General features: G+C 72.5%; 48 protein-coding genes (1 of these 48 running past the window's edge). 20 read left to right on the forward strand and 28 right to left on the reverse strand.

Annotated elements, in window-relative coordinates:
• Positions 1-403 precede the first annotated feature (403 nt).
• Together ACN6LD_RS15745 and ptsP are read left to right on the forward strand one after the other, a co-directional pair.
• Entirely contained in the window at positions 404-853 is a 450-nt protein-coding gene (locus ACN6LD_RS15745) for a PTS sugar transporter subunit IIA (protein ID WP_319196695.1), read from the forward strand.
• A 79-nt stretch (positions 854-932) separates the two neighbouring features.
• Positions 933-2,603, forward strand: coding sequence for a phosphoenolpyruvate--protein phosphotransferase (gene ptsP / locus ACN6LD_RS15750; protein WP_445043516.1), 1,671 nt, complete (start codon positions 933-935; stop codon positions 2,601-2,603).
• A gap of 83 nt (positions 2,604-2,686) precedes the next feature.
• Here the strand turns inward: ptsP and ACN6LD_RS15755 are convergent, their stop codons facing one another.
• Both ACN6LD_RS15755 and ACN6LD_RS15760 read right to left on the reverse strand, forming a co-directional pair.
• Positions 2,687-3,580, reverse strand: a complete 894-nt coding sequence (locus ACN6LD_RS15755) for a hypothetical protein (RefSeq protein ID WP_445043496.1) — start codon at positions 3,578-3,580, stop codon at positions 2,687-2,689.
• A 220-nt stretch (positions 3,581-3,800) separates the two neighbouring features.
• Positions 3,801-5,768: an acetoacetate--CoA ligase gene (locus ACN6LD_RS15760; RefSeq protein WP_445043497.1), complete on the reverse strand. Its 1,968-nt coding sequence runs from the start codon at positions 5,766-5,768 to the stop codon at positions 3,801-3,803.
• Positions 5,769-5,982: 214 nt separating this feature from the next.
• On the opposite strand from ACN6LD_RS15760, the gene ACN6LD_RS15765 reads away from it, so the two are divergent.
• Positions 5,983-8,343, forward strand: a complete 2,361-nt coding sequence (locus ACN6LD_RS15765) for a TIM-barrel domain-containing protein (protein WP_445043498.1) — start codon at positions 5,983-5,985, stop codon at positions 8,341-8,343.
• An 18-nt stretch (positions 8,344-8,361) separates the two neighbouring features.
• Here the strand turns inward: ACN6LD_RS15765 and ACN6LD_RS15770 are convergent, their stop codons facing one another.
• Positions 8,362-8,898: an NUDIX domain-containing protein gene (locus ACN6LD_RS15770; protein WP_319196705.1), complete on the reverse strand. Its 537-nt coding sequence runs from the start codon at positions 8,896-8,898 to the stop codon at positions 8,362-8,364.
• A 205-nt stretch (positions 8,899-9,103) separates the two neighbouring features.
• On the opposite strand from ACN6LD_RS15770, the gene ACN6LD_RS15775 reads away from it, so the two are divergent.
• Both ACN6LD_RS15775 and ACN6LD_RS15780 read left to right on the forward strand, forming a co-directional pair.
• The gene (locus ACN6LD_RS15775; RefSeq protein WP_319196707.1) at positions 9,104-9,529 is read left to right on the forward strand and encodes a Zn-ribbon domain-containing OB-fold protein; all 426 of its coding nucleotides are present in this window, start codon (positions 9,104-9,106) and stop codon (positions 9,527-9,529) included.
• Positions 9,526-10,716 carry a lipid-transfer protein gene (locus ACN6LD_RS15780; RefSeq protein ID WP_445043499.1) on the forward strand — a complete coding sequence of 397 codons (1,191 nt, stop codon included), beginning with the start codon at positions 9,526-9,528 and terminating at the stop codon, positions 10,714-10,716. The genes ACN6LD_RS15775 and ACN6LD_RS15780 overlap by 4 nt, the downstream gene beginning before the upstream one ends.
• Before the next feature lie 125 nt (positions 10,717-10,841).
• Here the strand turns inward: ACN6LD_RS15780 and ACN6LD_RS15785 are convergent, their stop codons facing one another.
• The 4 genes from ACN6LD_RS15785 to ACN6LD_RS15800 form a co-directional block, all read right to left on the reverse strand.
• Positions 10,842-11,447 (reverse strand): GTP-binding protein, encoded by a 606-nt coding sequence (locus ACN6LD_RS15785; protein WP_319196640.1) that lies wholly within the window; start codon positions 11,445-11,447, stop codon positions 10,842-10,844.
• A 108-nt stretch (positions 11,448-11,555) separates the two neighbouring features.
• Complete coding sequence (locus ACN6LD_RS15790; protein WP_266723942.1) at positions 11,556-11,951, reverse strand: DUF742 domain-containing protein; 396 nt, start codon at positions 11,949-11,951, stop codon at positions 11,556-11,558.
• Positions 11,952-11,960: 9 nt separating this feature from the next.
• Positions 11,961-12,392, reverse strand: a complete 432-nt coding sequence (locus tag ACN6LD_RS15795; protein WP_319196637.1) for a roadblock/LC7 domain-containing protein — start codon at positions 12,390-12,392, stop codon at positions 11,961-11,963.
• Positions 12,389-15,247, reverse strand: coding sequence for a nitrate- and nitrite sensing domain-containing protein (locus ACN6LD_RS15800; RefSeq protein WP_319196642.1), 2,859 nt, complete (start codon positions 15,245-15,247; stop codon positions 12,389-12,391). Before ACN6LD_RS15800 ends, ACN6LD_RS15795 begins: the two co-directional genes overlap by 4 nt.
• Positions 15,248-15,667: 420 nt before the next feature.
• Between ACN6LD_RS15800 and ACN6LD_RS15805 the strand changes: the two genes are divergently transcribed.
• The gene (locus ACN6LD_RS15805) at positions 15,668-16,279 is read left to right on the forward strand and encodes a hypothetical protein (RefSeq protein ID WP_445043500.1); all 612 of its coding nucleotides are present in this window, start codon (positions 15,668-15,670) and stop codon (positions 16,277-16,279) included.
• Between the two features lie 66 nt (positions 16,280-16,345).
• Here the strand turns inward: ACN6LD_RS15805 and ACN6LD_RS15810 are convergent, their stop codons facing one another.
• The 4 genes from ACN6LD_RS15810 to ACN6LD_RS15825 form a co-directional block, all read right to left on the reverse strand.
• Positions 16,346-20,986, reverse strand: coding sequence for a hypothetical protein (locus ACN6LD_RS15810; protein ID WP_445043501.1), 4,641 nt, complete (start codon positions 20,984-20,986; stop codon positions 16,346-16,348).
• Between the two features lie 63 nt (positions 20,987-21,049).
• Positions 21,050-21,928: a hypothetical protein gene (locus ACN6LD_RS15815; protein ID WP_319190907.1), complete on the reverse strand. Its 879-nt coding sequence runs from the start codon at positions 21,926-21,928 to the stop codon at positions 21,050-21,052.
• A gap of 76 nt (positions 21,929-22,004) precedes the next feature.
• On the reverse strand, positions 22,005-23,531 hold the full coding sequence (locus tag ACN6LD_RS15820) for a hypothetical protein (RefSeq protein ID WP_319190909.1): 1,527 nt from the start codon (positions 23,529-23,531) through the stop codon (positions 22,005-22,007).
• A 58-nt stretch (positions 23,532-23,589) separates the two neighbouring features.
• Positions 23,590-24,318 (reverse strand): GntR family transcriptional regulator, encoded by a 729-nt coding sequence (locus ACN6LD_RS15825; RefSeq protein ID WP_319190911.1) that lies wholly within the window; start codon positions 24,316-24,318, stop codon positions 23,590-23,592.
• A 171-nt stretch (positions 24,319-24,489) separates the two neighbouring features.
• Between ACN6LD_RS15825 and ACN6LD_RS15830 the strand changes: the two genes are divergently transcribed.
• Genes ACN6LD_RS15830 through ACN6LD_RS15850 form a run of 5 tightly spaced genes read left to right on the forward strand, consistent with a single transcriptional unit; the run spans position 24,490 to position 28,916 of the window.
• Positions 24,490-25,791, forward strand: coding sequence for an MFS transporter (locus tag ACN6LD_RS15830; protein ID WP_319190912.1), 1,302 nt, complete (start codon positions 24,490-24,492; stop codon positions 25,789-25,791).
• The gene (locus tag ACN6LD_RS15835; RefSeq protein ID WP_319190914.1) at positions 25,788-26,642 is read left to right on the forward strand and encodes a putative hydro-lyase; all 855 of its coding nucleotides are present in this window, start codon (positions 25,788-25,790) and stop codon (positions 26,640-26,642) included. The genes ACN6LD_RS15830 and ACN6LD_RS15835 overlap by 4 nt, the downstream gene beginning before the upstream one ends.
• Before the next feature lie 29 nt (positions 26,643-26,671).
• Positions 26,672-27,430, forward strand: coding sequence for a LamB/YcsF family protein (locus ACN6LD_RS15840; protein WP_319190951.1), 759 nt, complete (start codon positions 26,672-26,674; stop codon positions 27,428-27,430).
• A 2-nt stretch (positions 27,431-27,432) separates the two neighbouring features.
• Positions 27,433-28,050, forward strand: coding sequence for a 5-oxoprolinase subunit B family protein (locus ACN6LD_RS15845; RefSeq protein ID WP_445043517.1), 618 nt, complete (start codon positions 27,433-27,435; stop codon positions 28,048-28,050).
• Positions 28,047-28,916: a biotin-dependent carboxyltransferase family protein gene (locus ACN6LD_RS15850; RefSeq protein ID WP_445043502.1), complete on the forward strand. Its 870-nt coding sequence runs from the start codon at positions 28,047-28,049 to the stop codon at positions 28,914-28,916. Before ACN6LD_RS15845 ends, ACN6LD_RS15850 begins: the two co-directional genes overlap by 4 nt.
• 454 nt (positions 28,917-29,370) lie before the next feature.
• On the opposite strand, the gene ACN6LD_RS15855 is transcribed toward ACN6LD_RS15850, so the two are convergent.
• A complete protein-coding gene (locus tag ACN6LD_RS15855; RefSeq protein WP_445043503.1) occupies positions 29,371-30,792 on the reverse strand; it encodes a HEAT repeat domain-containing protein in 1,422 nt (473 codons plus the stop codon).
• A 323-nt stretch (positions 30,793-31,115) separates the two neighbouring features.
• Positions 31,116-31,508 carry an ankyrin repeat domain-containing protein gene (locus ACN6LD_RS15860; RefSeq protein WP_319190920.1) on the reverse strand — a complete coding sequence of 131 codons (393 nt, stop codon included), beginning with the start codon at positions 31,506-31,508 and terminating at the stop codon, positions 31,116-31,118.
• A gap of 262 nt (positions 31,509-31,770) precedes the next feature.
• On the opposite strand from ACN6LD_RS15860, the gene ACN6LD_RS15865 reads away from it, so the two are divergent.
• Both ACN6LD_RS15865 and ACN6LD_RS15870 read left to right on the forward strand, forming a co-directional pair.
• On the forward strand, positions 31,771-31,965 hold the full coding sequence (locus ACN6LD_RS15865) for a hypothetical protein (RefSeq protein ID WP_107445054.1): 195 nt from the start codon (positions 31,771-31,773) through the stop codon (positions 31,963-31,965).
• 40 nt (positions 31,966-32,005) lie between these two features.
• Positions 32,006-33,742 carry a hypothetical protein gene (locus ACN6LD_RS15870; protein WP_445043504.1) on the forward strand — a complete coding sequence of 579 codons (1,737 nt, stop codon included), beginning with the start codon at positions 32,006-32,008 and terminating at the stop codon, positions 33,740-33,742.
• Between the two features lie 82 nt (positions 33,743-33,824).
• Here the strand turns inward: ACN6LD_RS15870 and ACN6LD_RS15875 are convergent, their stop codons facing one another.
• Positions 33,825-35,324 (reverse strand): SCO1417 family PLP biosynthesis transcription factor, encoded by a 1,500-nt coding sequence (locus ACN6LD_RS15875; RefSeq protein WP_319190924.1) that lies wholly within the window; start codon positions 35,322-35,324, stop codon positions 33,825-33,827.
• Between the two features lie 129 nt (positions 35,325-35,453).
• On the opposite strand from ACN6LD_RS15875, the gene yczE reads away from it, so the two are divergent.
• From yczE to ACN6LD_RS15895, 4 genes are all read left to right on the forward strand, one after another.
• Complete coding sequence (gene yczE, locus ACN6LD_RS15880; RefSeq protein ID WP_319190926.1) at positions 35,454-36,116, forward strand: membrane protein YczE; 663 nt, start codon at positions 35,454-35,456, stop codon at positions 36,114-36,116.
• Positions 36,113-36,880, forward strand: a complete 768-nt coding sequence (locus ACN6LD_RS15885; protein ID WP_319190928.1) for a glycerophosphodiester phosphodiesterase — start codon at positions 36,113-36,115, stop codon at positions 36,878-36,880. Before yczE ends, ACN6LD_RS15885 begins: the two co-directional genes overlap by 4 nt.
• A gap of 52 nt (positions 36,881-36,932) precedes the next feature.
• Positions 36,933-38,279, forward strand: a complete 1,347-nt coding sequence (locus tag ACN6LD_RS15890; protein ID WP_445043505.1) for an MFS transporter — start codon at positions 36,933-36,935, stop codon at positions 38,277-38,279.
• 278 nt (positions 38,280-38,557) lie between these two features.
• Positions 38,558-38,932, forward strand: a complete 375-nt coding sequence (locus tag ACN6LD_RS15895) for an RNA polymerase-binding protein RbpA (RefSeq protein WP_020128921.1) — start codon at positions 38,558-38,560, stop codon at positions 38,930-38,932.
• Between the two features lie 349 nt (positions 38,933-39,281).
• On the opposite strand, the gene fxsA is transcribed toward ACN6LD_RS15895, so the two are convergent.
• The 4 genes from fxsA to ACN6LD_RS15915 all read right to left on the reverse strand — a co-directional run bounded on the left by fxsA (position 39,282) and on the right by ACN6LD_RS15915 (position 43,393).
• Positions 39,282-39,815, reverse strand: coding sequence for an FxsA family membrane protein (gene fxsA, locus ACN6LD_RS15900; RefSeq protein WP_445043506.1), 534 nt, complete (start codon positions 39,813-39,815; stop codon positions 39,282-39,284).
• A gap of 46 nt (positions 39,816-39,861) precedes the next feature.
• The gene (locus ACN6LD_RS15905) at positions 39,862-40,698 is read right to left on the reverse strand and encodes a polyprenol monophosphomannose synthase (protein WP_319190934.1); all 837 of its coding nucleotides are present in this window, start codon (positions 40,696-40,698) and stop codon (positions 39,862-39,864) included.
• 588 nt (positions 40,699-41,286) lie between these two features.
• The gene (locus ACN6LD_RS15910) at positions 41,287-42,903 is read right to left on the reverse strand and encodes an amidohydrolase (RefSeq protein ID WP_445043507.1); all 1,617 of its coding nucleotides are present in this window, start codon (positions 42,901-42,903) and stop codon (positions 41,287-41,289) included.
• 49 nt (positions 42,904-42,952) lie between these two features.
• Positions 42,953-43,393 (reverse strand): Lrp/AsnC family transcriptional regulator, encoded by a 441-nt coding sequence (locus ACN6LD_RS15915; RefSeq protein ID WP_057583720.1) that lies wholly within the window; start codon positions 43,391-43,393, stop codon positions 42,953-42,955.
• Between the two features lie 299 nt (positions 43,394-43,692).
• Here ACN6LD_RS15915 and ACN6LD_RS15920 point away from each other — a divergent pair, with 299 nt between their 5' ends.
• On the forward strand, positions 43,693-44,148 hold the full coding sequence (locus tag ACN6LD_RS15920) for a hypothetical protein (RefSeq protein ID WP_319190939.1): 456 nt from the start codon (positions 43,693-43,695) through the stop codon (positions 44,146-44,148).
• A 664-nt stretch (positions 44,149-44,812) separates the two neighbouring features.
• Here ACN6LD_RS15920 and ACN6LD_RS15925 read toward each other — a convergent pair.
• The 3 genes from ACN6LD_RS15925 to ACN6LD_RS15935 form a co-directional block, all read right to left on the reverse strand.
• The gene (locus ACN6LD_RS15925) at positions 44,813-45,472 is read right to left on the reverse strand and encodes a TetR/AcrR family transcriptional regulator (RefSeq protein ID WP_319190943.1); all 660 of its coding nucleotides are present in this window, start codon (positions 45,470-45,472) and stop codon (positions 44,813-44,815) included.
• A 74-nt stretch (positions 45,473-45,546) separates the two neighbouring features.
• Entirely contained in the window at positions 45,547-45,693 is a 147-nt protein-coding gene (locus ACN6LD_RS15930; protein WP_319190945.1) for an SCO1431 family membrane protein, read from the reverse strand.
• A gap of 91 nt (positions 45,694-45,784) precedes the next feature.
• Complete coding sequence (locus ACN6LD_RS15935) at positions 45,785-47,182, reverse strand: peptidase C39 family protein (protein ID WP_319190947.1); 1,398 nt, start codon at positions 47,180-47,182, stop codon at positions 45,785-45,787.
• Between the two features lie 377 nt (positions 47,183-47,559).
• Between ACN6LD_RS15935 and ACN6LD_RS15940 the strand changes: the two genes are divergently transcribed.
• Both ACN6LD_RS15940 and ACN6LD_RS15945 read left to right on the forward strand, forming a co-directional pair.
• Entirely contained in the window at positions 47,560-48,180 is a 621-nt protein-coding gene (locus ACN6LD_RS15940) for a uridine kinase family protein (protein ID WP_319190954.1), read from the forward strand.
• Between the two features lie 438 nt (positions 48,181-48,618).
• Positions 48,619-50,487, forward strand: a complete 1,869-nt coding sequence (locus tag ACN6LD_RS15945) for an AAA family ATPase (RefSeq protein WP_319190949.1) — start codon at positions 48,619-48,621, stop codon at positions 50,485-50,487.
• A 574-nt stretch (positions 50,488-51,061) separates the two neighbouring features.
• Here the strand turns inward: ACN6LD_RS15945 and ACN6LD_RS15950 are convergent.
• The 7 genes from ACN6LD_RS15950 to ACN6LD_RS15980 form a co-directional block, all read right to left on the reverse strand.
• Positions 51,062-52,147: a hemolysin family protein gene (locus ACN6LD_RS15950; protein WP_107445038.1), complete on the reverse strand. Its 1,086-nt coding sequence runs from the start codon at positions 52,145-52,147 to the stop codon at positions 51,062-51,064.
• Positions 52,144-53,469 (reverse strand): hemolysin family protein, encoded by a 1,326-nt coding sequence (locus ACN6LD_RS15955; protein ID WP_319195411.1) that lies wholly within the window; start codon positions 53,467-53,469, stop codon positions 52,144-52,146. Before ACN6LD_RS15955 ends, ACN6LD_RS15950 begins: the two co-directional genes overlap by 4 nt.
• A 205-nt stretch (positions 53,470-53,674) precedes the next feature.
• The gene (locus ACN6LD_RS15960; protein ID WP_319195409.1) at positions 53,675-54,142 is read right to left on the reverse strand and encodes a PH domain-containing protein; all 468 of its coding nucleotides are present in this window, start codon (positions 54,140-54,142) and stop codon (positions 53,675-53,677) included.
• A 14-nt stretch (positions 54,143-54,156) separates the two neighbouring features.
• Complete coding sequence (gene hisG, locus ACN6LD_RS15965; protein ID WP_057583698.1) at positions 54,157-55,005, reverse strand: ATP phosphoribosyltransferase; 849 nt, start codon at positions 55,003-55,005, stop codon at positions 54,157-54,159.
• 53 nt (positions 55,006-55,058) lie between these two features.
• Complete coding sequence (locus ACN6LD_RS15970) at positions 55,059-55,331, reverse strand: phosphoribosyl-ATP diphosphatase (protein ID WP_057583788.1); 273 nt, start codon at positions 55,329-55,331, stop codon at positions 55,059-55,061.
• A 34-nt stretch (positions 55,332-55,365) separates the two neighbouring features.
• The gene (ribH, locus tag ACN6LD_RS15975) at positions 55,366-55,851 is read right to left on the reverse strand and encodes a 6,7-dimethyl-8-ribityllumazine synthase (RefSeq protein ID WP_057583696.1); all 486 of its coding nucleotides are present in this window, start codon (positions 55,849-55,851) and stop codon (positions 55,366-55,368) included.
• Positions 55,852-55,881: 30 nt separating this feature from the next.
• Positions 55,882-56,423, reverse strand: the end of a protein-coding gene (locus ACN6LD_RS15980; protein ID WP_319195406.1) for a bifunctional 3,4-dihydroxy-2-butanone-4-phosphate synthase/GTP cyclohydrolase II. The gene runs 748 nt beyond the window's last position; the window shows 542 of its 1,290 coding nt (coding positions 749-1,290); the start codon falls outside the window, past its right edge — the gene reads right to left on this strand; the stop codon is at positions 55,882-55,884.

The raw sequence follows: 56,423 nt of genomic DNA on the forward strand, positions 1-56,423 counted from the left end.
CACGCTGTTGAGTTCTCAAGGAACGGACGCTTCCTTCGTACTCACCCTCTCGGGCTTTCCTCCGGGCAGTTTCCCTTCGGTCTTGCGTTTCCGACTCTATCAGGGTTTTTCCGACCCTCTGACCACCGTTCCGCAGGCATGCGGAAGCCGATCAGAGAAAGGATCTGACAAGTTGGATGCTGCTCGGGAAGCGTGCTTGATCGCGTCGCTCACCCTCAGGCAGGAGTACGACTGTACACGCGGCCCCAGAGGCGCTGCAAATCGACTAGGCTAGTGGTCTAGACCACGGATCGGGATCTCTCGTGCGGAACAGGTACTTCATATGACATACCCTGCTGCAGAGTGCGCCTTCGTGGACAGGCAGTGACGGCCCATGTACATCTCCACCCCTGGGAGGCTCCCCATGACCACCGTGACGTCCCCTCTTGCAGGACGCGCCATCGGACTGGCCGCTGTGCCGGATCCGGTCTTCTCCGGGGCCATGGTCGGCCCGGGAACGGCGATCGACCCCGTGCGTGAGCCTTCCGAGGCCGTCGCCCCCGTGGACGGAGTGATCGTCTCCCTCCACCCCCACGCCTTCGTCGTCGTCGACTCCGAGGGTCATGGTGTGCTCACGCATCTCGGAATCGACACCGTGCAGCTCAACGGCGAGGGCTTCGAGGTTCTCGTGAACAAGGGCGACACCGTGACGCGCGGCCAGAGCATCGTGCGCTGGAACCCGGACGCGGTGGAGAAGGCCGGCAAGTCCCCGGTCTGCCCGGTCGTCGCGCTCGAAGCGAGCGCGGACTCGCTCCGTGAGCTCCGCGAAGACGGCGACGTGAAATCCGGCGACGTCCTCTTTTCCTGGCAGTGACACCGCCGTCCTCATGACGAAGGCGCGCAGGACAACCACCGCGGCGGCGGGGCCCGCCGCACTAACGGAGACGGGTGAGATGGAGACAACGCTGCGAGGCGTCGGCGTGAGTCACGGTGTGGCGATCGGCGAGGTTCGGCACATGGGTACGGCGGTGCTCGAACCGCCTGCGAAGCAGATACCGGCGGAGGAGGCGGAGCGCGAACAGGGGCGCGCTCGCAAGGCCGTGGAAGCCGTCGCAGCCGATCTGACGGCACGGGGCAATCTGGCGGGAGGCGAGGCCCAGGCGGTGCTCGAGGCCCAGGCCATGATGGCTCTGGACCCCGAGCTGATGGTCGATGTGGACCGGCGTATCGCCGTCGGCAGCACCGCTGAGCGTGGTGTGTACGACGCTTTCGCCGCCTATCGCGAACTGCTTGCCGGCGCCGGGGAGTATCTCGCCGGACGCGTGGCCGACCTCGATGACGTGCGGAATCGTATCGTCGCCCGTCTGCTGGGCGTCCCCATGCCGGGGGTCCCGGACAGTGACGAGCCCTACGTGCTGGTCGCGAGGGATCTGGCGCCCGCGGACACGGCGCTCCTGGACCCGACTCTGGTGCTCGGCTTCGTGACGGAGGAAGGCGGCCCGACGAGTCACAGCGCGATCCTCGCCCGTGCCCTCGGGGTACCGGCCGTCGTGGCCCTGCCGGGCGCCGGCGAACTGGCCGAGGGCACGATGATCGCGGTCGACGGCAGCACCGGCGAGATCTTCGTGAACCCGAGCCGCGAGAAGAAGGCGGAGCTCGAGGCCGCTGCCGCAGCGCGCAGGGCCGCGCTGGCAGCTTCGACCGGACCGGGCGCCACCGCCGACGGGCACAAGGTGCCGCTGCTGGCGAACGTCGGCGGGCCGGCGGATGTAGCGGCTGCCGTCGAGGCCGGGGCGGAGGGCGTGGGGCTCTTCCGCACGGAGTTCCTCTTCCTCGACGACAGCAAGAACGCGCCGACGGAGGAGAAGCAGGTCGAGGCCTACCGTCAGGTGCTGGAGGCCTTCCCCGAGGGCCGCGTCGTCGTGCGGGTGCTGGACGCCGGCGCCGACAAGCCCCTGGACTTCCTGACTCCGGCCGACGAACCCAACCCTGCGTTGGGCGTGCGCGGGCTGCGGACGCTGCTGGACCACCCGGACGTCCTGCGGACCCAGCTGACGGCGCTGGCCAAGGCCGCCGAGGGGCTGCCGGTCTACCTCGAGGTGATGGCCCCGATGGTCGCGGACCGCGCCGACGCGAAGGCATTCGCGGACGCGTGCCGGGAAGCGGGGCTCCACGCGAAGTTCGGCGCGATGGTCGAAATCCCGTCGGCCGCTCTGCGGGCTCGCTCCATCCTGCAGGAGGTGGAGTTCCTGTCGCTGGGCACGAACGACCTCGCGCAGTACACGTTCGCCGCCGACCGGCAGGTGGGCGCGGTGTCGCGTCTGCAGGACCCGTGGCAGCCGGCGCTGCTCGACCTCGTCGCGCTGTCCGCCGAGGCGGCCAGGGCCGAGGGCAAGAGCTGCGGTGTCTGTGGCGAGGCCGCGGCCGATCCGCTGCTGGCGTGTGTGCTGACGGGGCTGGGGGTCACCTCTCTCTCCATGGGGTCTGCGTCGATTCCCTATGTGCGGGCTGCTCTGGCGAAGTACACGATGGCGCAGTGCGAGCGCGCCGCGGCGGCCGCGCGAGCGGCGGACAGCGCCGAGGAGGCTCGGCAGGCGGCGCAGGCTGTGCTGTCCGGCGAGTAGCGGTCGAGTGGCCGGCTGTCCGCCGGGTGGCAGGGGCGCTCCGCCTTCGGGTGGAGCGTCCCTGCCGCGTGGGGCGGTCCGCGTCAGTGCTGGTGCCCCGGTGTCGGGCCTTCCGCGCCGAGGTCCGGTGGGAAGCAGTAGTCGACACCGGACTCGGGTGAGATGAGGTCGCCCGACTCGACGTCGGTGCAGTAGGCGTCGAAGACCTCCCCGGCGGTCAGGGGTTCGAGCCCGTCTCCGCGCACGCGCCATCCGTAGATCTGGTCGGAGGCTCCGGGGGCGGTGGTGCGCATGACCAGGCCGCCCGGGCCCTGGGTGGCGAGGCCGAGGGCGAGGACGGTGGTGAACTCGAGTGCTTCGGCCTCGTCGAATCGTGTGACGCCGCCGGCCTCCTCGTCCGCGTGGAGGACCGCTACAAGGGTTTCCGGTGCCGCCGTGACGCTGCAGACGAGGTGTCGGTCCCCGGGTGGGGCGGTGTCGAGAATGCGGGCGACGAGGGCCGACGCTCGGGTGAAGGCGGCGCGGCCGATGTCCTCGCCGCAGGTTGCGCAGGCTCCGAGACGGGCAAGCAGGGTGGCCGCGTACTCCCAGGTCGCCCGGCGGACGGCTTCGTCCACGAGGGCCGGCACGAGGTCGACGAGGGGCTGCCCCTCGTAGGGGATGGTGGGTCCGGTGGTCGCGAGTTCTGCGGTGAAGCGGGTGCGGTGGGCGGGGATGTCGGGGTCGAGCCCCCTGTCGGCGCAGTACTCGGCGTATTCCTGCGGGTCGAAGAGGGCCACGGTGGTGTGGGTGCCCTGCAGGGCACGTGTCCTCAGGAGGTCCTCTACCTGCTGGAGGTAGGTGACGTGATCGTCGAAGGTGAAGGTGCGGTAGTGCCGCATGGCCCGGAAGTCGTGCTCGTCGGTGAGCAGGCCGATGGTGCCGGCGATCTCGCGGCGCAGAACGCGCCGCATGGCCTGGTGGTCGGTGTGTGCCATGTTCTCCCCCGGTGTGCACGGTCGATCAATGCTCACTCACAGTAATCGACGGCACTGACAGCGAGGTCCGCGCTGAGCCGGCACCGGATGCTTCTCGAGCAAAAGTGCAGCTCGCAGCGTTTTACGGTCGGCGGGGCCACCTCTCGGGGGTGTGGCCGAGCGTGATGGACCCGTCGGTGCGGTGTGGCGGCGTCGGACGTGGCACCGCACCGGCAGGCGTTCAGGACCGCTTGCGGGCGAGGTCCTCGTAGAAGTGGAGAAGGCCGAGGTTGTCGATGGAGCCCGGGTTGACTGCCTTCTCCAGGGGAGTGCCCTGCAGGAGTCGCTTGATCGGGACCTCGATGCGTTTGCCGGTGAGCGTGTGCGGCACACCGGGCACCTCGATGACCTCGTCCGGGACGTGCCGCGGCGAGAGCTGCTCGCGGATGGACTGCTGGATGCGGCCGAGGAGGGCCTCGTCGAGGGCGGCTCCCGGGGCGAGGTGGACGAACAGGGGCATCCAGTAGCCGCCGTCGGGCTGCTCGATGCCGATGACCAGGGATTCCCTGATCTCGGGGAGGCGTTCGACGACCTCGTAGATGTCGGCGGAGCCCATGCGCACGCCCTGGCGGTTGAGTGTGGAGTCGGAGCGGCCGTGGATGACGACGGAGCCGCGGGAGGTGATGGTGATCCAGTCACCGTGACGCCATACGCCGGGGTAGGTGTCGAAGTAGCTGTCGTGGTACCGGCTGCCGTCGGGGTCGTTCCAGAAGCGGACCGGCATCGAGGGCATGGGGTTGGTGACGACGAGTTCGCCGACCTCGTCGATCACGGGGCGCCCGTTCGCGTCCCAGGACTGCAGGTCGGTGCCGAGCCCCGGCGCCTGGAGCTCGCCGGTGTGGACGGGCAGGGTCGGCACGGCTCCGGCGAAGCAGGAGCACACGTCGGTTCCGCCGCTGACCGAGGCGATCCAGAGGTCGTCGCGCACTTCGTCGTGCAGCCACCGGAAGCCGTCGGGCGGCAGGGGTGACCCCGTGGTGGCGACGCACTGGACCTTGGAGAGGTCGAAGTCCCGCGCGGGGTGCACTTCCGCTTTGCGGCAGGCCATGACATAGGCGGCGGAGGTGCCGTAGAGGGTGGCGCCCGTGCGTTCGGCGATGCGCCACTGGGCGCCCGTGTCGGGATGGCCGGGGCTGCCGTCGTACAGCACGATCGTCGTGCCGGTCAGGAGGCCGGAGACGAGGAAGTTCCACATCATCCAGCCGGTGGAGGTGTACCAGAAGAAGCGGTCTTCGGGGCCCAGGTCGCAGTGCAGGCCGAGCTGTTTGAGGTGCTCGACCAGGATGCCGCCCTGGGACTGGACGATGGCCTTCGGCAGTCCGGTCGTGCCGGACGAGTAGAGCACCCACAGGGGGTGGTCGAAGGGGACCTGTTCGAAGAGGGGTTCCTCGTCGGCGGCGGTCAGGGCCGCCCAGTCCAGGGCCCCCTGGGGCGGCTCCGTGCCCAGCACGGGGATGTGGACCACCGCGCGAAGGGTGGGGAGTTCGGCGCGCAGCTCGGCGACGACGTCGCGGCGGTCGTGCTCCTTGCCGCCGTAGCGGTAGCCGTCGACGGTGAACAGGACGACGGGTTCGACCTGCTGGAACCGGTCGAGGACGCTGCGGGCGCCGAAGTCGGGGGCGCAGGAGGTCCAGACGCCGCCGACGGCGGCCGTGGCGAGGAGAGCCACCACGGCCTGAGGGATGTTCGGGAGGTAGCCGCTGACGCGGTCCCCGGGGCGGACGCCCAGGGCACGGAGCTCGCCTGCCAGTGAGCCGACCTGGCGGCGCAGCTCCGACCAGGTGACCGGCGTCGGTTCGTGGGTCTCGTCGACATACAGCAGGGCCGGTTCGGCCGGGCGGGTGGCGGCCGCGCGCAGAGCGTGCTCGGCGTAGTTCAGCGTCGCTCCGGGGAACCACCGGGCACCGGGCATGGAGCGGTCGCCGAGCACGCGCGCGTAGGGCGTCGAGAATTGCACGTCGAACCACTGGGTCACGGCCGCCCAGAACGTTTCCAGTTCGTCGACCGACCAGCGGTGCAGGGCCGGGTATCCGCCGTGGGACGGCGCTCCGTGCTGCTCGGCCGCCCAGGTCTGGAACTTCGTGATCTGGGCCCGGGCGATGCGCTGGGGGTCTGGCCGCCACAGCGGCTCTGGGTTCACGGTCGGCATGGGGCGGCTCCCGGACTCGGCGCGTCGTGTGCGTCACCCGCGCACGAGCTGGGGTGGTGCGCGTGACGCGGCTGACACGGACGATGCCATGTGATCGACTTCAGCACCAGGGTGGGCTCCACACAGTCCGTGTCGTGAAGATGTGGTCCGGCCACGGATGAACGGAAGTTGAACGACCCGCGCGCGTGGTGCGGTCAGTGACAGGGTGAACAGCATGGACGGTCGTGACCTGGTGCGTTCGGTGAAGGCGGTCGGCTCCTCGGGAGCCGTCCAGGGGTTGCGCATTGTCCGGGCCGCGTGGCGCAGGAGGCGTGTCGACGCCGCCGCCCTGCCGGGGCGGGGGCCCGAGCGGGCGCGGGTGCCGGGTCCGGTGCTGGCGGCGGAGCCGGGGCCCGGAGGGGGGACGCTGCGGTTCGGCCGCTCCGTGCTGAAGATCCACGTCGCCGTGAACGGGGCCGTCTTCTGGGGCTGGGACGGCGCGGAGCCGGAGCCGTCGTACGCGCTGGCCGGCCGCTGTCCGGAGCCGGACCCGCGGGCGGTGCTCGAGCCGGACAAGGACGGCGGCTGGCGGGTCGTCGCCGAGCGGGTGACGGTCGTGGTCTCACGGCACGGCGCTGTCGAGGTGTGCACGCCCGGGGGCGTGCTGTTGCGCCGCGATCTGCCGCCTCGGTGGTGGGAGCCGCTGGACGGTGGCCCGGGACGCTGGCTGCAGCGCTCGGAGGTGGCTGCGGACGCGCGCTTCTTCGGTCTCGGCGCCAGGGCGTCCGGGCCCCGGCTTCGCGACGGGTCGTACCGGCTGTGGAACACCGATCCGGGTCACGCGTTCGGTCCCGGGGACGATCCGCTCCACCTCACTATGCCGGTGCATCTGGTGGTGGCCGACGCCGCCACCCATCTGGTCTTCCACGACAGCTCGTGGGACGGGACGGTGACGCTGCGGGAGGGCGTGGAAGGGGCGGGGTCCGGGCACGACCGGCTCGGCGCCTGTGAGGTGCGGATGGACGGCGGCCCGCTGCGCTGCTGGGTGATCGTGGGCACCCCCGCGCGCGTGCTCCTCGCCTGGGCGTCGCTCACTGGTCCGCCCGCGGTGCCGCCCGCGTGGGCGCTCGGTCACCATCACGCGCGGTGGGGGCTGGGCGGCGAACAAGAGCTGCGTGAGATCGTCGCGGGCTACCGCGAGCACGGGCTGCCACTCGACGCCGTGCACCTCGGCATCGGCCACGCTGACGGGAACCGGGATTTCGCGGTCGACCAGGACCGCTTCCCGAAACTGCCGGTGCTGGCCGAGGAGTTGCGTCAGGAGGGGATACGTCTGGTGTCGGTCGTCGCTCCCGCGGTCCGGGCTGAGGCGGGCGGTGCGGTGTACGAGGCCGGAGTCGCCGAGGACGCGTTCGTGCGGGAGCCGTCGGGACGGCTCGTGGAGGGTGTCGTGGGGCCCGGGGAGTCGGTGTTCCCGGATTTCACGCACGCGCGGGTGCGCGCCTGGTGGGGAGGTCTCTACGCCGAGCGCCTGGGGCAGGGCTTCGCCGGTTTCCGGCACACCATGGACGAACCGGCGTCGTCGGCGGCGTTCGGGGAGTCGACGCTGCCCCGGTCGGCCCGGCACGCGCTGGAGGGGCGCGGCGGTGATCATCGGGAGGCTCACAACGTGTACGCGCTGTGCATGGCCCGGGCGGCCTGGGAGGGGCTTCGGCAGCTGGCTCCGGACGAGCGTCCGTTCGTCCTCTCGCGGTCCGGCTGGGCGGGTCTGCAGCGGTACGGCGGCACCTGGGCCGGGGAGGTCGCCCCGGGCTGGCCGGGGCTGCGGACCTCCCTGTCGCTGGTGATGGGGCTCGGACTGTGCGGGGTGCCGTACTCGGGGACGGACGTGGGCGGCCTCGACGGCGATGCGACGCCCGAGCTGTATCTGCGGCGGCTGCAGCTGTGCGCCTATCTGCCGCTGTTCCGTACGGGTGCGCATCCGCGGGCGGGGCGGCGGGAGCCGTGGGAGCTCGGTCCGGAGATGCTGGAGCACGTGCGCGTGGCGCTCGTCGGACGCCGGCGGTTGATTCCGTACTTCGTGACGCTGGCGCATCAGGCCCGGCGTACCGGTGCTCCCTATGTGCGCCCGGTGTGGTGGGGGGCTCCCCGGAACCGGGCGTTGCGCGACAGCGAAGACGCCTTCCTGCTCGGCGAGAGCCTCCTGGTGGCGCCCGTGCTCGCACCGGGGATCGACCGTCGCCCGGTGCAGCTGCCGAGGGGGCACTGGTTCGACACGGCGACGGGGCGGGCTTACCGGGGGCCGGGGCGGGTGTTGGTGGACGCTCCGCTGTCGCGTATCCCGGTGCTCGCGCGCGCGGGGGCCGTCGTGCCGGTACTCGGGGACGACGGTGAACTTGAGCTGGAGGTGTGGGCGCCGGCCCGTGGGCGGACGGGCGGCGGCCTGGTGGTGCGGGACCCCGGCGACGGCCGGCGGGAGCCGGAGATCGAGCGGTATGTCGCCCGCTGGAAGGGTTCTCGGGTGGTCGTCGAGCGGGAGGGCGAGGACGGCGGGCACGCACCGCCCTGCCCGGTACGCGTACGCGGGCTCGGCTGACGGCGGTCCGGACGGACCTCAGATGTAGCGACCCTCGAAGAACGCCCGTACGGCGAGCGTGTGCAGGGGGAAGGCCACCTCCTCCGCTCGGCGCAGGAGGTGCCAGCCCTCGGTCTCGTCCGTGGCGGCGGAGACGGGCAGCCGGTCTGCGGGCCGCTCGGGGAGGAGTCCGAACAGCAGCAGGTGGCCGTCGGGGGAGCTCATGGCGTCGGCGAGCCGCACGTCACGGGGCGCGGCCTCGATGCCGGTCTCTTCTCTGAGCTCGCGCGCGACGGCCTGCCGCCAGTCCTCACGGTCGTCGATGAATCCGCCGGGCAGGGCGATGCCTCCGCGCGCGGGGGCGATGGTTCGGGTGATGACGACCAGGGCGGTGCCCTTCTCGTCGTACACGGGCTGGAGCGCGACGGCCACCGGCAGCGGGTTGCGGTAGGCCACGGCGGTGCAGGCCCGGCAGGTGCGGGGCCAGCCGGTGACGCCCTCCCCGTAGGGCGCCCCGCAGCTCGAACAGTGGGAGTCGCGCGCGGAGTTCGAAGTGGGGTGCAGAGTTTCGGACACGCGGCGGAGCGTATCCGATCTTGCGGAGAGTGGTGTACGGGGGCTGCGGGGCGTGGGACCCATGAGGACCGAGGCGGAGGGAGCCCGGACCGGTGAAGTCCGCGTCCTGCCTTGTCCCTGCCCAATCAAGGGTGACCGTGGCACAATCTGACGTCCCGTCAGGTTCCGTGTCCGGGAGGCATTCTTGTCACGTACACGCACGCCGGTGGTCGCCGGGTGGTTCACCGGAGAGGGAGACGGCTTCAGGTTGCTCGGGACGCGCTGCGCGGCGTGCCGGTCGGTCTTCTTCCCCCGCGAGGACACGTACTGCCGTAACCCGGGCTGCCTCGGCGGCGACCTGGAGGAGGTCCCGCTGTCGCGGCGCGGACGTGTCTGGTCGTACACGGACAGCCGGTACCGGCCTCCGTCACCGTACGTGACCGATCCGGAACTTCCGTGGGAGCCGTACGCGTTGATCGCTGTGGAGCTGGAGTCCGAGCGGATCGTGGTGCTGGGACAGGCAGTTCCCGGGATCACCGTCGCCGAACTGGCGGTGGGCATGGAGGTGGAGGTCGTCCCGGGGGTGCTCGACGAGGACACGGAGACGACCTGGACGACCTGGTGGTGGCGGCCTACGGGGGTGGCGGGATGACAGCGGACGTGGCGGTGCTGGGCGCGGGGATGCACCCGTGGGGGAAGTGGGGGCGCAGCTTCGTCGAGTACGGCGTGAGGGCGGCGCGTGCGGCCCTCACGGACGCGGAGGTGGACTGGGCAGAGATCGGCTCGATCGTGGGCGCGGACACGGTGCGGGGCGGGTATCCGGGGTATGTGGCCGGGGCCACCTTCGCCAAGGCCCTGGGGTGGCAGGGGGCCAAGGTCACCAGTGTGTACGCGGCCTGCGCGTCGGGGGCCCAGGCGATCGACACCGCGCGGGCGCAGATCCTCGCCGGGATGGCGGACGTGGTGCTCGTGGTGGGCGCCGACGCCGCACCCAAGGGATTCTTCCGTCCCGCGGGAGGCGACCGTCGGGACGACCCGGACTGGCTGCGGTTCCGCGTGCTCGGCGCGACCAACCCTGCGTACTTCGGGCTGTACGCGCGTCGCAGGATGGCGTTGCACGGCGACACCCTGGAGGACTTCGCGCAGGTCAAGGTGAAGAACGCGGCCGTGGGGGCGTTGAATCCGAACGCGCGCTACCGCAAGCGGGTCACGGCGAGGGAGGTCGCCGCCTCCGCCGTGGTCTGCGATCCGCTGCGGTTGCTGGACATCTGCGCGACTTCGGACGGCGGGGCGGCACTGGTGCTGTCCAGCATGGAGTTCGCGCGGCGACGGGGTGTCGCCGACCCGGTGAGGATCAGGGCCGTGTCCACCGTGACCCCCCGGTACCCCCACACGGTGCTGGATCTGCCGGACATCGCGACCGACTCGGCGGCGGGGGTCGAGCCGGCCGGGGAGCCCTTCCGGGCGTCGATCGCCCGAGCCGCCTACGAGGAGGCGGGCATCGGCCCTGAGGACCTGTCGCTCGCCGAGGTCTACGACCTCTCCACCGCACTGGAGTTGCAGTGGTACGAGGACCTGGGACTGTGCGGCGGCGGTGAGGCCGCAAAGCTGCTGCGGGAGGGCGCGACCTCGCCGGGCGGCCGCATACCCGTGAACATGAGCGGTGGGCTGGCCTCCTTCGGGGAGGCCGTGCCGGCGCAGGCCATCGCCCAGGTGTGCGAGGTGACCTGGCAGCTGCGCGGGGAGGCGGGCGATCGCCAGGTCGCGGGCGCCCGTGTCGCCCTCACCGCGAACCAGGGCCTGTTCGGTCACGGTTCGGCGGTGGTCGCGGTGCGGTGAGGGGGCGGCCGCGCGAGCACCGGCGCCTGCGCCTGCCGGCGCGCCAGGGCCGTCACCGGGAGCGCGGGGCCGTCGAGGCTGTGCCGCGCGCGGCACAGCCGGTGGGTGCGCCGGTCGGCCGGCTCTCAGGTGGTGACGGTCTGGCGGCGTTCCGCGCCGAAGTCCATGGCGTGCTGGACGACGCCGACCAGGACGTCCCGGACGGACCTGCGGTCGCGGGCGTCGCACAGCACCACCGGCACGTCCTCGTCGAGGTCGAGGGCCCCGCGCACGTCCTGCTCCGGGTAATGGGCGGCGCCCTCGAAGCAGTTGACGGCGACGAGGAAGGGGATGGAGCGCCGCTCGAAGTAGTCCACGGCGGCGAAGCAGTCCCCCAGCCGGCGGGTGTCGGCGAGCACGACGGCGCCGAGCGCCCCCTCGGAGAGCTCGTCCCACATGAACCAGAATCGCTCCTGGCCCGGTGTCCCGAACAGGTAGAGCACCAGGTCCTCGCGCAGCGTGATGCGCCCGAAGTCCATGGCCACGGTGGTGGTGTGCTTGGCCTCGACGCCGGTGGTGTCGTCGACCGGGCGGCCCGCCTCGGTGAGGTACTCCTCCGTGCGCAGCGGTTTGATCTCGCTGACGGCGCCGACGAGGGTGGTCTTGCCCACCCCGAATCCGCCCGCCACCAGGATCTTGAGCGTGACGGGCTCGACCGGGGGCTTGCCGCGCTCAGAACGCCCGAAGATCATCGATTGCTTCTCCTGCTCGATGGCTTGACTGGGGGGTGCTCCGCCGCAGGGACCGGCCCACGGCGGCCGGCCGGTCACGTCGTCGTCCGCGTTTCACTTCGGTGCTGCTCACAGCGCTCGGAGGCCGTTGATCACGTCGCGCAGAATACTCTCGTCCGGCAGTTCGGCCGGGGGCACCGGCCGGTTCACATGGACGAACTCGGCGTCCACGAGGTCACCGACGAGGACCCGCACCACGCCGATGGGCAGATTGAGTTCGGCGGCCAGTTCGGCGACCGACTGCGGCGCCTGCCGGCACAGGTCCACGATGTCCACGTGCTCGGGGGACAGTGAGGAGTCCGCGTCCGGATCGTCGGCATGAGGCTCGACGACGACGAGCGCGATCAGGTCGAGGCGGTGCTGGACCGCACTGGTGGTGCGGCCTCGCGTCATGGCGTACGGACGGACGACCGGTCCGGCCTCGTCGTCGAACCAGTGACTTGTTCCCTGACCGTCTGTGCTCATGCCGTCTCACTACCCGCCCGAGGGCAGATCGGTGCGCGGGGTGGTGGCCAGATGTGCGCCGACCCGCTTGACCAGCAACGTCATCTCGTACGCCACGAGGCCCACGTCGGAGTCGGCGTCCGAGAGGACGGCGAGGCAGCTGCCGTCGCCGGCCGCCGTGACGAACAGGAACGCCTCGTCGAGTTCGACGACGGTCTGGCGGACGCTGCCGGCCTCGAAATGGCGGCCGACGCCCTTGGCGAGGCTGTGGAACCCGGAGGCGACGGCGGCCAGGTGCTCGCCGTCCTCCCGCGACAGGTCCTTGGACACCCCCGTCGCCAGGCCGTCGCCGGAGAGGACGACCGCCTTGCGGATGCCGGCGACCCGGTCGACGAGTTCGTCGAGAAGCCAGTTCAGCTCGCCGTTGTGGGTGGTCTGGTCGGTCGCCTTCGGTGCGGTCATCGACCGTCCCCCTTTGTCGTTCCTCGTGGTGCTGTGCCGCTGTGGGCGTCGTCGCCCGCGGCGTTCTCTACGCGGCCGCGCTGCCAGCCTCGCTGGAGCGAGGCCATACGGCTGCGGACCTCGTCGGCGTCACGGTCGGCGGGATCGGCCGCCTTCGGCGCCTGGGCGGCCTGGCCCTGCCTCAGCTGCGGCGCCAGGTTCGCCTGCCGCACGCGCCGGGGCAGCGCTCCCGTCCCCGAGGCGCCGGTGTCGCCCGTCGGGGCGGCGGCCGAGGCCGTGCTTCCGACGACGCCGTCGGGGCCGCCGTCCGGTGCCGACGGCTGCCGGACCCGGCGCGGAAGCCCGGGCGGCTGGGAAGACTGTGCCGGGCCGCGCCCCGAAGGGTCCGGCAGGGCGGGGCGCTCGGGTGCGCCGCCACTGCGCGGGATCTGCGCCGTCGTGCCGCGGCGGCGCGACGGCAGGGGCGCCGGGCCCTCGTCCGCCGGGCGGCGGGAGCCAGGCCGGACCGGGGGCTCCGGGTCGGTGTCGGCACGCAGCGGCCGCGGTTCCGGCACCGGACGGCCGTGCGAGCTGACCAGCTTGGGCGTGCGGCGGCCGGGCAGCAGCGGGACCGGCGCGGCGGGGTCGTCGGCGGGCTTCGCCGGGTCGCCGAGACCGGCGGCCGGTGCGCGGGAGTGGTCGGCGGCGTGAGCCGTGGGGTCGTCGTCGCGGGTGAGCGAGCGGCGGGGACGGAACAGCCCGCCGTGGTCGTCCTCGTCGTCCAGAACGGCCGGGAAGCCGCCGAGGGCGTTCAGGTCGACGGGCGACTCCAGTTCGACGGGGCCGTCGAGCATCGAGACCGGCAGGCCGGGAAGCTGCGCCCCGGCCGGGGACAGCGCGGGCCTGCGTGACTCGGCCGGCTCTGCCTCCTTCGGGGGCCGGGGACGGTCGAGCCGGAAGCCGATGCCGTTGGTGTCGGGGACGTCGTCGGTCAGCAGCGCGTCGGGGATGAAGACGACGGCGGTCGTACCGCCGTACGGCGAGGGCTGCAGGGAGACGCGGACGTTCTGCCGTTGGGCGAGCCGGCTGACCACGAACAGTCCGAGGCGGTCGGTGTCGGACAGTTCGAACTCCGGCGTCTCGGCGAGCCGGAGGTTGGCCTCCAGAAGTGCCTCGGGCGCCATGCCGAGGCCACGGTCGTGGATCTCGAGGGTGAAGCCGTTGGCGACCCGGTCGCCGAACACCTGGACGGCGGTGTGCGGCGGGGAGAACACCGTGGCGTTCTCCAGGAGTTCGGCCACCAGGTGGGTGAGGTCGGCGACGGCCGGGCCGGTCGCGGCGATGCGTGGCAGGCGGCGGACCTCGATGCGTTCGTAGTCCTCGACCTCGGCGACCGCGGCGCGCACGATGTCCATGAGCTGGACGGGCTTGCGCCACTGCCGGGAGGGGGCTGCGCCGGAGAGGATGACCAGGCCCTCTGCGTGCCGGCGCATACGCGTGGTGAGGTGGTCGAGGCGGAAGAGGTCGGCGAGCTCCTCCGTGTCCTCGGTGCGGCGCTCCATGGTGTCGAGCAGGGTGAGCTGCTTGTGCAGCAGCACCTGGCTGCGGCGGGCGAGGTTGACGAACACCTCGGAGACCCCGGAGCGCAGTTCGGCCTGCTTGACGGCGGCCTCGACGGCGGCGCGCTGCAGGGTGTTGAGGGCCTGGCCGACCTCGCCCATCTCGTTCTTGTCGTACTCCAGCCGCGGCACCTCCGTCTCCACGTCGACCTGCTCGCCCGCCGACAGACGGCGCATCACGCTGGGCAGCCGCACGCCCGACGCCTCGTGGGCGTCCAGCCGCAGCTGGCGCAGATCGCGGATGAGGCCGCGGCCGATGCGCACCGACAGGACGAGGGAGACGAGCAGGGCGATCAGCCCGAAGACGCCCGCGACGACCGCCTTGACGATGACCTCGATCGCCACCGGCCGAACGCGGTCCTGGTAGCGGTCGTTGGCCTGCTCGTCCAGGGCGCCGAGTTCGGCGAGGACGTTTCCGGCCGCGGTGTCCCAGTTCCGGGCGCTGACACCGCGGGGCAGGTCGCCGGACGTGCCGCCGATGACGGCCTGTTCGGCCGTGCGCAGCGTGGCGGTGGTGGCGTTCTTCCAGAAGGCCTCGTAGCGCTGCCTCTCCGCGGTGGGCAGTTGGGCCAGGCTGATCTCGTAGATCACCTCGCGCTGGGCCACGAGGTCGGAGACCTCACGGATCTCCTCGCGGCGGAGCCGGCCCACGACGAGTGCGGAGCCGAGCAGCGCGTCCTCGCGGGAGAGCAGTTCACGCGCGCGGGCGACGCTGACGAGGGCCCGGTACTGCTTGTCCATCTCCACGCTGTCGACCACGTCCAGCTTGGACAGCAGGGTGTAACAGGGGTCGATCAGCTGGGTGTAGAGGTTCAGCGCCTGGGTCCGTGTGACGCTGCGCTCCTCGACGCTCCGGCGCAGCGAGTCGATGCCGTCGAACCCGTCCAGCACCACGGTGAGGCCCTCGCCGTCGTCCTGGTCCAGGACGTCGCGGACGTCGGGGTCCTGTGCGTTCCTGCGGATCTCGGCGAGCGCCTCGTCGGTGGAGGTCCGGGTGCGCCGCAGCGCGGTCAGCGCGTCGGAGGCGCGAGGGTCGGCGAGGTAGACGAGGGTCTGGCGGCGTTCCTGCTGGACGACGCGGACGGTGTCCTCGAGGGGGTAGCCGACCTTCTCGACGACGGCCGACACGGTGAACAGCCGACTCGCCTCGCGGCCCGTGAGTACCGTGGCGAAGCCCCAGACGGCGGTCAGGGACACCAGCGGCACGAGAAGCAGCGCCACGATCTTCCGGCGGATCGACTTCCCGCGAAAGCGCATGGCCTCCCCCAGCTCGAACCCCCACCGGTCGGGGGTACGCATGTGCGTCAACAAACGGCGAGAGCCTACTACCGACACAGAGTTAACTCGAAGAGCCGTCCGGAACCTGAACTTCCGTACCGAGGGCGAGACATGGCGTGTTGTCCGAGAATCAGGGGAGATGACAGCCCAGAATCAGGCGTCCCGGGCCCGGACGGATCCGGTCGACTCCGCGCATGAGTTGGCCAGAATTTTTCGCAACGAGGGAACAATCAGGGCACGTCGAGCGTCCTTCTCCATGGGAGCCGGGGGCGGAATCGGCCACACAAGCCGTATGCCGCACCTGGGCGGCGTACATCAGCGCAAGCCGGGCAGCCACTGGGGAGCCGGGTCTTCGATCCGGAGGCGAGCGGTCTGCTGGCGGTGGGGAGTGACACGGTGATGGGCACGGCGGAGCGGCGTGAGGCGTCGGAGGACAGTACGGCGGCGGGCAGTACGGCGCTGCGGGACCCTGTGGCATCGGACGGCGGCAGTCCGAACGGGCAGGTACGGACGGAACGGCCGGCGCGTACCGCGAGCACGGCCGGGTCGGCAGACCGGAGCGTGCCGGCGGCCACCGGTGGCGGTGGCGGTGGCGCCTCCGGGCGACAAGGGCGGGTCGTCTACCGGCCGTTGTGGGTGGAGGAGCCGGCGAAGCGGCGTCGCATGCCCGACCCGGTGCGCACGGCGGCCGTTCGCGCGGTGCTCGTCATCGCCGTGACGCTGATCCAGGCGATGGTCGCCTTCCTGTGCACACTGGCCGGATCCTGGCTGGCCTTCCCCATGGTGATCAGCAGCGTGGTCAGCACGGTGCTGGCCACCTGGGGCGCGCTCGACGTCTGGGTGACGCGCCAGGTGTGGAACCAGCGCAACGGCGTGGTGTCGACGCCGAGCAGCACCGCGCGCGCTCTGCGACGCGAGCAGCGCAAGGCCCGACGACAGGAACGGACCGCCGAGCGGGCGCAGGAGCGGATACGCAGGCAGGGCGGCGCCGGGCAGCTGTCCCACCCCTGAAGGCCGCACGCTCTCCCCGGGGCCGGGGAGAGCGTGCCCGCGGTTCTCCTTGAGCCGTACGGCTCGTCAACCGGCGTTCGGTGCGGGTCGTTTGTACATCCGCGTCGCCGTGATCTCGCTGTGCGCCTGCACCGCGTCGCCGTCCGCCGCCGGGGTCTGCTGCGGCAGACCCGGCCGCAGATGCTCCTCCACACTGATGTACTTCAGGCCCGCCCGCAGGTCGGCGTCATTGCGCAGCCGGATGACCAGCGGGAACTCCGCGAGGGCCGTGGTGTCGAACAGGCCGGTGGTGTAGAGGAGCTGCACGCCGAGCGCGTCCGAGACCGCCCTCTGGAGTTCCAGCAGATAGGTCGCGTTGGCCCGCCCGATGGGGTTGTCGAGGAACAGCGTGCCGGCGTAGCGGTGCTTGTCCCTGCCCCGGTCGTTGCTCCTCAGGGCCGCCATCGTGCAGTACAGGGCGATGGCTGCGGTGAGCAACTGGCCGCCGGAGAAAACGTCGCCCATCTGTCCGACGGGAACGCGCTCCGCTCGCAGGACGGCGTCCGGCTTGAGGATCTCGACGGCGACGCCTCGGGGCTGCAGGGCCGCGCCGACTCCGCGCAGCAGCAGCGACATGCCGTCACGCCGCAGGTCGGAGTTCTTCTTCACGGCCGCGCGCGTCGCCTCGTCGATGACCTCGCCGAGCCGCTCGACGAGGGTCGCCTGGTCGGGCTCCTCGAAGCGGATGCGCAGGAACTCCTGACCCGACCACTCGCCGAGCCCCTCGGGCAGCCGGGAGAGCCGCTGGGCCGAGCGCAGAGTGGCCAGCGCTGACTCGACGAGCCCCCGCAGACGGTCCACGATCGAGTCCCGGTTGCGCTCCAGCTGCGCCAGTTCGTCCGTCAGGACGCGCAGGCGGGGAGCGAAGGCGTCCGCCCACTTCTGCGCGTGCTCCGGCAGCGCGGAGGCGGGAAGTTCGCGGATCTGCTGGCGCGCGGGGGTGCGCACCTGCTCGTAGCGCGTGGAGTTGGCGTGCCGGACGAGCACATCGCTCGCCTCGCGCACGGACGACTCAGCGGCGGAGAGGTCGGCGGCGCAGCCGCGCAGTGAGCGGCGGGCCTCGGCGGCCGACCTGCGCGCCTCCTCCAGGACGCCGGGGTAGGGCTCCGACTCCTCCTGCTCTTCCTCCGGGCTGTGTTCGCGCAGCAGGTCTCGGAGCATCGCGGCGATCTCGTCGAAGCCGCCTGCCGCGTCCTCGGCGGCCCGGTGGGCGGCCAGGAGCTCGGCGTGCGCCTCGCGTGACTGCTCCAAGGCCTCGGCGCGGGCGGCGAGCTCGGCGGTCGCGGTGCGCAGCAGCGCCTGGGCGTGCTCGGCGTCGCGGGGCCGGAGCTCCTCGGCCAGCTCGGTGTGCGCCTCGCCGTCCTCGGGCGCGAGCCGTTCGTGTTCGCCGCGCAGCCGCCCGAGCTGCTCACTGGCGGTGGACATGCGGGTCTCCAGGAGCTGCACCAGCTCCTCCGCCCGTGCCGCGGCGGCCTGCCGGGAGGGCCCGTCGGAGCCGTCGGGCGACTGGAGCAACTGTTCGGCGCGGGTGCGGACCTTGTTGCTGAGCCGGTCCAGTTCGGTGCGGGCCGCGCTCTCGTCGCTCTCCGCCCGGGCCTGTTCGGCGCGCAGGTCGGCGCCGACGCCGACCTTCTCGTACAGCAGGGACGCGGCCCGGTAGGCCTCACGCAGCGCGGGCAGGGACGCCGTGGGCGCGGCCGTCCCGTCCTGCGGGACGTCGTCGGGGGCGCAGGCGATCTCGGCGCGCTCGGCGCGCAGCGCACGCGCGGTGCGGCGGGCGTCGTCCGCGGCCCGCTGGGCGCCGCGCCGGTCCTCGTCGGCAGCCCTGGCGCGCTCCAGGCAGGACTGGGCGCGGGCCTCCGACTCGGCTGCCTCGTCGGCGAGTTCGCGCACCTTGACCTGCCAGCCGGCGCGTTCGCGCAGCCGGAAGGCGAGCCCGGCGAGGGCGTCGGCGGCCCGCCTGGCCCGCTGCGCGACCTCCTGGTGTTCGTCGCGGGCCTGGGCGGCCTCGGCGGCGCTCTCCTCGGCCTCCGCGCGCACGCCGCGCGCCTCGGCCAGCTCGGCCTCGGACTCCTCGGCGAAGGAGCGCGCCTCCGCGGCGGCGCGGGCCAGCTCGGCGAGCCGCCCGGCCGGACAGCCGGCCCGCCAGGACGCGAGGCGCGCGGACAGCTCCCGGTCCTTGGCGAGCCGCCCCGCGAGACGGCGGATGTCCTCGTCGCGCTCGGTCGCCCGCGCACGCAGCGCCTGCCGCTCCTCGTCGGCGGCGTGCTCGTCGTGCATGGCCGGGTTCGGCGGGACGAGGAAGACCTCGCTCCGGGCGCCGCCGTCGGAGTCGACCGGCGGGGTCGGGGCGAGCAGGGCGGCGGCTGTGCCGACGGCCACGGCGGAACGGGGCAGCAGTGCGGCGGCGCCGAGCGCCTCACGCGCGCGTGCGTGGGAGCCGGGGTCGGTGATGATCACGCCGTCGACCAGTTCCGGCCGGGCGGCGAGCACACGGGCGTGGTCGGCGGGGTCGACGGCCTGGGCGAGGTAGCGCCAGCCGGGCAGGGCGGGGATGCCGTGCTCGCCGAGGAACTCGACGGTGGCGAGGACGTCCGGGCCGGGCGGCAGCAGTCCGCCGTCGCCCAGGGCGCCGAGGATGCGGGAGTCGTCGGCGGCTGCGGTCCGTAGGTCGAAGAGCTGCCGTTCCGCGGAGGAGACGGCGTCGTCGAGGAGTTCGCGCAGTTCGTCGGCGCAGCGGTCCAGGTCCTCGGGGGCCAGTGCGGAGCCGTCGTCCGGCGCGCCGTCCTGCCTGGGCTGGGGGATCCGGGGGCGGGTTCCGCGGCCGGTCAGCCCTAGCAGTTCCGCGAGGCGTTCCTCGCCGGCCAGGGATTCGGCGAGCCGCCGCTCGGCCTCGTAGGAGCGCTCCGCGCCCGTGGCCGCGTCGGCGGCGCGGGCGGCGGTGAGTTCGGCGCGGGACTCCGCCGAGGCGGCCTCGCGCGCGTGCTCGGCGGCCCGGGCCGAGGTTTCGCGGGCGGTGTCCCAGGCGGCCACGGCCGTCTTCTCGGCGTCGCTTGCGGCGAGGGCCGCGCGGGCCGGGTCGGCGTCGGGGGCGCTGTCGTCGAGCCAGCCCGCGCGTACGGCTTCGGCGGTCTCCTGTTCGACCTCCGAGAGCCGCTGGCGCAGGTGTCCCACCTCGCTGCGGGCGCGCTGGGCGTCGGTCGCGGCGGACGTGGCGTCGCGGTGGGCGGACTCGCCGACCTCCTGGAGCGCGGCCGAGCGCTCCTCCTCCTCGTTGGCGAGGGTCTCGGCGCCGTCGGCGGCGGCGTGCAGGGCACGGACGAGATCGACGGCGGCCCGGGCACGGGCGGCGAGTGCGGGGGCGGCGTCCCGTTCGGCTTCCTGGATCGCGGCAGACACGCGTGCCACACGGTCGGCGGCGGCCCGGTGGCGCAGTACTGCCTCGGCCGCCTGCCAGGCGGAGTGCAGGGTGCGGGCGTCGGCGAGTTCGCGCTTCTGCGCGGCTGCGGACTTCTCCGCGGCGGCGAGGGCCAGCGACGCGTGCCGGAAGGCGAGTTCGGCGGCGATCAGGGCACTGCGCTCCCGTGCGCCCTCGGAATGCGTGACGGCGTAGGCGGCGGCCGTGACCCGCTGGGCGAGGTCGCCGGCCCGCGTCTTCTCCCGTACGCCCCGCGCGGACAGCCGGCGGGCCAGCGCGCGGGTGCGTCGCTCGGCCGCGGCGTGGACCTCACGCGCACGCGCGCGCGACCCGGCAGCCTCGACGATCCGCCCGAGCAGGTCCGCCGACCCGGCGGTGAAGTCCCGCTCGGCGATCAGCTCGGCGCGCCGGCCGAGCTTGTTGCCGAAGCCGCTGACCAGGTCGGCGAGCCCGTCGGTGTCGCGTGTGTCGGTGACCGCGCGCAGCAACAGGTCGGTGAAGTCGGAGTCCTTCTTCACCGCGAAGAGGCCGGCGGCCTCGCCCTCGTCGGCGTTCATCTCCCGCTGGTAGCGGAAGAGTTCCGGGTCGAGGCCCAGTTCGCCGAGGTGCTCGATCCAGCGGTCGTGGATCTCCTCCCAGTGCACCTCCAGGTGCGGATACGCCTTTCCGGCCTCGGTGATGGCGTCCCGGAAGCCTTTCATGGTGCGTCGGCGGCCCTGTGCCCCGGAGACGCCCTCGACGGGCGGGCGGACGGCGGTGGCCTCGGCGACGGGCAGGTTGTCGAGGCTCAGCCCGGGCCCGGGCCGGAACGAGTACCAGGCTTCCGCGAACTTGCGCGGGTCGTTGGACACCTGGCGTCCGCGCCACTCGCTCGCCTTGCCGACGACCACGCACTCGCCGGTGAGCACGTGCTGCCACTCGAGCGCCACATGTCCGCAGTCGTCGGCGAGCAGGAACTTGCGCAGCACCCCGGAGCTGGCGCCGCCGAGGGTGTTGCGGTGGCCCGGCAGCATCACGGAGAAGATCAGCTTGAGCAGGACGGACTTGCCGCCGCCGTTCTCCAGGAAGAGGACGCCCGCAGGGGCGGGCCGGCGCGGCGGGCCGACCGGCTCCTCCTGGAAGAACTCCGCCTGGGTGGGGGCGGGGTCGGGCACGACGTCGCCGACGCCCCGCAGGTCTAGCACGGTGTCGGCGTAGCGCGCACCGGCAGGGCCGATGGAGTAGAGGCGGACCCGGGACAGCTCGTACATGGCGGACTCTCGTAAGTCTTCGGCAGAACAGGGGGGTGCGGCGCCCTCAGGAGAGGGGGTGCCTCAGGAGTGGAACGGCAGCCCGGCGTCGGCCACCAGTTCCAGTTCGTCGCTCTCCTCGGCGGGCAGCAGCGTCGGGACGCCGTCGGTGACCGGGACGACTCCCAGCTCCAGCAGTTCGGCCATGGCGGCGGCGCCCGCCATGTCGCGTACCTGGAGCTGGTAGCGGGCGGTGGTCCGGTAGGTGCCGCCGCTGTCGTCGCCGGTCCGCTGCAGGAAGCCGGAGTCGGTGAGGAAGGCGACGGCCTTGCCGACGATGCCGGTGGTGGAACCGGCGAGTCTGCGCGCGTCCTTGGTGGCGCCGGTGGCGCTGCGTCTGGCCCAGATCCGCCAGGCGGCCTCCAGGCCGGGCGCGTCGCTCGCGGGGTCGGTGTTCTCGCCCTGCTGCTCCGCCCGCTCCTCCAGCCGGCGGCAGGCCTGGCGTACGAAGGCGTCGACGCCGTTGACGCTGACCCGCCCGATGTAGCCGTCGTCGGCCAGGTCCTCAGGTCGCGGATAGGCCATCGCGGCGACGGCGAGGTGCGCGAGGCCGTGCAGGAAGCGGTCACCGCCGTCGGCGGACGTACGACGCGCGTAGTCGCCCATGCGGACGGCGAAGACCGAGTCCTCGGCGGCGGTGACCGCCATCCCCGCGCGCGGGGACACCTCCAGCACGATCAGCCCCAGCCCTGCGGCGACGGCGTCGGCGAGCCGCGCGAAGGCAGGATCCTCGCGGTGGCGCCGCAGCAGCTCGGCGTACTCCTGGTCGCGCGCGGGCTGCAGTCTGGGCTGGAGCCCGAAGGCGACGAGCCGCGCCGCGTCGGCGGCGTCGGCGGGGGTGACGGCGGTGTGCGCCGCCGGAGCGGGTGCCTCCGTGTCGCTCCACTCGACGTGCTCGGTCACGGCTTCGGCTCCTCGGTGTGCGTGTACGTATACGTGGGTGTCGGCATGGGCTCGTGGATGCGGCGGCCGGTCCGGCTCATGCCGCCTCCGTGCGGTCCGCCGCCATCCCCGCGGCGTCGAGCAGCGCCGTGCCGACGATCAGGTCGGCCCCGCCGAATTCGGGGTCGTCGAGCTCGGTACCGTCGTCGACGGCGAAGAGCAGTTTCTCCTCGCCCTGCCGGTAGGCGGTGCCGACCGCGGGGCTGGCGGCGTGCACCGCCAGCAGGGCCACCAGATAGGGCAGTTCGGGGTCGGCCCGTCGTGCTTCGGCCAGCAGCCCGGACAACCGGCGCGGGGCGTCCGCGGGCAGGTCGAGCAGGTTCTTGGCGGCGGTCAGTTGCTCCTCGCTGAACCGACTGTCGTCCGGGGTGGCGATGAGATCCGGTTCCGGCATCTCCGCTCCGAGGTGCTCGCGCTCCACCGGCGGCGTCAACAGGAGGTCGACGAGATCGCCCAGCCGCACGGCTCCGGGTGTGCGCAGACCGGTCCCCCGGGCGAAGAACGCGTCGGTGACACGGACGGCCTGCTCCAGCGGCAACGGCAGCACGGGGGTGACGAGGTGCCCGTAGAGGTCTATGCCCGAAGAGGTCATGGGGGTGGCGAAGGCCTGCCGGTCCTGCTCGGCGCGGAACAGCGGGCCGGCCTCCAGCAGCCGGGACTGCAGCTGGGTGTGGCGGCGGATGCAGTCCTTGACGATGTCGACGAGCTCGGCGGCCCGCCGCTTGTTGTCGGCGTCCTCGATCTCGTCGCGGGCCTTGCGGATGTTGGTGAGGATCGCGTTCTCGTGGCGATAGCGGTCCGCGACGTGGTCGAGGGCCTCGGCGATCATGTCGGGCACGGCGTTGAGCCAGTCCACCGCGCGCACGTTGCGCCGGGTGGCCTCCAGGGCGCGGCGCAGCGTCTCCGAGTACTGCACGGTGCGGTAACGGGCCTGCTCGGCGGCGAGCTGGGCGTCGGCGAGACGGCCGCGGCGGATCAGTACCTCGAGCTTGACCTCGGCGGCGATCTGCGCGCTGGTGACATCGGTGTCGAGGGCCCCGACGAGGACGTTGACGGCCTCGTCGGTCGTCCGGAGGTAGACCGCGCCGCCGTACCCGGGGACCTCTTCGATCAGCTTGAAGTCGTAGTCGCGGCGCACGTAGGTGCCGTCGGGCGCGAACGTGCCGTAGGCGGCGCGGAAGCCGCGGTCGACGCTGCCCACGTTGATCAGGTTCTCCAGGACCCAGCGGGCCACCCGCTCGTGCTCGGCGACGGGCCGCCGGGGCGCCTGGGCGGCGATGCGCGGCAGCAGACGGGCCACTATCTGGTCGTGGTCGGCGCCGGTGTCGAAGTCCATGTTCAGCGTGACGAGGTCGATGGCGGCGAGGGCGATCTCCGCCATGCCGTAGACCGAGTACTCACCGGCGAGATTGGCCTTGCGCGCGTCGAGGTCGTGGATCGGCGCGGTGCAGGCGAGCGCACGCAGCCGCCGCGCCAGCCCCTCGTCGGCCGCCGGACCCGGTGCGGGGCGCGGCGCCGCGCTGAGCTGGGGCGGAACACGGTCCGTCGAAGCAGGCGAAGTCACGCTGCACAGACTAGGTCCTCGGTCTGACATCGACCCAAACGACGCAGAGCGACCGTCGTCACGGAGCCGCGAGAGGGCCCCGGTCGTCGTGCGGGGGCTCCTCGCTCACCCGCCGCCGGTAGACCTCGACCACCCGCTCGAGCGAGTCGGCGAGGTACACCTCGAGCAGTCTCTCCGCCTCGGCCCTGTCGCCGGCCTCGAGGGCCTGGAGGATCTGGCGGTTGCGCTGGAGGTAGGGCTCGTGCAGCCGGCGCGGGTCCTCGACGAGGTGGAAGGCGAGGCGCAGCTCGGCGAAGACGCTGCGCATCAGCTCGTCGGTGCGCGCGCTCTCGGCCAGGGCCACCAGTTCCCGGTGGAAGTGGAAGTTGGCGGTGCCCAGTCCCTTCCAGTCGTTCTCGAGGGTCGCCAGCTGCCCTTCGGTGACCGCAGCCCGCAGGGCGTCCAGCGCGTACGGGGGCTCGCCCAGCCCCCGGACGACGGCGCACTCGACGAGGGCGCGGGTGCGGTAGATGTCCTCGACGTCCTGCACGGTCAGGACCCGGACGAACACCCCCCGGTTCAGCTCGTGGACGAGCAGGCGCTCATGGGTGAGCAGCCGGAACGCCTCGCGCAGCGTGTTGCGGGAGACCCCCAGCGCCCCGCCGATGCTGTCCTCCGAGAGCCGTGTGCCCGGCGGGAAGTAGCCCTCGGCGATGCGGCTCCTGAGGATGTCCGACACCCGCTCGGCCGTGCTCGTGCGGCCCAGGAGGGCGCGGTCGTCGGCCAGTGGGGCCAGCTGCTCTGCCATGCCCGGAATTCAATCGCAGACAGAGGAACGTGACAACAGGGGTATTGAAGGATCGTTCAACGATCCTCTACCTTCGATTCATGGCGCCGCCCGTCCCCACCGCGGCGACCCGCCTCACGCACGGCACGGCTCACCTCTCAGCACCGTCCGTCATCCCTCAGCGAGGTGCCCATGAGCACGACTCCTCCCTCACCGGTCCCAGCCGCCGACACCCTCGACACCACCGCCGAACACACCCCTGACAACGGGGCGTTCGCCTGGCTTCGCGCGCTCGGACCGCGCGGCCGGCGCGCCTTCGCCGGCGCGTTCGGCGGCTACGCCCTCGACTCCTACGACTACTTCACCCTGCCGCTGAGCATGGTGGCGCTGGCGGCGTACTTCGGTCTGGACAGCGCCCAGACCGGACTGTTCACCACCGTCACGCTGGTCGCCTCCGCCGTCGGCGGCGCCGTTGCGGGCGTCCTGGCCGACCGGATCGGCCGGGTCAGGGCACTGATGATCACGGTGATCACCTACGCCGTCTTCACCGTCGCCTGCGGCTTCGCGCCCAGCTACGAGACGCTGCTGGTCTTCCGCTCCCTGCAGGGGCTCGGCTTCGGCGGCGAGTGGGCGGTCGGCGCGATCCTGGTCGCCGAGTACGCGAGCGCGAAGCACCGGGGCCGCACCCTAGGCGCGATCCAGAGCTCCTGGGCCGTCGGCTGGGGCCTCGCGGCACTGGCTTACACGCTCGTCTTCTCGTTCTTCGGCGACGACATGGCCTGGCGCATCATGTTCTGGACGGGCGCGCTGCCCGCTCTGCTCGTGGTGTGGATGCGGCGCCGGGTGAAGGACGCGCCGCAGGCCGAGGCCGCCCGCGCGCGGAGCGCCGACAGGGGCTCGTTCCCGGCGATCTTCCGGGGGCCGCTGCTGCGGACGACGCTGTTCGCGGGACTGCTCTCGACCGGCGTGCAGGGTGGCTACTACACCCTGGCGACCTGGGTGCCGACCTACCTGAAGTCGGAGCGCGGCCTGTCGGTGGTCGGCACCGGCGGCTATCTGACGTTCCTGATCACCGGCGCCTTCCTCGGCTACCTGACCGGCGGATACCTCACCGACCGGCTGGGCCGGCGCCGCAACATCTGGCTGTTCGCCCTGCTGTCGGCGGTGTGCATCCTGGCGTACGCGAACATCCCGAGCGGCGCGGACACCCTGCTGCTCGTGCTCGGCTTCCCGCTCGGGTTCTGCATGTCGGCGATCTTCAGCGGCTTCGGGTCGTATCTGAGCGAGCTGTATCCGACCGCCCTGCGCGGCACGGGTCAGGGTTTCACCTACAACACCGGCCGCGCCGTGGGCGCCGTCTTCCCCACGACGGTCGGGTTCCTGGCCGACAGCTGGGGCGTGGGCGGCGCGCTGGTCTTCGGCGCGATCGGATACGCCATCGCCGCCCTGGCACTGCTGGGGCTTCCGGAGACGCGCGGAAAGGAACTGGAATGATCCGACCGACCCTCACGCGGGAGCACCGTCCGCCGAGCAGCGCGGACCGCCCCGTCGCTCTCACCGAGGAGCACGCGCACGCGTGGAGCCCCGCCGCGGCCAGGGCCCGCTTCCGGGCGGGCCTGGCGGGCCCCACGGCCGGGGTCGCGGCCGGGCACACCCAGGCCAACCTGATCTCGGTGCCGGCGGACTGGGCGTACGACATGCTCCTGTTCTGCCAGCGCAACCCGAAGCCCTGTCCCGTCCTCGACGTCACGGACGCCGGCTCCTGGACGACCGTCCTCGCCGAGGGCGCGGACCTGCGCACCGACCTGCCGCGCTACCGGGTGTGGGAGGACGGGGAGCTCGTCGACGAGCCGACGGACGTGCGCGCGTACTGGCGCGACGACCTGGTGTCGTTCGTGATCGGGTGCAGCTTCACCTTCGAGTGGGCCCTGTCCGGGGCGGGCGTCCCGATCCGGCACGTCGAGCAGGGGCGGAACGTTCCGATGTACGTGACGAGTCGTGAGTGCCGCCCGGCGGGACGGCTGCACGGGCCCCTGGTGGTGTCCATGCGGCCGGTGCCGCCGCGGCACCTGGCGACGGCGATCCGGGAGAGCAGTCTGCTCCCGGCGGTGCACGGCGGACCCGTGCACTGCGGCGATCCTTCGGGACTGGGCATCGTCGACCTCGGCCGCCCCGACTTCGGCGACCCGGTGGACGCCGAGCCGGACGACATCCCGGTGTTCTGGGCCTGCGGCGTCACTCCGCAGGCCGTGGTGACGGCGTCGCGCCCGCCGTTCGCCCTCACCCACGCCCCGGGACAGATGTTCCTCACCGACGCCCGCGACGAGCAGTACCGCGTGGCCTGAGAAGGAGGTACGAAGGAATCATGACCGCGATGACCGCGATCGACTTGAACGCCGACCTCGGCGAGGGCTTCGGCCGCTGGCAGCTGACCGACGACGAGCGGCTTCTGTCCGTCGTCACCAGCGCCAACGTGGCCTGCGGCTTCCACGCCGGGGACGCGGTCACCATGCGGCGGGTGTGTGCACTGGCCGTCGAGCGGGGCGTCACGATCGGCGCCCAGGTCTCCTACCGGGACCTGGCCGGTTTCGGGCGGCGCGCGATGGACGTGCCGGCCGCCGAACTGGCAGCCGAGGTGGCGTACCAGATCGGCGCCCTCGAGGTGTTCGCCCGGGCCGCGGGCGCGCGGGTGGCGTACGTGAAACCGCACGGCGCGCTGTACAACCGGGTCGTGCACGACGAGGAACAGGCCGGTGCGGTGGTCGAGGGAGTGCTGCTCGCCGACGCCGCGCTGCCCGTCCTCGGGCTGCCCGGCTCCCGGCTGCTGGAGCTGGCTCGCACGGCGGGGCTGCCGGCCGTCCCGGAGGCCTTCGCCGACCGCGCGTACACCGAGCGGGGCACGCTCGTGCCGCGTGGGCGGGCCGGGGCCGTGGTCACCGACCCGGACGCCGTCGTCGCGCGGTCGGTGAGCCTGGCCCGCGCCGGCCGGGTCGCCTCCGAGGCGGGGACCGAGATCGACGTCCGCGCGCGTTCCCTGTGCCTGCACGGGGACACGCCGGGTGCGGTGGACCTGGCCCGGCGGGTGCGGCGCGGGCTCGAGGAGTCGGGCGTGCGGGTGGAGGCCTTCGCATGAGCATCCGCATCCTGCCCGTCGGCGACGACGCCCTGCTGGTCGAGGTGGCGTCGGGGGCGGAGGCCGAGGCCCTGCACGCCGAGCTCGTGCGTCGGCGCGCGGCGGGCCTGCTCCGCGCCCGCGAGATCGTCCCTGCGGCTCGTACCGTCCTCCTGGACGGCCTGGCCGACCCCGGCCGGGTGGCGTCCGAGCTCGCCGCCGCTGAGGTGCCGCCTGTCCCCGCGCGGGAACAGGCGGTCGTGGAGATCCCCACCCGCTACGACGGCCCGGACCTGGCCGAGGTAGCCGCCCGGTGGGGCGTCCCGGAGCGGGAGGTCGCCGGTATCCACGCGGCCGCCGAGTTCCGGGTGGCGTTCTGCGGCTTCGCGCCCGGCTTCGGGTATCTGACGGGGCTGCCCGCGCGCTACGACGTCCCCCGCAGGGCGACCCCGCGGACCGCGGTGCCGGCCGGGTCCGTGGCGCTGGCGGGGCCGTACACCGGCGTGTACCCCCGGGCGTCGCCGGGCGGCTGGCAGCTCATCGGCACCACCGATGTGGTGCTGTGGGACCACACACGCGTGCCGGCCGCGCTGCTGTCGCCGGGCACGCGGGTGCGTTTCGTGCCGGAGGACGAGTCATGAGCGACCGTGCGGTGTCCGTCGTCCGCGCCGGGGCGCTGACCACCGTTCAAGATCGGGGCAGGCCCGGGCATGCGCATCTCGGCGTGCCGCGTTCCGGTGCGCTCGACGCGCCTGCTGCGGCCCTGGTCAACCGGCTGGTGGGCAATCCGCCCGACGCGGCCGTCCTGGAGACCACGCTGACCGGCTGCGCCCTCGCGCCGCGTTCCGACGTGACGATCGCGGTCGGCGGGGCCCCGTGCCGGGTCACCGTGGGGGGCCGTCCCGCCGCCTGGGGGGCGCCCGTGCGGGTGCCTGCCGGTGCGGTGCTGGACGTCGGGCCGGCGATCCGCGGAGTGCGCGCCTATGTGGCGGTGACCGGCGGCATCGTCGTCGAAGCGGTCCTCGGCAGCCGGTCGACGGACCTGCTCTCGGGCCTCGGGCCCACGCCGCTCACGGACGGCACGGTGCTGCCCCTGGGGCGCGAACGCACCCCGCACGCGCGCGTGGACGTCGCCCCGCAGCCGGCGCCCCCGGCCGAACTCGTCCTGCGGGTGACGCTCGGCCCCCGCGCCGACTGGTTCACCCCGGACGCGCTGCGCGCCTTCACCGCCCGCACCTTCCATGTGTCCTCGGCGAGCAACCGCATCGGCCTGCGCACCGAGGGGCCCGTCCTGGAGCGGGCCCGGGCCGGGGAGCTGGCCAGTGAGGGCATGGTCCTGGGCGCCGTTCAGGTGCCGCCCGCCGGCCGGCCGGTGGTCTTCCTGGCCGACCATCCGACTACCGGCGGCTACCCGGTGATCGGCGTCGTCCGGACGGCCGACCTCGCGGCCGCCGCCCAGGCCGCGCCGGGCACCCCTGTCCGCTTCGTGGCCGTACGGCGAAGGTGACGCGGCAGGGCGCCACGACGTCGGAGAGGCGACGAAGGTCCGTTCGGGGCGATCCTGCTGCTCGGGCGGGCCCCGCGACGCCGGGGCGACCGCTTCGGCGCCGCCGGCCTCGGCGACCGAGCTGTTGCGACGGGGCGACAGCGTCGACGATCATCCACTGCGCCAGGCCGCTCACGACCCCACCGACCAGGGCCGGCCTGCAGGCGCGAATACCGCGTACCTGTGCGCGTGCCGCACATGGCGCCTGTGCGCCTGTGCGCGCACATCCGTTGCGATGCTGCGCGCGTCTCACGCCCGCCCCAGAGGCGTCCGAGTGACCAGGAGGCGGGCGGCCAGGAAGGCCCGCAGGCCGGTGGGCCGGCCCCCGCCTGCCGCCTCGGCGCGGCAGACGCGCTCGCGTCCCTTTCCCGGTGGCCGCCGCCGGACGCGCATCGGGCGGCGGCCTGCCCTGCGTTCACATGGCGGACGTCGCGTCCGGGCCGATCCGGCTGCGTACGGCCGTCTGGACCTCGGCCTCCTCGGCCGGGTCGGCGGCCAGCCGGCGCAGGCGCTCCACGACCCGGGTGTCACCGGTCTCGGCGTGCCGGGCGGCGATCTCGCGGGTGCCCTCCTCGCAGTCCCACAGGCATTCGACGGCGAACCCGGTGGCGTAGGAGGGGTCGGTGGCGGCGAGTGCGCGGGCGCAGCGCCCGCGCAGATGGGAGGAGGCCGTCTCGCGGTAGATGTGGCGCAGCACGGGCGCCGCGCAGGCGATGCCGAGACGTCCGGCGCCGTCGACGAGGGTCCACAGGCTGGGGGCGTCGCAGCCCTCGCCGCGCACGGCCTCGCGCAGGGCGCCGAGGACCAGGTCACGATCCTGGACGCCGCCCCTGCAGGCCAGCATGCGGCCGGCGGCGGCGCCGAGGGCGTCGGGCCGGTGGACCCAGCCGCGCGCCCGGTCGACGGCGGCGACACTGCGCATCCGTTCGAAGGCGTCGACGGCGGCCTCCACCACGGCGACGGGGCCGGTGGCGACGGCCTGTTCGACGAGGGCCAGGGCGTCGGGATCATTGCAGTCGGCGAGGTAGCGCAGGGCCGTACAGCGCGCCCCCTCGTCGCCGTCCTTGGCCGCCTGGACGATCTCGGGGCGGTCCTCGGGACCGGCCACGGCGGAGAGGCAGCGGGCGGCGGGGACATGGAGCGCGGCTCCGCGTTCGACGCCCTGCTGGGCCCACTCGAACACGGCTTGGACACTCCAGCCGGGGCGGGGCCCGCTGGGACTCATCTGCCGTTGCCAGCGGTCGAAGCAGCCGGCCTCGTGGGCGGCACGCACCCGCGTGGAGACGTAGTCCCGGGGATCCTCGGCCCACAACCGCCAGGGCCGTGGCTCGAAGGCGTCCCGTACGACCGCGGCGAGTTCGGCCTCGCCCTCGGCGTCGGTGGCGAACCGTGCCAGCACGGGCACGGCCAGGGCGCGCAGGCCGGCGTCGTCGTCCCGCAGGGCGAGTTCGTCCAGGGCCCAGGCCCAGTTGGCGCCCGAGGCGGCGTACCTGCGCAGCAGGTCGAGGGCGTCCCGCCGGCCGTAGGAGGCGAGGTGGCCGAGGACGGCCAGGGCCAGGCCCGTGCGCGACTCCTCGCCGTCGAAGACGTCCTCGACGTCGAAGAGGTGGGCCTCGATCTCGTCCAGCTCGCCGTGCAGGTCGAGGTAGAGACGGGCGTAGTAAAGGGAGCGGTTCTCCACCTGCCAGTCGTGACGGGGATCCCGCAGGACACAGTGGTTCAGCGCCGCGAGCGCCTCGGCTCGCGGAGCGGTGAGCGCGTGCAGCGTGCCGTCGCCGCGGCCTCTCTGGAGCAGGCCGAGCAGCGTACCGCTGGGCGCTATGACCGGATCGAACATGGGAAACAGCCTCACATCAAGCGTCGACGCAACCGGGGACGTGCATTACCTGGCCGCGTGACAACGCGTCGGGGCGCCCGCCGTTTCCTGCTTGCTGTAGACCATTTTCCTCTGCCTCTCGTCGGTGGCCCATGCGGACCGCGTCACGGCCCGCGCGGTGCGGCAACACCTGCCCAGCCATCGCGTCCGTGAATCACGACGTCATGATGACCCGGCTCTTCTACCTGCCGCGACCGAAATTTCCGGCGGCCTTGTACCGCCTCCCCCGTGGTCGTCGATTTACCTGGTCGGGAAATTCCCTTGACCTGCTCGGGACTGTCGGCTCACTTCGCGCCGAACAGGTCCAGCAGCTCCGTTCTGCCGAACATGCGGGCTGTGTCGACGGCCGACGGCGTGCCCTGGGAGGGGTCGGCGCCGGCCTCCAGCAATGCCTTGATCACATTCGTCTCACCCTTGAAGGCAGCCCCCGCGAGCGGGGTCTGGCCTCGGTCGTTGATCCGGTCGGCCTCGGCGCCGCGGGCCAGGAGGGCCCGGACCGCGTCGGCGTGCCCGTGATACGCGGCCAGCATCACGAGGGAGTCCCCCCGGTCGTTGGTGAGGTTGGCCGGAACACCCGCGTCGACGTACGCCACGAGCTCCTCGGTCTGACCCTGGCGGGCCAGATCGAAGATCTTGGTCGCCAGCTCCACGACCTCCGGGTCGGGGGCTTCAGTCATCGGCCGGTCCGCCTCTCGCTACAACCGTTCAGGTGAATCGTCAGCGTACTGGCTCGTCGCAAACATGGCCGGACGCGCGGGCTGCGAAGCTCACGAACAGCCCCGTTCGACGCGATTCTCCTGCTCAGGCAGCCCTGCGCACCTTCCACCGACCGAGGGAAAAGACCCGCTTTTCACTCAGTTGCACCTTTTGTCGTATGGATACATCCTGTGATCCTGGAAGTACTCATGGTGACTGTCCCCGCGAACCAGGAGAGCCCAAATGATCCTGTCCATGTCAGGCGTGGTCCTGCTCGGAATCATCGTCTTCCTCTTCTTCCGAAAGGACGGGCTCAAGGCGTCGCACGCCGTGGTCTCGGCCCTCTTCGGCTTCTACATGTCCAGCACGGCCATCGCCCCGAGCATCATGGCCGGCGGCGAGAGTCTGGCCAGCCTCCTCGGCGGCATCAAGTTCTGACGCCGCACGTCCCGTCCGTACGCACCACCAGGAGACAGAAGTGGCCCGGCGCCCCCTCCCCCGCATCCTGAGCACAGGCAGCGCACAGATCGCCCGGAGCAGGGAGCTGGCCCGGACGGCAGCCGACAGCGCCACCGACGTCCTCCATCCGCTGATCACGATCACCCGCGGACTGCGCCGGCTGGCCTCGGCCGGGCGGCGCAGGTGGGCCGAGACGCCCAAGGACAAACGCGGGCCGCTGCTGTTCCTGGCGGCCTCGGTGATCCTGGTCGTCGTACTCGTGCCGTACGGCCCGCTCCTCGCCGCCATCACCCTGGCGGCAGCGGCGGCCTGGCAGGGCAGGGACCGCACCCAGGCTCCCGAAGGCCCCGACGAGTCGCAGATCCAGCGACTCCAAGTGCTGTACGAGGCCCTGGTCCCGTACTTCTCGACGGCCGACGACCCCGCTCCCCTGTACGCCCACGGCGGCGACTGGGAGCAGGCCTTCCCCACGCAGGAGTTCGACGACTCGGGCCGCGTCGCCCATCTCGTGATCCGCTATCCGGCGTACTTCCCGGACGGCGAACCCGGCCCGCGCGCGCGGATCGAGCAGCTGCTCGCCGCGAAGTCGGGCCGCGGCCGGGAGTACCTCTTCGTCTGGGACGAAGAGGGCAACGAACTGACGCTCAGCGTGCTGTCCCCCCTCCCCGCCGACATCTCGGCCCAGCGCTTCGTCACCGCCCCGGGTGAGACGGTTCTGGGCTTCACCGACCCCGCCGGGGTCCAGCGCACGCTGCCTCTCGCGTTCGGCGAGGACCGGCGCGACGTCCCGCCGGTGGTCTGGCGCACCGGCATCCGCTCCACCGAGCCGCACCTGCTGGCGGTGGGCCGCCCCGGCGGCGGCACGTCGACACTGCTGCGCTCCATCGCGCTGCAGGCCCTCCAGCACGGTGACGTGCTCATCGTCGAGGGCGGCGGCACCGGTGAGTACGCCTGCCTGGCCGGCCGGGACGGCGTCCTGGGCGTCGAGGTCGGCCTCTCCGGGGCGCTGGCCGGCCTGGAGTGGGCGGCGGGCGAGACGGAGCGCCGTCTCATCGCCGCCAACAGCGCCCGGCAGGCCGGAGAACCGGCGCCGGAGGACACGAGGCGCCCGCTGTGGATCGTCCTCGACCGGCCCACCGCCTTCACCCATCTGGCCGAGGCGGAGGGCCACCGGGATCCGCAGTCCCTGCTGCAGCTTCCCCTCCGGCACGGCCGCGCGGCCGCCGTCACGGTCGTCGTGGCCGAACAGTTCGACGCTCTGGACTCCCTGAGCGAAGCGGTACGACAGCACACACGCGCGCGTGTCGTGCTCGGCCCGGCGTCGAGGGAGCAGCTGGAGACGGTCCTCGGCGCTCCCCCGCACACCACCCCCGTCGACGACGTGCCGTCCGGGCGGGGCTACGCCCGGCTGGGCTCGGGGTCGGTGCACCGGCTCCAGGTCCCGGCCACACCCGACCCGTACGACGACGCGACGAGCGACGCGCACCGGCAGGCCGTGCTCGACCTGCTGCCGCCGCGCTCCGCGCCCGCAGGCACCGAACCGTCGCCGGCGCCGGTCGAGGCCCCCGTCGCGAAGGTCGTGGTCACCAAGACCGCCACCGCACCGACCACGGACCCCCGGACCGCCGTCCCACAGACAGGCCTCCCGCAGTCCGCCCTCCCGCAGACGGTCCTCCGGGACACTGCATCGTCATCGTCATCGTCATCGACCGCGGCACCGGAGACCGCCGTCGCCGAAGCGGCGGTCGCCGAGTAGAGGCCGCGCGCCCGACCGCACGGCTCCCAGCCGGCCGGACACGCCCCACGCCCTCACACCCCCACGCGCCACGCCCTGCGTCCTACGCCACGAACGTGCGCGGACCCTCGCCGCCCGCCGTCCCCCCGCTCCGCACGATCCGTGCGGCGGCGGCCAGGCGGGCGGCCGCCTCCTCCGCCACCGCGCCTCCCACGGTGAACGGCAGCCGTACATACCCCTCGAAGGCGCCGTCGACGCCGAAGCGGGGCCCCGACGGCACCCGCAGGCCGACCCGCTCCCCCGCCTCGGCGAGCCTCGATCCGGAGAGGCCCCCGGCTCGCACCCAGAGCGTCAGCCCGCCCTTGGGCACCGTGTACTCCCAGTCCGGCAGCTCGCGGCGCAGCGCGGCCACCAGGTCGTCCCGGTTCCCCCGGGCCTGGCTGCGCCGCAGCTCCACCGCCTGCTCCCAGCCTCCGGTGCTGAACAGCCAGTTCACCGCCAGCTGCTCGAGCACCGGCGTGCCCAGGTCGGCGTAGGCGCGGGCCGCGACGAGACTGCGGACGACGTCGGGGGCGGCCCGCACCCAGCCGATGCGCATCCCGGCCCAGAACGCCTTGCTCGCGGACCCGACCGTGATCACGGTCGATCCCGCGGGGTCGAAGCCGCACACCGGCCGCGGCATCTCGACGTCGTCGTCGAGCCACAGTTCGCTCATGGTCTCGTCGGCCACGAGGACCGTCCCGGCGGACCGGGCGGCCTCCACGAGCCGGCGCCGCTGGTCCTCGTCGGCGAGCGCGCCCGTCGGGTTGTGGAAGTCGGCGACGACGTACGCGATGCGCGGCGCGGCGTCCCTCAGCACCTGGCGCCAGCGGTCCATGTCCCACCCGGCCAGTCCGTCCGCCATGGCGACCGGCACCAGACGGGCGCCCGCCTCGCGCATCAGCTGAAGGATGTTGGCGTAGGAGGGCGACTCGACGGCGATGCGCTCCCCGCGCCCGCCGAAGAGGTGACAGATGGCGTCGATGGCCCCCATCGCACCCGTCGTGACCATGATCTGCTCGGGCATCGTGGGAATCCCGCGCGCGGTGTACCGCTCGGCGATCATGGTCCGCAGCGCGGGCAGGCCCGCCGGGTAGTCGCCGTGCGTGTGGGCGTACGGGGGAAGTTCCTCCAGCGCGCCCTGCACGGCGCGGGTGAGCCACGGCTCGGGCGCGGGCAGGGCCGCGCAGCCCAGGTCGATGATCGAGCCCAGGGCCTCGGGCGGCAGCGGTTCCAGGCCGCGGGCCGGGACCGGGTTGCCCGCCGGGACGGCCGTCCAGCTGCCGGCGCCGCGCCGGGACTCCAGGAACCCCTCCGCGCGCAACGCCTCGTAGGCGGCGGCGACGGTCGTACGACTCACGGACAGGGCCAGGGCCAGTTCCCGTTCGGCGGGCAGGCGTGCGGCGACCGGCACGCGGCCCTCCAGCACCAGCAGCCGGACGCCGTCCGCGAGGGCCCGATAGGCGGGGGGCCGACGCGAGCCCGGGCCCGCCGGGCGGTCCTGCTGGGACTTGAGCAGCCGCGCGAGCTGAGCGGCCCCCACAGCCGAGGTCCACTGCGCCATGGATATCAGTCCACCTTCCCCGAATTGGCCATGGATGACATGCACTTCCCAGCCACAGAGTGTCACGAGTCAGGCCACTAACACCACAGGGGGCACCTCTTGGAGACCAAAGGGCTTCTCCGGCGTCCGATGCGGCGACGTCCGACGCCGCCAGGACTGCCGCGACGGCTGACCCAGCTGTACGCCGGCCTCGCGCTCTACGGCGCCAGCTCGGCACTGCTCGTCAAGGCGGGTCTCGGTCTGGAGCCCTGGAACGTGCTGCATCAGGGCCTGGCCGAACTCGCGGGGATGACGATCGGGGTCGTGACGACCGTCGTCGGCGCGGTGGTGCTGCTGCTGTGGATCCCGCTGCGCCAGCGGCCCGGCCTCGGCACGATCTCCAACGTCCTGGTCATCGGCGTCGCGATGGACGGCACGCTCGCCCTCGTCCCCGAGGCGCACGCCCTGGCCGTGCGCGTTCCCCTCATGGCGGCGGCCATCGTGCTCAACGGGGCCGCCACCGGCCTGTACATCGCGGCCGACTTCGGCCCCGGTCCGCGCGACGGTCTGATGACGGGACTGCACCGGCGCACCGGGCGCTCGATCCGTCTGATGCGGACGACGGTCGAGGCGGTGGTCGTCGCGACCGGGTTCGCGCTCGGCGGCACGATCGGCATCGGCACCGTGCTCTACGCCGTCGCGATCGGCCCGCTCGCCCAGTTCTTCCTGCGGGCGTTCGCCGTTCCCGTGCCGACCGCCGGCAGCACGGTCGTTGCCGCAGGAGCGCCCCAGGGAGCGATACTGCGTCCGTGACCAGCTCCGGACGCCACCCGTATCTCGATCACCCGCTGCCCATCCCGATCGCCCACCGCGGCGGGGCCGCGGACGGCCTGGAGAACACCGTGGCGCAGTTCCGGCGCGCGGTCGAGGCGGGTTACCGCTATATCGAGACCGACGTGCACGCCACCCGGGACGGCAGGCTCGTCGCCGTCCACGACGCGACGCTCGACCGGGTCACCGACTGCTCGGGACGCATCGCCGACCTCCCGTGGTCGGACGTGGCCCACGCGCGCGTGGGCGGCGAGGAACCGGTGCCGCTCTTCGAGGAACTCCTGGAGACGTTCCCCGAGGTGCGGTGGAACATCGATCTCAAGGCGGAGCCCGCCCTGCACCCCCTGCTCGATCTGCTCGCCCGCACGGACGCGTGGGACCGCGTCTGCGTCGGCTCGTTCTCCGAGGCCCGCGTCGTACGCGCCCAGCGGCTGGCCGGTCCGCGCCTCGCGACGTCGTACGGCACCCGGGGCGTGCTCAACCTGCGGCTGCGGTCCTGGGGCGTGCCCGTGCCGCTGCGCCGGTCGGCGGTCGCCGCGCAGGTGCCCGAGGTCCGGTCGGGCGTCCAGGTGGTGGACCGTCGCTTCGTCCGCGCCGCACACGCGCGCGGGCTGCAGGTGCACGTGTGGACGATCAACGAACCCGAGCGGATGCACCGGCTCCTCGACCTGGGGGTCGATGGCATCATGACCGATCACATCGACACGTTGCGCAAGGTCATGCAGGACCGGGGCGTCTGGGTCTGACCTCGGCCCGACGCCCGCGCGCGGGTTCCGGGAGCGGGAAGCGAGGGCACGGGTGGACATCGACACCGTGCGGACGGCGGCGTCCGACGAGGCCGCCGGGCGGCGGCGCGAGCAGCGCGGCTGGTACTTCTACGACTGGGCGTGCTCCGTCTACTCGACGAGCGTGCTCACCGTGTTCCTGGGCCCGTATCTGACCTCGGTCGCAAAGAAGGCCGCCGACGCCGACGGGTACGTGCACCCGCTCGGCATCCCGGTCAGCGCCGGCTCCTTCTTCGCGTACTCGGTCTCCCTTTCCGTGATCGTCGCCGTCCTCGTGATGCCCCTCGTGGGCGCCGCGGCCGACCGGTCCGGCCGCAAGAAGCCCCTGCTGGGCGCCGCCGCCTATGTGGGCGCCGCGGCCACCGCCTGCATGTTCTTCCTCGGCGGCGACCGCTATCTGCTGGGTGGCGCACTGCTCGTCGTGGCGAACGCGGCCCAGTCCGTGGCGATGATGCTCTACAACTCCTATCTGCCGCAGATCGCCCCGCCCGGGGAACGCGACGCGGTCTCCTCACGGGGATGGGCCTTCGGTTACGCGGCCGGCTCGCTGGTGCTGGTCGCGAACCTGGTGCTCTACCTCGCCCACGACTCCTTCGGGGTGTCGGAGTCCGCCGCCGTCCGCATCTGTCTGGCCTCGGCCGGTCTGTGGTGGGGCGGCTTCACGGTGATCCCGCTGCTGCGGCTGCGCGACCGGCCGGCCGTCGTGCGGGAGGCGACGGCTCCGGGGCTGCGCCAGGTCGCAGCGACGGTCCGCGACATGCGCCGCCACCCGCTGACGCTCGCCTTCCTGCTCGCCTATCTGGTCTACAACGACGGCATCCAGACGGTGATCTCCCAGGCCTCGGTCTACGGCTCCGAGGAGCTCGGCCTCAGCCAGGCCACGCTGATCGGGGCGGTGCTGCTGGTCCAGGTGCTCGCCGTGGCGGGCGCGCTCGGCATGGGGCGCCTGGCCCGGGCGTACGGCGCCAAGCGGACGATCCTCGGATCGCTGGTGGCGTGGACGCTCACCCTGGGCGCCGGGTACTTCCTGCCGGCGGGAGCTCCGGTGGCGTTCTATCTGCTGGCCGGCGCCATCGGCCTGGTCCTCGGCGGCAGCCAGGCCCTCTCCCGCTCTCTCTTCTCCCATCTCGTCCCGCCCGGCAAGGAGGCCGAGTACTTCTCGGCGTACGAGATGAGCGACCGCGGCATGAGCTGGCTCGGACCCCTGCTGTTCGGCCTCACCTACCAGCTGACCGGCAGTTACCGGGACGCGATCGTCTCCCTGGTGGCCTTCTTCGTCATCGGGTTCCTGCTGCTGGCGCGGGTGCCCGTGCGGCGTGCGATCGGCGACGCGGGGAACCCGGTGCCCGAGAAGATTTAGCGCTCAGGACGAAAGGGCGGTAGTGTACGCGTTTGGCCTGCCAGGCGTACCGTTACTGCGCGTCAAAGATGCCGAAACGCTGGGTGACATCTCCTTTCAGATGTGACAAACCGGGCGCCGGTGGGTACTGCACTGGTTGACAAGGCTGCGGCTACGACGGCGACCCACGACCCGGAACGGGGCTCGGTACGGGAATCTTTACCGCCGACCGGACGTTGACCGGATGACGACGACAGCGACACCTGTCCTGTGGGCGACAAGCCCGGGAGGCACGATTCATGAGTGAGCGAGCTCTTCGCGGCACGCGCCTCGTGGTGACCAGCTACGAGACGGACCGCGGCATCGACCTGGCCCCGCGCCAGGCCGTGGAGTACGCATGCGAGAAGGGGCACCGGTTTGAGATGCCCTTCTCGGTGGAGGCGGAGATTCCGCCGGAGTGGGAGTGCAAGGTCTGCGGAGCCCCTGCACTCCTCGTGGACGGCGACGGCCCTGAGGAGAAGAAGGCCAAGCCCGCGCGTACGCACTGGGACATGCTGATGGAGCGGCGGACCCGCGAGGAACTCGAAGAGGTCCTCGAGGAGCGGCTGGCCGTTCTGCGGTCCGGGGCGATGAACCTTGCGGTACATCCCCGGGACAGCCGCAAGTCGGCATAGGCCCCGCACGGCCGAGGCCGGCTGCACAACACGCACGCCGATGACCGCGGGGGCCGTACGTGAACATGCGTACGGCGCCCGCGGTCTTCGTGCTGTGCTGCGTTCTTTCGGCACGTTGCCGGTCCGTGCGGCCGAGCCCGCACGCCCGAACCACGCCCGAACCCGAGTGGGTCGAACCAGGGAGAGCGGGCCCGCGGCGTCGGCCCGGCAGGCACGGGCCGGTCCCGGACGCCTTCGGTCCGGCCGGGTCCCCTCCCTTAGGTCCGGCCTGGTCCCGTCCCGGTCGGACCCTGGTCCCGTCCCGGTCGGACGCGGGACGGTCCGAGGACTTCAGCGCCTGCCGCAGGCTCTACCGGTCGTCCCGGACGACCTCGCCCTGGACCACCTTGCCGTCGGGGCGGTGGATGCGCGCCTGCTGGAAGGCGTCCCCCAGGGTGCCCGGAGTGGCCGCCGCCGCGCGCAGCCTGCGCTCGGCGAAGGCGCCGACCGCCTTCTGGACCGGCGGAAGGAGCAGGAGCAGGCCGACGACATCGGAGAGCAGGCCCGGGATCATCAGGAGCAGCCCGCCGAGCATCATCAGGCCGTTGCCCCCGCGGCTGGGGGCGGCGCCCCGCTGCAGGGCCTCGTTGAGGTTGCGGAAGGCACGGCGGCCCGCCCGCTTGATGACCACCGAGCCGAGCACGAACCCGGCGATCAGGAGCAGGAACACCACGAGGCCGGAGGAAGCGCCGACGACCGTCGTCAGCAGCCAGATCTCCAGCACCAGCCACGCGGCGAGGCCCAGGGGCACGAACGTGCGCAGTCGCGAGCGGCGGGGCTGGGGCTGAGGACGGCCGGGCCGGTCGGAGGTCGGGTAGGCGGGGGTCGGAGCTCCAGTCGTCATGCATCCAGTGTGCCCGGACCCGGCTCAGAACGGCGTAAGGGGACGATCAGCCCTCGCTGTGCGACTTGGCGGGCGACTGCGGACGCTCGGGCTGGTCGGGGGTCCGTCCGGTGATCCTGCCGACCCGCTCCCCCACACCCCAGGCCGTGACCCGCCAAAGGGCCTCGACGAGGATGTCGCGGCTCATCTTGGAGTCGCCGTGCTCGCGCTCGACGAAGGTGATGGGGACCTCGACCACGTGGAAGCCGCCCTTGACCGCGCGGCGGGCCAGGTCGACCTGGAAGCAGTAGCCCTGGGAGGCGACCTCGTCCAGGCCCAGCCCCTCGAGGGTCTCGCGGCGGAAGGCCCGGTAGCCGCCGGTGATGTCCCGCAGGGGCAGGTCGAGGGCCAGGCGGGAGTAGAGGCTGCCGCCGCGCGAGATGACCTCGCGGGACCTGGGCCAGTTCACGACCCGGCCGCCCGGCACCCAGCGTGAGCCGAGGACCAGGTCCGCGCCCTTGAGCGCGGTGAGCAGCCGCGGCAGTTCCTCGGGCTGGTGGGAGCCGTCGGCGTCCATCTCGATCAGCACGCCGTAGTCGTTGTCCAGGCCCCATCGGAAGCCCGCGAGGTAGGCGGCGCCGAGGCCTTCCTTGCCCTTGCGGTGCAGCACTTGGACCTGGTCGTCCGCGGCGGCCAGCTCGTCGGCGAGCCGTCCGGTGCCGTCGGGGCTGTTGTCGTCGGCGACGAGGACGTGGGCCTCGGGAACAGCCTCCCGCACCCGGCCGACGATGCTCTTGATGTTCTCCGCCTCGTTGTAGGTCGGGATGATCACCAAGGCCGTGCCGAGCGGACCGAACGTCCTCCCCCGGTCCTGTGCCGCGAGGGTCCCGTCGCCGTCGTTCACTGCTGCCCCTTCATGTCCGTTCGCCGGAGACCACCTTAGTGGCCCCAGCCTGCGATGACGTGACAGGAGGTGCGAACGACGGTGTCGAATCCACGGAAGCGGGGTAGAGATGTACTTTTGGGCCCGTATGTGCACACCGGCCATGCCGGAGGTGAAAGCCTGCCCCGCACGCGTGTGGGGGTGGCTGCGGATGGGGGCCCGGCGCCCTTCGGGCCGGCCCGGGACCCGCTGGCTGCGGGTCGACCGAAAGCCGTTGTCTACTGAGCACACGGGCCCCACCCGGGTCACACCTCCCCGACCGGCCGGAACGTTCCCTCGCTGCGGCGCGGGCGCTGAGCCTGGCTGCCAGTGGAGGTGCGCCGGTTCGGCACACCGTCCCTGACCCAGCGGCGCCGCGGCGAGTGCGCGGATGTTCCCCGGGCGGGGCGTCCGGTGGTGGACTCCGCCGAACCTACCGGCCTGCCGCCGTCAGCTGTCAACAGCGGTTCGACCTGCGGGTCTTCTGCCAACGCGCAGGTCAGCCGGGAGAGGGCCCGCATCGCACGACGACGGGCGGACGGGTGATCTTTTCCGGGCCGGCCCGGGAGATCACTCGCTCGGCCGCACGAACACCGTCCGGCCGCCCACCACGGTGCGCAGACACACCGGGAGATCGGTCCCCGGCGTCAGATCGGGCAGTCCGGGGGTTCCGGAGCGGGGGTCGGTGGACCAGCGGGCGACGCGGTCGTCGGGGGCCTGGACCACCAGTTCCTCCGTGCGCCAGACCGCGTAGTCGGCCGGCGCGCCCGGGACCAGCACCCCCGCGTCGTCCCGGCCGACCGCCCGCCAGCCGCCGCGGGTGTGCGCGGTGAACGCGGCGCGCACGGAGACGCGGTGTTCCGGGGTCCGGTGGAAGGCGGCGGCGCGCACGGTCCCCCACGGGTCGAGCGGGGTGACCGGGCTGTCGGAGCCGAAGGCGAGCGGCACGCCGGCCCGCAGCAGAGCGGCGAACGGGTTCAGGGTCCTCGCCCGGTCCACGCCCAGCCGCTGCGCGTACATGCCCTGTTCGCCGCCCCACAGGGCGTCGAAGGCGGGCTGGACGGAGGCGGTGAGGCCCAGTTCGGCGAAGGCGGCGACGGTCTCGGGCGTCAGCATCTCCGCGTGCTCCACACGGTGGCGGGCGGCGCGGATCCGAGCGAGGCCGACCTTCTCGGCGGCCGCGCGGACGCCCTCGACGACGCCCGTGACGGCGGCGTCGCCGATGACGTGGAAGCCGGCCTGGAGCCCTGCTTCGGTGCAGGCCGTCACATGGGCGGCGACCTCGGCGGCGTCCAGGTACGCGACCCCGGTGTGGCCGGCGTCGGCGTACGGGGTGTGCAGACACGCGGTGTGGGAGCCGAGGGCCCCGTCGACGAACAGATCTCCCGCGGCCCCGAGCGCGCCGAGCTCGCGGGCCTTGTCCACGTCGCGCTCCGCCCAGTAGCCGACGACGCGTGGGCCGCACGTCTCGGCCGCGAGCCGCAACAGGTTCGTGAAGTCGTCCTCGGAGGAGATCTCCGGGCCGGCGCACTCGTGGACGGACCCGATGCCGAGCGACGCGGCGTGGGCGAGGGCGGCCCGCTGGGCCTCGGTGCGCTGGGCGGGCGTCACGGCTGCGAACGCGGCGGCCCGGACGGCGTGGTGGGCGTCGCGGGTGAGCGGCTCGTCGGCGGCGAAGCCGGCCGCGTCCCGGGCCCGGGGGGCGAGGGCCAGCAGCGCGGTGGTGACCGCGGCCGAGTGGACGTCGATCCGGCTGAGGTAGAGCGGCCGGCCGCCGGCGGCCTCGTCCAGTTCCGCCCTCCGCGGCGGGCGGCCCTCCGGCCAGCGGGAGGCGTCCCACCCGTGGCCCAGCAGCACCTTGTCCCGCGGCCGGGACACCGCGAACTCGCGCACCAGGGCGAGTGCGGCCGCCAGGGAAGGAGCCGCGGACAGGTCGAGTCCGGTGAGAGCGAGGCCGGTGGACGTGGTGTGCACATGGGCGTCGGTGAACGCCGGGGTGACGAGGGCGCCGTCCAGGTCGACCACCTCGTCGACGCCGCCGGCGAAGGCGTCTGCGGCGCCCTCGGAGCCGACCCAGGCGACCTGGCCGCGTTCGACGACCATCGCGGTCGCGAAGGGATCGGCGGGGCTGTGAACCTCTCCTCGGCGGAGCAGGACGGTCTTCGGCTCGGGGGCGTGCTCACTCATGGGGAACAGTCTCGCGCCTCCCCGGGCGCGCCCGTGCCCCAGGGGCCCCTCAGATCCGCGGCGGCCGCGCCTCGTAGGGGGTGGACAGGACGACCGTCGTGCGTGTCGACACGCCGGCGAGCGCCCTCAGCCGCCCCAGCAGCTCCTCCAGCTCGTGCGGGGTGGCCACGCGGACCTTGAGAATGTAGTTCTCGTCCCCGGCCACACTGTGGCAGGCCTCGATCTCCGGAACGTCCGCCAGCCGCTCGGCGATGTCGTCGGGGGCGCTGGGGTCGAACGGCTTCACCGAGATGAAGGCGGTCAGGGGCAGCCCGACGGCCTCCGAGTCGACGACGGCCGCGTACCCGCGGATGACGCCGCGCTGTTCCAGCCTGCGCACCCTCTGGTGCACGGCAGATGTGGACAGGCCCGTGGCCTTGCCCAGATCGGTGTAGCTCATCCGCCCGTCCTTGACGAGCAGCTGCACGATTTGTCGGTCCAGCTCCTCCATGACGCAAGAACTTACAGGCAGCGCGATCTCCGCGTATACCTATACAGCGCAGGTCATACCCCGTTTGTGATGTGTGCGGAGCGGCCCGCGCGACGACCGGTGCGGCGCCCGGACGGCGCTCGCGGCGGCGCGCCTTCGGCGCTCGCGCGGGGGGCACCTGCAAGCGGCATGTGACGAATGCCACAGCACTCGTGAACGCTTCGTGATGGCCTGGTGGTTACCGCCGGGACGGGCTGGGAAGTGCTTGCTGTGGTCGAGGCCGCACTGCCGTCACGACCCAGCCCGAGGGGGAGAATCACATGCAGAGTTTCAAGCGCCCTGGTCGCACCGCGCCCAAGCGGCTCCAGTCCGTCGGAGAGCCCGAGCCGGAGGGCGTCGAACCCTTCGGCGCCGACGACTTCGACGGTGACGCCGCCGAGCAGATCGACGCGTACGACACCTTCGAGATGTACCGGGTGATCTGCCCGGACTGCACGCAGCCCATCGCGCTGCTCGCGGACGAGGAGAGCCTGCCGGAGCACGCGCTGTGCGCCTCGCCGTGGAACCCGTTCGGGCTCACGGTCTGCGCCGGCACGGGGCGTGGGGCGGCCGAGGCCCGTCCCGCGGACGAGTCCGCGGAACTCCAGGAGCAGGACACCGCACTCCTGCTGACGCTCCCTCAGGGACTGGACTGGCGTACGCAGCCCTTCTCGCACGTCGGCGGCCCGGGTTCGCGCCCGATGCGTGTCCCGGCGATGCGCCGCGCGGCCGCCTGATCGGCGTTTCCCGCGCCCGCTCCCTCCGCTCCACTCCGGTGACTGGACCGCACCACGGCCGGCAGGCGTGGTGCAGGTTCGGTGCGCCCTGGTCGGCCGAACGGGCACCCTCCGGGAGTACGTCTGCACGGACGTCGCAGTGGCCCGGGGGCACATCCCGAACTCACGCGCACCCCTGCCTGCCGGTGACTCCGTCGCGCGGACCCGCGTTGCCCTGGTATGACCCCCACCTACTCGGCTGCTCCCGGGCGTCACCGCCAGCTCTTCGCACCGATGCATCCGGAGCCCGTGCACGCAGAATCGGTTCCGCTGGCTCCGTCGCCCCCTCAGGACCCGCCCATCTACCGTGACCTGCTGCGGACCTGGGCCGACCGGGGCCGCACCCTTCCAGGGCGTCACGACCCGGAGTGGGTGCGGCTGGCCGCGCCGCAGGTGAGGCGGGGTCAGTTCAGCGGACTCGCGGATCCGGTGGGCGACGGGCGATGACGCGCCGAACGGCGAGCTGAGCCAGGGCGGTCGGGCGGCCCGCCGGGCGGCCGCGGCCGGGCGAAGGAGCGTGAGCTCTCCCGCCTGAGCAGTCGCCTCGGCAGGTCCGCCCCGTCGGCGGATGGGCCGCTGTGCGGGCGCCCCGCCGACGGGGGGCGCTGCGCACCCGCCCTGCCGGTCAGCCCTCGCGGCGGGCCGGCTTGGGCGCCGGAAAAGCGGGGTCGAGGTCTTCGATGGCGCGCAGGGCGCCGCCCAGGGTCTTCACCAGCAACTCGACCATGATCTCTCGGGTGAGCTCGGGACGGTCGATCCACTCCAGCGTGACCCCCTCGACGCTGCACACCCAGGCGAGCAGGGCCATGCGCGGCAGCGGCGGCACGTCACTGCGGCCGTACGCGCCCTCGGCGATGGTCGCCACCATCGCCGCACGTACGCCGTCCCGGATGCCGTGGACCTCGGTGTCGAAGCCGACGCCGCCGCTCACGATCGTGCGGTAGGCGGCCTGGTTGTGCTCGGCATAGCGCAGATAACCGTCGATGGTGCGCTGCACCCGGCCCACTTGGGACAGTTCGAGGCCGCTCGCCGCAAAGGTGACCAGGTCGGCGACGGAGTCCTGGATGATGGCCAGGTAGTAGCCGCGCTTGGACTGGAAGTAGTAGTAGATCAGCCCCTTGGCGACATGCGCCTGCCGGGCGATGTCGTCCATCGAGAGCGCGTCGTAGGACGTGTCGGCGAACAACTTCCGCCCGATGGAGATGAGTTCGGCGCGACGCGCCAGTGAGCGCTCGGTACCGCGCGCCCGAGGGCGTACGACTTCGCGCTGTTCACTGATATTCAATTTCGACCCTGGTCTCGGGCAGTCGGCGGGACATCCGCAGTATGTCAGGTCAACCGTGCGTCAGATCACACCCGTCAGAGCAGTCCGAGCTGGGTGACCAGCATCGCGAGAACCGCGACGAGGACCCAGCCCAGAGCGTGCTCCAGGATCTTCGGACCGTCGGTTTCCGGGCCGCCGGTACGGGTGCGGGTGCGGGTGGCAGTGGCTGTCTGAGCAGTCATGATGTCTCGCTGAAGTCGGACGTACTGGTGGATCCCCCCACCGATCCGTCCACCCTGCCACTCGCCGGGCCTTTTGTGGCAGAGATCTTGCTCACATCCGGATTCCCACTGCCGTCAGGGCCTGGCACTGGCGGGCGCTGGGACGCGCCGGAAAGTAGAGGTAACAGACGCCGCCCGTGCCGGAGACGACCTTTCCCGTCGCGTTGTGACGCCTGGTCCTGAGCCAGACGTTCTCGAACTCCCGCCGCGGATACACCCGCCGCACCGTCGCGTCGTCCGCCGAGAACGGGTCGTTGGCGATCACGTCGCCCCCGGCGGTGAAGCCGATCACGGTCATCAGGTGCCCCGAGGTCCCGTACCCCGCTCCGGTGAGCTCCTCCTTGAGGAAGGACTGTGACGTCATGGCCGGGATCCCCGCGCCGATGAGCGTCTCGAGGTCGGTGAGGGAGCCGAGCCGGGTGACCACGCCCTGCAGGTCCTCGAAAGTGGCGGCGTAGGCGGCGTTGAACGGCCAGTTGCCGCAGCCGGCGTACTGGTGGTCGTAGGTGTGCCTGGCCGCATGGCACACCTGCGGGTCGGCGTAGGAGGGGTCGACCCACGCCAACTGCTCGTCGGTGAGCCGACCGCCCCAGTACTCGACGATCATCTGCGAGGAGGTGGGACTGCACCAGGCCTCGCCGCCGTTGTCGTACTCGGGGTACTGGCCCTTGTGCACCTCCTGCGAGTAGCGGGGGACGCGCAGTTCCCGCGCGAGGCCGGGCACGGAGGCCGGCACGGTGAAACGGTCCGGCACGTCGGAGCCCATCGCCCCCAGCCGCCACACGGTCGGCGTGATGTCGGTGCCGGGGCGGCGGTACAGGGTGAGCCGGAGGCGGTAGGCGTCGAGACGCAGACCGCTCGCGGCATCGTCGATCGCGAGCGTGTCGGTCCACACGGTGCTTCTGCCGTCGCTCTGGCCGTCGACCGAGGACCGCTTGATGTCCTGGTCTCCGGAGGCCCAGCGGCCCATCACGTACCAGGGCGTGTCCGTGCCGTCGGAGTACGCGCCCCCGATCTCGACCTGGATCCAGCTGCCGGCGGGGGTGCTCGCGTTCCAGGAAGCGATCACCTCGGTCGCGGGGACGGCGAGCCGGTGGAGAGGCGACGTCCAGGTCGCGTACTCCCAGGACGCGGTCGTCCTGCTGTGCGGATCGGTGTGGTCGACGACGCCGAGCGGGGCGGCGATGGCGACGCCCGGGCGGATCCCGGCCAGAGCACGGGCGCCGTCGGCGACGCCGGAGCGCCAGTCGGCGTACGTGGTCCAGCCGCGATAGTCGACGGATCGGGCCGGCGCGGCTTCGGCGTCCGCGCCGCCGGTCGCCTCGGTGGCGCTCGCCTCGGCGCCTCTCGCCTCGGTGGCGGACGCGGCGGACGACGGTCCCCCCGCCACCGCGGCGGCGACCGCGGCGACGAGTACCGATCTGCGGGACGGCTGTTCGACTCGGCTCATGGCTCGGCTCATGGGACTGCTCATGGGACTGCTCATAAGTGGAGACTCCCGAGGGTCTGTGCGGTCCGTACGACTCTGTACAGCCCGGTGTCGCTCTGCGGCTGTTCGGCCACTATGAGGGGAGCCGAACGCGGCTTCCAGCAGGTGGGTCCGTGCCGCGCCCACCACCATCGGTCTGGCCCACCGACGGCGACGGCGCCCCGTAGACTCACCCGCCGTACCGAAGGACCGCCGCACCGCCGCACCGCCGCACCGCCGCACCGCCGCACCGCCGCACCGCCGCACCGCCGCACCGAAGCGAGGGACCACCGCACCGAAGGACCACCGCGTCGCCCGCCGTTCCATGGCCCTCGGCCCCGCACACCCCAGGATCCGTCATCCGTCAGCTCGCCTCCCGACTCCTCTGTCTGCCGCCGTCCTGCGGACCGGTGCGTCTGATCGGCGTCGACGGGCACGCCGGATCGGGGAAGTCCACCTTTGCCGGACTGCTGGCGGAGGCGCTGGACGGCGCCCCGGTGCTGCACCTCGACGACATCGCGTCCCACGACGAGCTGTTCTCATGGACCGGACGCCTGCTCTCCCAGGTGATCGAGCCCTTCGGCAACGGCGAGAGCGCGCACTACACGCCCTACGACTGGCATGCCCATCGCTTCGGCCCGCCCCGCAGCCTGCCCGCCGCCCCCGTCGTGCTGGTCGAGGGGGTCGGCGCCGGCCGCCGCGCCCTGCGGCCGCACCTGGCGTGCCTGCTGTGGATGGAGTTGCCGCCCGAGGAGTCCTGGGCACGCGGCCGGGCACGCGACGGAGAGGAGCAGCGCGCGTTCTGGGACGGGTGGGTTCCGGCCGAAGTCCGTCACTTCGCCGATGACCCGTCGCGACCGCACGCCGCCCTGCTGGTACGGCAGTTGAAGCAGAGGTACGAGGTACTGCCGGGGCCTGCGAAGGGTTCTGGTCCGGACCGCGATGTCACCCACCGTGAGGGACCACCCGCGATGTGGTGAACTCGTGAAGACCCTTGCGTTCGAACTTCGCCAAGTGCTCCAACTCTGCTTGACCGGCGGCCCGTACAGGACTTACGTTCTCAATGCGCGGCGATCGTGGCCGCCCCAGGACGCGAAGCCCCCGGTTGTTCCCCCGTGATCGGGGGCTTCGTTCTGTCCGGACCTGGCTCCGGGCCCCCTTTTCGGACCTGACGCGACGCGATCCGCTCACCCAGGGTCACCGCGCGGTATGCGCCCCGTCTGCTCCCACCCCCTCGAACGGCCTGTGCGGCGCCCTACGGCGAGCCCCTCTCCCGCAGGTACGATGCCCTCGGTGCGACCTGGACGGCTGCTGCGCGCACCTGGCAACTCCGGTCCGCGGCACAGCGGTTCGACCAAGGCAGCCGACGGGCGACGTCCGGCGGCATACCGACGGGGGCACGGTCTGTGGGGGACGTGATGGACTTCGGCACGCAGGGCCCCGAGGCTCCCGCCGACCTCGCCTGGCTTCGAGGCGTGGACGCCTACACCATGGGCGCCTATCCGCAGGCGGAGGAGGAGTTCCGCACCGCGGTGCGGATCGACCCCGGGATGGCCGACGGCTGGCTCGGGCTGCACGCGCTGCGCGTCGACACGACGACCGCACTGCTGCGGATGTTCCGCCACCGAGAACGGTTCGGGGAGCAGCGTTCACGGCACCGCCGCACCCTCAACTCCTGGTACTGGCTCGGCTGGTGGGTCCAACCGGTCCTGGAGAGCCCCCGCGATCTGCTGCTCGCCCACGCCTCGCACTGGCTCGACGGCCGCCATGTGCCCGAACTGGACCGGGCGCTCGCCGGGCTCCCGCCCGTCGACGCCGACCACCAGGTCCGCTTCCTGCACGCCTGTCGCGCGTACCTGGTCAAGGACTGGGAGCAGCTGGTCCGGTACACGGACTCGCTGCTCGACGACCCGCTGCTGTGCATCGAGGCCGGCCTGTTCGGCGGGATGGCCCGGGTACGCCTGGAGATGTACGGCCAGGCCGAGCCACTGCTCTCGGCGGCTCTGATGCGCTGCCGCAGCGAACAGCCGCAGCGCAAGGAGCTGCGGTACTGGCTGGCCCGGGCGCACGAGGGCACCGGCCGTTCGGCGGCCGCCCTCCCCCTGTACCGGGCGGTGCACCGCGTCGACGCCGCCTTCATGGACACCTCGGCGCGGCTCGCCGCGATCTCGGAGGGCGACGGATACGACGACACGGCGGATCTGGCGGCGATCACGCTCAGCGGGCTGGGGCAGGACACGGCGGACGGGCCGGACGGCTTCGATCCACTGTTCGGCACGGAGGGCCGCGACCTGCGGCTCGAGCCCTCGGATCCGCCGCCCGTCGTGCCCATGCCCTCGGTGACCGACCCGACGGTGCGCGAGAAGCACGTCGTGCGCTCGTCGCCACCGCTGCCGGCCGGTCCCACCGACCCCGCGTTACTCGAGGAAGCGCTCGCCGAGCTGGAGCGCATGGTGGGGCTGGAGCCGGTGAAACGCCAGGTCAAAGCGCTCTCGGCGCAGCTCAACATGGCGCGGCTGCGGACCGGTCAGGGCCTTCCGGTGCAGCCTCCGAAGCGGCACTTCGTGTTCTCCGGCCCCTCCGGCACCGGCAAGACCACGGTCGCCCGCATTCTCGGCCGCGTCTTCTACGCCCTCGGTCTGCTGGGCGGCGACCACCTGGTGGAGGCCCAGCGGGCCGACCTGGTCGGCGAGTACCTCGGCCAGACCGCCGTGAAGGCCAACGAACTGATCGACTCCGCCCTCGGCGGGGTGCTCTTCGTCGACGAGGCGTACTCGCTCTCGAACTCCGGCTACGGCAAGGGCGACGCCTACGGCGACGAGGCGTTGCAGGTGTTGCTGAAGCGGGCCGAGGACAACCGGGACCACCTGGTGGTGATCCTGGCCGGCTATCCGGAGGGCATGGACCGCCTTCTGGCAGCCAATCCCGGGCTGTCCTCCCGTTTCACGACCCGCGTCGACTTCCCCTCCTACCGTCCACTCGAACTCACCTCCATCGGAGAGGTGCTGGCCGCGGAGAACGGCGACGCGTGGGACGAGGAGGCGTTGGACGAGCTGCGCTCGATCGCCGGGCACGTGGTCGACCAGGGCTGGATCGACGAGCTCGGCAACGGGCGTTTCCTGCGAACCCTGTACGAGAAGAGCTGCGCCTACCGGGACCTGCGTCTGTCCGCCTATCCGGGCGCGCTGACCCGCGACGACCTGTCGACGCTGCGGCTGCCCGACCTGATGCAGGCATACGGAGAGGTGCTGTCGGGGCGGGGGCCGCAGGACCCGTCGGCCATCTGACGCATCCGACCTGCGCGCCCCGCAGGACCCGTCTGTCATCTGACCCTCCCACCCGCGCGCCCCGCACCGGCCTCCGGGCCCGCACCGGTGTGGATCGCGGCGCCGATGCCGGTCCGCCGGGACACGCGCACCCCTGGGCCCGGCACAGCTCGCCGTTCCCGGCGCGGCTCGCCGAGAGAGTGTGCACCGCCCGGTGGGCCTGACCGCCGCCACACGGGCCGCCAGGCCTGCCGGGCCGAACGGCCCACCGGTCGGAACGGCAACCGAACCGTTCGCCCCGCCCGCCGGACCGCCGCAGTCGTCGGCCCCGACGACTCGCCGCGTCGTGCCGACCACCCGGCCGCCACGGCCACCCGACGGCCGGCCCCGCCCGCGCCGACCGTCGGCCGCCCCGCCCGCCCGGCGGCCTGGCCGGGTCGAGGGGTCGGGCCGGCTCGCTCGCCGGCCTGGCCACCGGCTCGCACGGTCGCCGCCGCAAGCCGGACCGCGCCCTACCGGGCTGGGCCGGCGGGACGGCGGGTCGGCGGGTCGGCGGGTCGGCGGGTCGGCGGGTCGGCGGGTCGGCGGGCCCCGGTCAGCTCGCCAGTGCCTCCTCCGGTTCGTCGCTCGCCCTCGGCTCCGTCAGCCTCACTTCTGGAACCTCGCGGTGGGCGGGGTCGGTGACCTCGCCCACCAGCAGTTCCAGCACGTCCTCCAGAGCGACCAGGCCGAGGACCTTGCCGGAGGCGTCGGCGACCTGTGCCAGATGGGTCGCCGCCCGGCGCATCACGGTCAGCGCGTCGTCCAGCGGGAGTTCGGAGCGGAGCGTCGTCATGGGACGCCACAGCTGCTGCGGCACCGCCCGCTCGGAGTCCTCCTGGTCGAGGACGTCCTTCACATGCAGGTAGCCCATGAAGGCGCCGGTCTCCGCGGCCACGGGGAAGCGGGAGTAGCCGGTGCGGGCGGTCAGCTCGACGATCTCGCCCGGGGTGACCGCCGGACTGACCGTGACGAGGGACTCGCGCCGGAGCAGGACGTCGGTGACGGGACGGGAGCCGAGCTCGAGCGCGTCCTCCAGGCGCTCCTGCTCCTCCGGGCCGAGCAGACCGGCCTGGCCGGAGTCCTCCAGCAGACGGTTCAGCTGCTCGCTGGTGACCACGGCCTCCACCTCGTCCCTCGGCTCGACGTGGAAGAGCCGCAGGATGCCCCGGGCGCAGGCGCCGAGCGCGACCGTGATCGGCCGGCACAGCCGGGCGAACGCGACCAGGCCGGGGCTGAGCCACAGCGCGGTCTTCTCCGGCGCCGCCATGGCGAGGTTCTTCGGAACCATCTCGCCGATCACGAGATGGAAGAACACCACGGCCGCGAGGGCTATGACATAGCCCAGCGGATGGATCATCCCGTGCGGGAGGTGCACCCACTCGAACAACGGCTCGAGCAGCTCGGCGACGGTCGGCTCGGCGACCGCGCCCAGGGTGAGGGAGCAGACGGTGATGCCGAACTGGGCCGCCGCCATCATCTGCGGCAGGCGCTCCAGTCCGTAGAGGACCTGGCGGGCGCGCGCGGTGCCCAGCGGCTCGATCTGGCTGCGGCGGACGGAGACGAGCGCGAACTCGGCGCCGACGAAGAAGCCGTTGGCGAGCACGAGCAGCGCGGCGAAGACGAGTTGGAGGGCGCTCATCGGGCGACCTCCACGACCTGGCCGGTGCGCACCAGCCGGACCCGTTCGGCCCGGTAGTGGCCGACCCGGCGCACCGAGAGCCGCCAGCCGGGCAGCTCCGTCCGGTCTCCGACGGCGGGGATGCGTCCGAGCAGGTCGGCGACGAGGCCGGCGACCGTCTCGTACGGTCCCTCGGGGACCTCGAGTCCTATGCGCTGGAGGGTGTCGACCCGGCAGCTGCCGTCCACGTCCCAGGCGGGCCTGCCCTCCTCGGGCGGGGCGGCGGCGAGTTCGGGGGAATCCTGGCCGTCGTGCTCGTCGCGGACCTCGCCGACGATCTCCTCGACGATGTCCTCCAAGGTGACCACGCCGGCCGTGCCGCCGTACTCGTCGACGACGACGGCGATGGGCTGCTCGCTGCGCAGCCGGGCCAGCAGGGGCTGGACCGGCAGCGTCTCCGGGACCAGCAGGGCCGGGCGGGCGATACGGACGACCGGAGTGCGCAGCCGGTCGTGGACGGGGACCGCCAGGGCGTCCTTCAGATGGACCATGCCGACGATTTCGTCGATCTTCTCGCGGTAGACCGGGAACCGGGACAGACCGGTGGCCCGGGTCAGGTTCACGACGTCCTCCGCGGTGGCCGTGGACTGCAGGGAGCTGACCTTCACGCGCGGGGTCATGACGTGCTGCGCGGTCAGTTCGGCCAGCGAGAGGGTCCGTACGAAGAGGTCGGCCGTGTCCTGTTCGAGGGCGCCGGCCTGGGCCGAATGGCGGGCCAGGGAGACGAGCTCGCCGGGGGTCCGCGCGGAGGCCAGCTCGTCGGCGGGCTCGACGCCCAGGGCCCGTACCAGGCGGTTGGCGACGGTGTTGAGGGCGGCGATCACCGGCCGGAAGAGGCGGGCGAAGACGTGCTGCGGCCCCGCGACGAAACGCGCGACCTGCAACGGCTTGGACACCGCCCAGTTCTTGGGCACGAGTTCGCCGATCACCATCTGCACGGCGGACGCCAGCAGCATGCCGACGACGACGGCGACCCCGGAGACGGCGCCCTCGGGGACGCCGATCGCCGTGAACGGGCCGCTGAGCAGCTCCGCGAGCGCCGGTTCGGCGAGCATGCCGACGACGAGGGAGGTGATGGTGATGCCGAGCTGGGTGCCGGAGAGCTGGAAGGAGAGTTCCTTCAGCGACTCGACGACCGTGCCGGCTCGCCTGTCGCCCTCGGCGGCGGCCCGCTCCGCGTCCGGGCGCTCGACCGTGACAAGGCCGAACTCGGCGGCGACGAAGAAGCCGTTGGCGAGGATGAGCAGGAACGCGGCTGCCAGGAGCAGCAAGGGGGTGGTCATGATGCCGCCGCCTCCGAACCAGGTCGGGTGGGGGCGGCGCAGGTACTACAGGACGAACCGTCCATCGCCGGAGGGAGTCACTCCTCGGGTAGCAGGAACCCCCGTGAGCCCGGCAGGGCACAGCAGGGGCGGGGGCGCAAGGGTGCGCCTCCGTCACCAGATTAATCAAGACAGGGGGTTCTGCGGCAGGGCAGCGGGCCCCGAGTCAGCCCTGATCTTGCTCGGGGGGCGTCTCGGGGTCGTGGATCGTGCGGGCCTCGGCGAGCGCCCGGAGCGCCCGTGCGTCACTGATGGCCTGCTGCTTGTCGATGCCGGGCTGGATGCCGAGAGCGGGCAGGCTGGTGCCGTCGCTGAGGTTCAGGAACACCCACGGATCGCCCGGACGGAGGTTCACCTGGAGGATCTCCGCCCAGGCCAGACGCCTGGTGCCGGCGATGTTCACGACGGTGACGCCGGCGTCGTCGGCGATCACCCGCACCCGGGCGAGCCGGGCCAGCACCCAGAACACGAGGGCGCCGGTAAGGATGAAACTGAGCCGCTCGCCCGGACCGAGCTGCTCCAGCAGCATCGCGACGGCGGAGATGACGAGGAGGATCGCCACTCCGGCCGTGAGCAGCACCACACGGGTGCGGCCCGGCCGGAAGACGACGGGGAGCGCAGGCAGGTCGGACATGTTCCCGGCGGAGGTCAGAGGCGGCAGGCGTGGATGGCCGTGGTCAGGATGGCGCGGGCGCCGATGTCGTACAGGTCGTCCATGATCCGCTGCGCCTCCTTGGCGGGGACCATGGCGCGGACCGCGACCCAGCCCTCGTTGTGCAGCGGGGAGACGGTCGGCGACTCCAGGCCCGGGGTCAGCGCGACGGCCTTCTCGAGCTGCTCGACGCGGCAGTCGTAGTCCATCATCACGTACGTCCGGGCCACCAGGACGCCCTGCAGGCGGCGCAGGAACTGCTGCACCTTGGGCTCCTCGGCGTCCGCGCCGGTGCGGCGGATCACGATGGCCTCGGACTTCATGATGGGTTCGCCGAAGACCTCCAGACCCGCGTTGCGCAGCGAGGTGCCGGTCTCGACGACGTCGGCGATGACCTCGGCGACGCCCAGCTCGATCGCGGTCTCGACGGCGCCGTCGAGGTGGACGACGGACGCCTCGACGCCGTGGTCGGCGAGGTGGCCGGCCACGATGCCCTCGTAGGAGGTGGCGACCGTCTTGCCCTTGAGGTCCTCGACGCCGGTCGCCGCGCCGGGCTTGCCGGCGAAGCGGAAGGTGGAGCGGGCGAAGCCGAGCGGCAGGATCTCCTCGGCGTCGGCGCCTGAGTCGATCAGCAGGTCACGGCCGGTGATGCCGATGTCGAGGCGGCCGGAGGAGACGTAGATCGCGATGTCGCGGGGGCGGAGGTAGAAGAACTCCACCTCGTTGACCGGGTCGACGATGCGCAGTTCCTTGCTCTCCCGGCGCTGCTGGTAGCCGGCCTCATGCAGCATGTCCCCCGCAGGGCCGGACAGGGAACCCTTGTTGGGGACGGCGATGCGCAGCATGAGGTCGGCTTCCTTCGCGTGGAACGGAAAAGGGGCGGGTCGGCAATGCGGTTCTACAGGTGGGCGTAGACGTCGTCCAGCGAGATTCCGCGGGCGACCATCATCACCTGGACGTGGTAGAGCAGCTGCGAGATCTCCTCCGCAGCCGCCTCCTTGCCCTCGTACTCGGCGGCCATCCACACCTCGGCGGCCTCTTCGACGACCTTCTTGCCGATGGCATGGACGCCCTTCCCGACGAGTTCCGCGGTACGGGAAGTGGCGGGGTCGCCGCTGGCGGCCTTCTGCTGGAGCTCGGAGAAGAGCTCCTCGAACGTCTTCTTGGACATGGTGCTGCCCACCCTAGCCGTTCTCCCGGTCCGCCTACCGCCAGGGTTCGGATACTGAACGGAGGGTGGCCGCGGTCGCCACCGCCGCCGTCACCGCCTCGTGCCCCTTGTCCTCGTTGGAGCCTTCGATGCCGGCCCGGTCCAGGGCCTGCTCCTCGGTGTCGCAGGTGAGGACGCCCATGCCGACGGGCACGCCGGTCTCGACGGAGACCTGGGTGAGGCCCTGGACGACCCCTTGGCACACGTACTCGAAGTGCGGTGTGCCGCCTCGGATGACGACGCCGAGGGCGACGATCGCGTCGTAGCCCCGCCCGGCCAGCACCTTGGCCACCACCGGCAGTTCCCAGCTGCCGGGGACCCGCAGCAGGGTCGGCTCGTCGATGCCGAGGTCGTGCAGGGCGCGCAGCGCGCCGTCGACCAGACCGTCCATCACCTTCTCGTGCCACTGGGCCGCGATGACGGCGACCCTGAGGTCACCCACATTGCGTACGGACAGCTCCGGTGCGCCCTTGCCGCTCACGTTCTCGTCCCTCCTCGGTGCCGGTCGTGCTTACTGGTTGCCGCAGGGGGACACGGGGGCCGCGTCCAGCCAGGGCAGGTCGTGTCCCATCCGGTCCCGCTTGGTGCGCAGGTAGCGGATGTTGTGCTCGCCCGCCTGGACGGGCATCGGCTCGCGCTCGATGACCTCGATGCCGTGCCGGACGAGCGCCTCGCTCTTCTCCGGGTTGTTCGTCATGAGGCGGACGCCGCGCACGCCGAGGTCCTCGAGGATCTGCGCCCCGGCCCCGTAGTCGCGGGCGTCGGCGGGCAGGCCCAGCTCCAGGTTGGCGTCGAGGGTGTCGTGACCCTGTTCCTGGAGTTCGTAGGCCCTCAGCTTGGACAGCAGACCGATTCCCCGGCCCTCGTGTCCGCGCAGGTAGACCAGCACGCCCCGGCCCTCGCTCTGGATGCGCTCCAGGGATGCGTCGAGCTGGGGGCCGCAGTCGCAGCGCAGGGAGGCGAAGACGTCGCCGGTGAGGCATTCGGAGTGGACGCGGACCAGGACGTCCTCGCCGTCGCCGATCTCTCCGTGGACCAGGGCGACGTGCTCGA

Source organism: Streptomyces sp. SAS_272 (assembly GCF_052543235.1).

What these genes read in the sequence shown, in the direction of transcription:
- ACN6LD_RS15745 (WP_319196695.1), top strand. Translation starts at nt 404, where the DNA reads ATGACCACCGTGACGTCCCCTCTTGCAGGACGCGCCATCGGACTGGCC.
- ptsP (WP_445043516.1), top strand. Translation starts at nt 933, where the DNA reads ATGGAGACAACGCTGCGAGGCGTCGGCGTGAGTCACGGTGTGGCGATC.
- ACN6LD_RS15755 (WP_445043496.1), bottom strand. Translation starts at nt 3,580, where the DNA reads ATGGCACACACCGACCACCAGGCCATGCGGCGCGTTCTGCGCCGCGAG.
- ACN6LD_RS15760 (WP_445043497.1), bottom strand. Translation starts at nt 5,768, where the DNA reads ATGCCGACCGTGAACCCAGAGCCGCTGTGGCGGCCAGACCCCCAGCGC.
- ACN6LD_RS15765 (WP_445043498.1), top strand. Translation starts at nt 5,983, where the DNA reads ATGGACGGTCGTGACCTGGTGCGTTCGGTGAAGGCGGTCGGCTCCTCG.
- ACN6LD_RS15780 (WP_445043499.1), top strand. Translation starts at nt 9,526, where the DNA reads ATGACAGCGGACGTGGCGGTGCTGGGCGCGGGGATGCACCCGTGGGGG.
- ACN6LD_RS15785 (WP_319196640.1), bottom strand. Translation starts at nt 11,447, where the DNA reads ATGATCTTCGGGCGTTCTGAGCGCGGCAAGCCCCCGGTCGAGCCCGTC.
- ACN6LD_RS15790 (WP_266723942.1), bottom strand. Translation starts at nt 11,951, where the DNA reads ATGAGCACAGACGGTCAGGGAACAAGTCACTGGTTCGACGACGAGGCC.
- ACN6LD_RS15795 (WP_319196637.1), bottom strand. Translation starts at nt 12,392, where the DNA reads ATGACCGCACCGAAGGCGACCGACCAGACCACCCACAACGGCGAGCTG.
- ACN6LD_RS15800 (WP_319196642.1), bottom strand. Translation starts at nt 15,247, where the DNA reads ATGCGCTTTCGCGGGAAGTCGATCCGCCGGAAGATCGTGGCGCTGCTT.
- ACN6LD_RS15805 (WP_445043500.1), top strand. Translation starts at nt 15,668, where the DNA reads ATGGGCACGGCGGAGCGGCGTGAGGCGTCGGAGGACAGTACGGCGGCG.
- ACN6LD_RS15810 (WP_445043501.1), bottom strand. Translation starts at nt 20,986, where the DNA reads ATGTACGAGCTGTCCCGGGTCCGCCTCTACTCCATCGGCCCTGCCGGT.
- ACN6LD_RS15825 (WP_319190911.1), bottom strand. Translation starts at nt 24,318, where the DNA reads ATGGCAGAGCAGCTGGCCCCACTGGCCGACGACCGCGCCCTCCTGGGC.
- ACN6LD_RS15830 (WP_319190912.1), top strand. Translation starts at nt 24,490, where the DNA reads ATGAGCACGACTCCTCCCTCACCGGTCCCAGCCGCCGACACCCTCGAC.
- ACN6LD_RS15835 (WP_319190914.1), top strand. Translation starts at nt 25,788, where the DNA reads ATGATCCGACCGACCCTCACGCGGGAGCACCGTCCGCCGAGCAGCGCG.
- ACN6LD_RS15840 (WP_319190951.1), top strand. Translation starts at nt 26,672, where the DNA reads ATGACCGCGATCGACTTGAACGCCGACCTCGGCGAGGGCTTCGGCCGC.
- ACN6LD_RS15850 (WP_445043502.1), top strand. Translation starts at nt 28,047, where the DNA reads ATGAGCGACCGTGCGGTGTCCGTCGTCCGCGCCGGGGCGCTGACCACC.
- ACN6LD_RS15855 (WP_445043503.1), bottom strand. Translation starts at nt 30,792, where the DNA reads ATGTTCGATCCGGTCATAGCGCCCAGCGGTACGCTGCTCGGCCTGCTC.
- ACN6LD_RS15860 (WP_319190920.1), bottom strand. Translation starts at nt 31,508, where the DNA reads ATGACTGAAGCCCCCGACCCGGAGGTCGTGGAGCTGGCGACCAAGATC.
- ACN6LD_RS15865 (WP_107445054.1), top strand. Translation starts at nt 31,771, where the DNA reads ATGATCCTGTCCATGTCAGGCGTGGTCCTGCTCGGAATCATCGTCTTC.
- ACN6LD_RS15875 (WP_319190924.1), bottom strand. Translation starts at nt 35,324, where the DNA reads ATGGCGCAGTGGACCTCGGCTGTGGGGGCCGCTCAGCTCGCGCGGCTG.
- yczE (WP_319190926.1), top strand. Translation starts at nt 35,454, where the DNA reads ATGCGGCGACGTCCGACGCCGCCAGGACTGCCGCGACGGCTGACCCAG.
- ACN6LD_RS15895 (WP_020128921.1), top strand. Translation starts at nt 38,558, where the DNA reads ATGAGTGAGCGAGCTCTTCGCGGCACGCGCCTCGTGGTGACCAGCTAC.
- fxsA (WP_445043506.1), bottom strand. Translation starts at nt 39,815, where the DNA reads ATGACGACTGGAGCTCCGACCCCCGCCTACCCGACCTCCGACCGGCCC.
- ACN6LD_RS15910 (WP_445043507.1), bottom strand. Translation starts at nt 42,903, where the DNA reads ATGAGTGAGCACGCCCCCGAGCCGAAGACCGTCCTGCTCCGCCGAGGA.
- ACN6LD_RS15915 (WP_057583720.1), bottom strand. Translation starts at nt 43,393, where the DNA reads ATGGAGGAGCTGGACCGACAAATCGTGCAGCTGCTCGTCAAGGACGGG.
- ACN6LD_RS15920 (WP_319190939.1), top strand. Translation starts at nt 43,693, where the DNA reads ATGCAGAGTTTCAAGCGCCCTGGTCGCACCGCGCCCAAGCGGCTCCAG.
- ACN6LD_RS15930 (WP_319190945.1), bottom strand. Translation starts at nt 45,693, where the DNA reads ATGACTGCTCAGACAGCCACTGCCACCCGCACCCGCACCCGTACCGGC.
- ACN6LD_RS15935 (WP_319190947.1), bottom strand. Translation starts at nt 47,182, where the DNA reads ATGAGCCGAGTCGAACAGCCGTCCCGCAGATCGGTACTCGTCGCCGCG.
- ACN6LD_RS15945 (WP_319190949.1), top strand. Translation starts at nt 48,619, where the DNA reads ATGGACTTCGGCACGCAGGGCCCCGAGGCTCCCGCCGACCTCGCCTGG.
- ACN6LD_RS15950 (WP_107445038.1), bottom strand. Translation starts at nt 52,147, where the DNA reads ATGAGCGCCCTCCAACTCGTCTTCGCCGCGCTGCTCGTGCTCGCCAAC.
- ACN6LD_RS15955 (WP_319195411.1), bottom strand. Translation starts at nt 53,469, where the DNA reads ATGACCACCCCCTTGCTGCTCCTGGCAGCCGCGTTCCTGCTCATCCTC.
- ACN6LD_RS15960 (WP_319195409.1), bottom strand. Translation starts at nt 54,142, where the DNA reads ATGTCCGACCTGCCTGCGCTCCCCGTCGTCTTCCGGCCGGGCCGCACC.
- hisG (WP_057583698.1), bottom strand. Translation starts at nt 55,005, where the DNA reads ATGCTGCGCATCGCCGTCCCCAACAAGGGTTCCCTGTCCGGCCCTGCG.
- ACN6LD_RS15970 (WP_057583788.1), bottom strand. Translation starts at nt 55,331, where the DNA reads ATGTCCAAGAAGACGTTCGAGGAGCTCTTCTCCGAGCTCCAGCAGAAG.